The organism is Arthrobacter sp. PL16, from assembly GCF_035985055.1.
In the GTDB taxonomy this organism is placed as follows: domain Bacteria; phylum Actinomycetota; class Actinomycetes; order Actinomycetales; family Micrococcaceae; genus Arthrobacter_D; species Arthrobacter_D cheniae.
Genome location: NZ_JAXCIC010000001.1, coordinates 574,689 through 631,439, shown reverse-complemented (window position 1 = coordinate 631,439; position 56,751 = coordinate 574,689). Strand labels below are relative to the sequence as shown.

At 67.1% G+C, this 56,751-nt stretch carries 51 protein-coding genes, 4 tRNA genes and 1 other RNA gene (2 of these 56 running past the window's edge); 28 read left to right on the top strand and 28 right to left on the bottom strand.

What is annotated here, in order from left to right:
- Positions 1–270 carry the 3' portion of a SufE family protein gene (locus RCH21_RS02890; protein ID WP_326963112.1) on the top strand. 171 nt of this gene lie to the left of the window's left edge, so 270 of the gene's 441 nt are visible here — the last part of the coding sequence; the start codon falls outside the window, past its left edge; its stop codon occupies positions 268–270.
- Between the two features lie 9 nt (positions 271–279).
- Here RCH21_RS02890 and RCH21_RS02885 read toward each other — a convergent pair whose 3' ends face one another.
- Positions 280–1,554: an alpha/beta hydrolase family protein gene (locus tag RCH21_RS02885; RefSeq protein ID WP_120147741.1), complete on the bottom strand. Its 1,275-nt coding sequence runs from the start codon at positions 1,552–1,554 to the stop codon at positions 280–282.
- A 100-nt stretch (positions 1,555–1,654) separates the two neighbouring features.
- On the opposite strand from RCH21_RS02885, the gene RCH21_RS02880 reads away from it, so the two are divergent.
- The 9 genes from RCH21_RS02880 to RCH21_RS02840 all read left to right on the top strand — a co-directional run bounded on the left by RCH21_RS02880 (position 1,655) and on the right by RCH21_RS02840 (position 11,616).
- On the top strand, positions 1,655–2,140 hold the full coding sequence (locus RCH21_RS02880; protein ID WP_120147742.1) for a hypothetical protein: 486 nt from the start codon (positions 1,655–1,657) through the stop codon (positions 2,138–2,140).
- Between the two features lie 14 nt (positions 2,141–2,154).
- Positions 2,155–2,580, top strand: a complete 426-nt coding sequence (msrB, locus tag RCH21_RS02875; protein WP_326963111.1) for a peptide-methionine (R)-S-oxide reductase MsrB — start codon at positions 2,155–2,157, stop codon at positions 2,578–2,580.
- 211 nt (positions 2,581–2,791) lie between these two features.
- Positions 2,792–4,207, top strand: coding sequence for a DUF6421 family protein (locus RCH21_RS02870; RefSeq protein ID WP_326963110.1), 1,416 nt, complete (start codon positions 2,792–2,794; stop codon positions 4,205–4,207).
- Positions 4,204–4,911, top strand: coding sequence for an SDR family oxidoreductase (locus RCH21_RS02865; RefSeq protein ID WP_326963109.1), 708 nt, complete (start codon positions 4,204–4,206; stop codon positions 4,909–4,911). The genes RCH21_RS02870 and RCH21_RS02865 overlap by 4 nt, the downstream gene beginning before the upstream one ends.
- A gap of 19 nt (positions 4,912–4,930) precedes the next feature.
- Positions 4,931–5,995: a threonine aldolase family protein gene (locus RCH21_RS02860; protein WP_326963231.1), complete on the top strand. Its 1,065-nt coding sequence runs from the start codon at positions 4,931–4,933 to the stop codon at positions 5,993–5,995.
- 89 nt (positions 5,996–6,084) lie between these two features.
- A complete protein-coding gene (locus RCH21_RS02855) occupies positions 6,085–6,720 on the top strand; it encodes a DUF3000 domain-containing protein (protein WP_326963108.1) in 636 nt (211 codons plus the stop codon).
- Between the two features lie 63 nt (positions 6,721–6,783).
- A complete protein-coding gene (locus RCH21_RS02850) occupies positions 6,784–8,157 on the top strand; it encodes an HRDC domain-containing protein (RefSeq protein ID WP_120147746.1) in 1,374 nt (457 codons plus the stop codon).
- Between the two features lie 85 nt (positions 8,158–8,242).
- The gene (locus tag RCH21_RS02845; RefSeq protein ID WP_326963107.1) at positions 8,243–9,493 is read left to right on the top strand and encodes a thiolase family protein; all 1,251 of its coding nucleotides are present in this window, start codon (positions 8,243–8,245) and stop codon (positions 9,491–9,493) included.
- Positions 9,490–11,616 (top strand): 3-hydroxyacyl-CoA dehydrogenase NAD-binding domain-containing protein, encoded by a 2,127-nt coding sequence (locus RCH21_RS02840; RefSeq protein WP_326963106.1) that lies wholly within the window; start codon positions 9,490–9,492, stop codon positions 11,614–11,616. The genes RCH21_RS02845 and RCH21_RS02840 overlap by 4 nt, the downstream gene beginning before the upstream one ends.
- 63 nt (positions 11,617–11,679) lie before the next feature.
- Here RCH21_RS02840 and RCH21_RS02835 read toward each other — a convergent pair whose 3' ends face one another.
- The 5 genes from RCH21_RS02835 to ileS all read right to left on the bottom strand — a co-directional run bounded on the left by RCH21_RS02835 (position 11,680) and on the right by ileS (position 18,346).
- Entirely contained in the window at positions 11,680–12,645 is a 966-nt protein-coding gene (locus RCH21_RS02835) for an aldo/keto reductase (protein WP_326963105.1), read from the bottom strand.
- A 66-nt stretch (positions 12,646–12,711) separates the two neighbouring features.
- A complete protein-coding gene (gene ndk / locus RCH21_RS02830; protein WP_120147749.1) occupies positions 12,712–13,128 on the bottom strand; it encodes a nucleoside-diphosphate kinase in 417 nt (138 codons plus the stop codon).
- A gap of 89 nt (positions 13,129–13,217) precedes the next feature.
- Positions 13,218–13,649: a DUF4233 domain-containing protein gene (locus tag RCH21_RS02825; protein ID WP_326963104.1), complete on the bottom strand. Its 432-nt coding sequence runs from the start codon at positions 13,647–13,649 to the stop codon at positions 13,218–13,220.
- A 7-nt stretch (positions 13,650–13,656) separates the two neighbouring features.
- Positions 13,657–15,057, bottom strand: a complete 1,401-nt coding sequence (locus tag RCH21_RS02820; protein ID WP_442784650.1) for a bifunctional folylpolyglutamate synthase/dihydrofolate synthase — start codon at positions 15,055–15,057, stop codon at positions 13,657–13,659.
- Positions 15,050–18,346 carry an isoleucine--tRNA ligase gene (gene ileS / locus RCH21_RS02815; RefSeq protein WP_326963103.1) on the bottom strand — a complete coding sequence of 1,099 codons (3,297 nt, stop codon included), beginning with the start codon at positions 18,344–18,346 and terminating at the stop codon, positions 15,050–15,052. Before ileS ends, RCH21_RS02820 begins: the two co-directional genes overlap by 8 nt.
- A gap of 433 nt (positions 18,347–18,779) precedes the next feature.
- On the opposite strand from ileS, the gene RCH21_RS02810 reads away from it, so the two are divergent.
- Positions 18,780–20,108 (top strand): cytochrome P450, encoded by a 1,329-nt coding sequence (locus RCH21_RS02810; protein ID WP_326963102.1) that lies wholly within the window; start codon positions 18,780–18,782, stop codon positions 20,106–20,108.
- A gap of 101 nt (positions 20,109–20,209) precedes the next feature.
- Here the strand turns inward: RCH21_RS02810 and RCH21_RS02805 are convergent, their stop codons facing one another.
- Both RCH21_RS02805 and RCH21_RS02800 read right to left on the bottom strand, forming a co-directional pair.
- Positions 20,210–21,223 (bottom strand): diacylglycerol/lipid kinase family protein, encoded by a 1,014-nt coding sequence (locus RCH21_RS02805; protein WP_326963101.1) that lies wholly within the window; start codon positions 21,221–21,223, stop codon positions 20,210–20,212.
- Between the two features lies 1 nt (position 21,224).
- Positions 21,225–22,019 carry an SDR family oxidoreductase gene (locus RCH21_RS02800; RefSeq protein ID WP_326963100.1) on the bottom strand — a complete coding sequence of 265 codons (795 nt, stop codon included), beginning with the start codon at positions 22,017–22,019 and terminating at the stop codon, positions 21,225–21,227.
- 228 nt (positions 22,020–22,247) lie between these two features.
- Here RCH21_RS02800 and RCH21_RS02795 point away from each other — a divergent pair, with 228 nt between their 5' ends.
- Positions 22,248–23,774 carry a SulP family inorganic anion transporter gene (locus RCH21_RS02795; RefSeq protein WP_326963099.1) on the top strand — a complete coding sequence of 509 codons (1,527 nt, stop codon included), beginning with the start codon at positions 22,248–22,250 and terminating at the stop codon, positions 23,772–23,774.
- Positions 23,775–23,823: 49 nt separating this feature from the next.
- The gene (gene valS / locus RCH21_RS02790; RefSeq protein WP_326963098.1) at positions 23,824–26,448 is read left to right on the top strand and encodes a valine--tRNA ligase; all 2,625 of its coding nucleotides are present in this window, start codon (positions 23,824–23,826) and stop codon (positions 26,446–26,448) included.
- A 60-nt stretch (positions 26,449–26,508) separates the two neighbouring features.
- Here valS and RCH21_RS02785 read toward each other — a convergent pair whose 3' ends face one another.
- Positions 26,509–27,126 carry a mycothiol-dependent nitroreductase Rv2466c family protein gene (locus RCH21_RS02785; RefSeq protein ID WP_326963097.1) on the bottom strand — a complete coding sequence of 206 codons (618 nt, stop codon included), beginning with the start codon at positions 27,124–27,126 and terminating at the stop codon, positions 26,509–26,511.
- Positions 27,127–27,337: 211 nt separating this feature from the next.
- On the opposite strand from RCH21_RS02785, the gene RCH21_RS02780 reads away from it, so the two are divergent.
- Complete coding sequence (locus RCH21_RS02780) at positions 27,338–28,837, top strand: glyceraldehyde-3-phosphate dehydrogenase (RefSeq protein WP_326963096.1); 1,500 nt, start codon at positions 27,338–27,340, stop codon at positions 28,835–28,837.
- A 70-nt stretch (positions 28,838–28,907) separates the two neighbouring features.
- Here the strand turns inward: RCH21_RS02780 and clpX are convergent, their stop codons facing one another.
- From clpX to RCH21_RS02755, 5 genes are all read right to left on the bottom strand, one after another.
- The gene (gene clpX / locus RCH21_RS02775) at positions 28,908–30,200 is read right to left on the bottom strand and encodes an ATP-dependent Clp protease ATP-binding subunit ClpX (protein WP_120147759.1); all 1,293 of its coding nucleotides are present in this window, start codon (positions 30,198–30,200) and stop codon (positions 28,908–28,910) included.
- Positions 30,201–30,375: 175 nt separating this feature from the next.
- Positions 30,376–31,050: an ATP-dependent Clp protease proteolytic subunit gene (locus RCH21_RS02770; RefSeq protein WP_120147760.1), complete on the bottom strand. Its 675-nt coding sequence runs from the start codon at positions 31,048–31,050 to the stop codon at positions 30,376–30,378.
- Between the two features lie 43 nt (positions 31,051–31,093).
- Positions 31,094–31,720 (bottom strand): ATP-dependent Clp protease proteolytic subunit, encoded by a 627-nt coding sequence (locus RCH21_RS02765; protein WP_326963095.1) that lies wholly within the window; start codon positions 31,718–31,720, stop codon positions 31,094–31,096.
- Between the two features lie 254 nt (positions 31,721–31,974).
- A complete protein-coding gene (gene tig, locus RCH21_RS02760) occupies positions 31,975–33,504 on the bottom strand; it encodes a trigger factor (RefSeq protein ID WP_326963094.1) in 1,530 nt (509 codons plus the stop codon).
- Between the two features lie 69 nt (positions 33,505–33,573).
- Positions 33,574–33,647, bottom strand: a tRNA-Pro gene (locus RCH21_RS02755).
- 113 nt (positions 33,648–33,760) lie between these two features.
- On the opposite strand from RCH21_RS02755, the gene RCH21_RS02750 reads away from it, so the two are divergent.
- Positions 33,761–33,831: transfer RNA gene (locus tag RCH21_RS02750), tRNA-Gly, on the top strand.
- Between the two features lie 79 nt (positions 33,832–33,910).
- Here the strand turns inward: RCH21_RS02750 and RCH21_RS02745 are convergent.
- Positions 33,911–34,795 carry an Fpg/Nei family DNA glycosylase gene (locus RCH21_RS02745; RefSeq protein ID WP_120147763.1) on the bottom strand — a complete coding sequence of 295 codons (885 nt, stop codon included), beginning with the start codon at positions 34,793–34,795 and terminating at the stop codon, positions 33,911–33,913.
- On the bottom strand, positions 34,788–35,258 hold the full coding sequence (locus RCH21_RS02740) for a ribose-5-phosphate isomerase (protein ID WP_326963093.1): 471 nt from the start codon (positions 35,256–35,258) through the stop codon (positions 34,788–34,790). Before RCH21_RS02740 ends, RCH21_RS02745 begins: the two co-directional genes overlap by 8 nt.
- A gap of 214 nt (positions 35,259–35,472) precedes the next feature.
- Between RCH21_RS02740 and pepN the strand changes: the two genes are divergently transcribed.
- From pepN to RCH21_RS02720, 4 genes are all read left to right on the top strand, one after another.
- Positions 35,473–38,040, top strand: coding sequence for an aminopeptidase N (gene pepN, locus RCH21_RS02735; RefSeq protein WP_326963229.1), 2,568 nt, complete (start codon positions 35,473–35,475; stop codon positions 38,038–38,040).
- 117 nt (positions 38,041–38,157) lie between these two features.
- Positions 38,158–38,640: an OsmC family protein gene (locus tag RCH21_RS02730; RefSeq protein ID WP_326963092.1), complete on the top strand. Its 483-nt coding sequence runs from the start codon at positions 38,158–38,160 to the stop codon at positions 38,638–38,640.
- Positions 38,641–38,748: 108 nt separating this feature from the next.
- Positions 38,749–39,384, top strand: a complete 636-nt coding sequence (locus RCH21_RS02725; RefSeq protein ID WP_326963091.1) for a mechanosensitive ion channel family protein — start codon at positions 38,749–38,751, stop codon at positions 39,382–39,384.
- A gap of 140 nt (positions 39,385–39,524) precedes the next feature.
- On the top strand, positions 39,525–39,953 hold the full coding sequence (locus tag RCH21_RS02720) for a globin (RefSeq protein ID WP_326963228.1): 429 nt from the start codon (positions 39,525–39,527) through the stop codon (positions 39,951–39,953).
- A gap of 50 nt (positions 39,954–40,003) precedes the next feature.
- Here the strand turns inward: RCH21_RS02720 and RCH21_RS02715 are convergent, their stop codons facing one another.
- On the bottom strand, positions 40,004–40,660 hold the full coding sequence (locus tag RCH21_RS02715) for a hypothetical protein (RefSeq protein WP_326963090.1): 657 nt from the start codon (positions 40,658–40,660) through the stop codon (positions 40,004–40,006).
- Positions 40,657–41,130 (bottom strand): acyl-CoA thioesterase, encoded by a 474-nt coding sequence (locus tag RCH21_RS02710; protein WP_326963089.1) that lies wholly within the window; start codon positions 41,128–41,130, stop codon positions 40,657–40,659. Before RCH21_RS02710 ends, RCH21_RS02715 begins: the two co-directional genes overlap by 4 nt.
- A 185-nt stretch (positions 41,131–41,315) precedes the next feature.
- Here RCH21_RS02710 and RCH21_RS02705 point away from each other — a divergent pair, with 185 nt between their 5' ends.
- Positions 41,316–42,236 (top strand): acyl-CoA thioesterase, encoded by a 921-nt coding sequence (locus RCH21_RS02705; RefSeq protein WP_120147769.1) that lies wholly within the window; start codon positions 41,316–41,318, stop codon positions 42,234–42,236.
- Positions 42,237–42,344: 108 nt separating this feature from the next.
- Here RCH21_RS02705 and ettA read toward each other — a convergent pair whose 3' ends face one another.
- The 3 genes from ettA to ssb form a co-directional block, all read right to left on the bottom strand.
- A complete protein-coding gene (gene ettA / locus RCH21_RS02700; RefSeq protein WP_120147770.1) occupies positions 42,345–44,027 on the bottom strand; it encodes an energy-dependent translational throttle protein EttA in 1,683 nt (560 codons plus the stop codon).
- Positions 44,028–44,124: 97 nt separating this feature from the next.
- A complete protein-coding gene (locus tag RCH21_RS02695; RefSeq protein WP_326963088.1) occupies positions 44,125–44,574 on the bottom strand; it encodes a DUF6993 domain-containing protein in 450 nt (149 codons plus the stop codon).
- 260 nt (positions 44,575–44,834) lie between these two features.
- A complete protein-coding gene (gene ssb / locus RCH21_RS02690; RefSeq protein ID WP_326963087.1) occupies positions 44,835–45,440 on the bottom strand; it encodes a single-stranded DNA-binding protein in 606 nt (201 codons plus the stop codon).
- A gap of 210 nt (positions 45,441–45,650) precedes the next feature.
- Here ssb and RCH21_RS02685 point away from each other — a divergent pair, with 210 nt between their 5' ends.
- On the top strand, positions 45,651–46,094 hold the full coding sequence (locus tag RCH21_RS02685; protein WP_326963086.1) for a DUF6098 family protein: 444 nt from the start codon (positions 45,651–45,653) through the stop codon (positions 46,092–46,094).
- A gap of 58 nt (positions 46,095–46,152) precedes the next feature.
- On the opposite strand, the gene RCH21_RS02680 is transcribed toward RCH21_RS02685, so the two are convergent.
- The 3 genes from RCH21_RS02680 to mptB form a co-directional block, all read right to left on the bottom strand.
- A tRNA-Arg gene (locus RCH21_RS02680) sits at positions 46,153–46,225 on the bottom strand.
- 75 nt (positions 46,226–46,300) lie between these two features.
- Positions 46,301–46,720, bottom strand: coding sequence for a DUF3224 domain-containing protein (locus RCH21_RS02675; protein ID WP_120147788.1), 420 nt, complete (start codon positions 46,718–46,720; stop codon positions 46,301–46,303).
- Between the two features lie 82 nt (positions 46,721–46,802).
- Positions 46,803–48,350 carry a polyprenol phosphomannose-dependent alpha 1,6 mannosyltransferase MptB gene (gene mptB / locus RCH21_RS02670; RefSeq protein ID WP_326963085.1) on the bottom strand — a complete coding sequence of 516 codons (1,548 nt, stop codon included), beginning with the start codon at positions 48,348–48,350 and terminating at the stop codon, positions 46,803–46,805.
- A 286-nt stretch (positions 48,351–48,636) separates the two neighbouring features.
- Between mptB and orn the strand changes: the two genes are divergently transcribed.
- The 4 genes from orn to def all read left to right on the top strand — a co-directional run bounded on the left by orn (position 48,637) and on the right by def (position 51,343).
- Positions 48,637–49,239, top strand: a complete 603-nt coding sequence (orn, locus tag RCH21_RS02665; RefSeq protein WP_120147789.1) for an oligoribonuclease — start codon at positions 48,637–48,639, stop codon at positions 49,237–49,239.
- Between the two features lie 125 nt (positions 49,240–49,364).
- Positions 49,365–49,437: transfer RNA gene (locus RCH21_RS02660), tRNA-His, on the top strand.
- Between the two features lie 155 nt (positions 49,438–49,592).
- Positions 49,593–50,765: an acyl-CoA dehydrogenase family protein gene (locus RCH21_RS02655; RefSeq protein ID WP_326963084.1), complete on the top strand. Its 1,173-nt coding sequence runs from the start codon at positions 49,593–49,595 to the stop codon at positions 50,763–50,765.
- A 5-nt stretch (positions 50,766–50,770) separates the two neighbouring features.
- Positions 50,771–51,343, top strand: coding sequence for a peptide deformylase (def, locus tag RCH21_RS02650; protein WP_326963083.1), 573 nt, complete (start codon positions 50,771–50,773; stop codon positions 51,341–51,343).
- Positions 51,344–51,405: 62 nt separating this feature from the next.
- Here the strand turns inward: def and RCH21_RS02645 are convergent, their stop codons facing one another.
- Complete coding sequence (locus tag RCH21_RS02645) at positions 51,406–52,701, bottom strand: MFS transporter (RefSeq protein WP_326963082.1); 1,296 nt, start codon at positions 52,699–52,701, stop codon at positions 51,406–51,408.
- 1,026 nt (positions 52,702–53,727) lie between these two features.
- Between RCH21_RS02645 and RCH21_RS02640 the strand changes: the two genes are divergently transcribed.
- Positions 53,728–54,063: a hypothetical protein gene (locus RCH21_RS02640; protein ID WP_326963081.1), complete on the top strand. Its 336-nt coding sequence runs from the start codon at positions 53,728–53,730 to the stop codon at positions 54,061–54,063.
- 103 nt (positions 54,064–54,166) lie between these two features.
- Here the strand turns inward: RCH21_RS02640 and RCH21_RS02635 are convergent, their stop codons facing one another.
- Together RCH21_RS02635 and RCH21_RS02630 are read right to left on the bottom strand one after the other, a co-directional pair.
- Positions 54,167–54,304 (bottom strand): hypothetical protein, encoded by a 138-nt coding sequence (locus RCH21_RS02635; protein ID WP_326963080.1) that lies wholly within the window; start codon positions 54,302–54,304, stop codon positions 54,167–54,169.
- Positions 54,305–54,658: 354 nt separating this feature from the next.
- Positions 54,659–54,946 carry a hypothetical protein gene (locus RCH21_RS02630; protein ID WP_326963079.1) on the bottom strand — a complete coding sequence of 96 codons (288 nt, stop codon included), beginning with the start codon at positions 54,944–54,946 and terminating at the stop codon, positions 54,659–54,661.
- Positions 54,947–55,198: 252 nt separating this feature from the next.
- Here RCH21_RS02630 and RCH21_RS02625 point away from each other — a divergent pair, with 252 nt between their 5' ends.
- Positions 55,199–55,669: a hypothetical protein gene (locus RCH21_RS02625; protein ID WP_326963078.1), complete on the top strand. Its 471-nt coding sequence runs from the start codon at positions 55,199–55,201 to the stop codon at positions 55,667–55,669.
- Positions 55,670–56,043: 374 nt separating this feature from the next.
- Here the strand turns inward: RCH21_RS02625 and rnpB are convergent.
- An RNA gene (gene rnpB, locus RCH21_RS02620) (RNase P RNA component class A) lies at positions 56,044–56,440 on the bottom strand.
- Between the two features lie 113 nt (positions 56,441–56,553).
- Between rnpB and RCH21_RS02615 the strand changes: the two genes are divergently transcribed.
- Positions 56,554–56,751: the 5' end (the start) of a YaaA family protein gene (locus RCH21_RS02615; protein ID WP_326963077.1), read on the top strand. Its footprint extends 564 nt past the window's final position; 198 of the gene's 762 nt are visible here — the first part of the coding sequence; its start codon is at positions 56,554–56,556; its stop codon lies beyond the right edge, outside the window.

The following is a 56,751-nucleotide window of genomic DNA, read 5'->3' as shown; positions in this document are numbered from 1 at the left end:
ACACCGCTCTTCCTGACCATGGAGATCGGTGACACACCGGAGCGGCCCGTGCACCTCTTCTTCTCGGCACCGCCGGAGGCACCGACGACCCGCGGCTTCGCAGGGGTGCTGCTCGAGGGGCTGGACGGGCTGCCGGCCGCCGAGGTGCTCGCGATTCCCGACGACGTGCCGGACCGCCTCGGTCTCACGCGTGCCATCACTCCCCTGCGCATGCGCGGCATGAGCGCGATGCTGGGCCGCATCAAACGGAAGATCAGGGAAGCGCAGTAGTCCCGGCGTCTACTGACCCGGGGGTTCGGCGACGCCGGCCGCGTGCGACCTCCCGCCGGGAAGGGTGCGCCCGAACACGTTTGCGTCGAGCCAGCGTTCGACGACGGACTCCCACCGCTCCGGGTCGAGGTTCCACTCCTTCGTATGACGTGCGCGCTGGAACCGCTCCAGGGTCACGAAGGCCGGGTTCTTCGCAGCGAGTTCCGCGGAGGGCCCGATCGGGACGAATTCGTCGTCCTCGCTGTGCAGGAGGAGGGTCGGCAGCGTGAGTTGCTCCGCCCGGGCGATCCAGTCCATGCTCTTGAGGTCGAGGGGCGCGGCCAGCCCCGTGATCCGTCGCGCACGCTGGCTCGCCAGGAGGTACTGACCCAGGCGTCCCACCGGCGCCGGGATCCGGTTGAGCTCGGCGTGGTGCGCGAGCACCTCGATCCAGTTGATGACGGGACCGTCGAGGACGAGCGCGCAGATACGCCGGCGGTGGCGCGAGAGATCGGCGGTCTGCAGCACGATCGCGCCCCCCATGGACCACCCGAAGAGGACGACGTCGCGCGCCCCGTGGGAGACGGCGTAGTCGATCGCCGCGTCGACGTCGTGCCACTCCGTCATGCCGAGCCCGTATCGGCCGTCCGGGGCCGACGGTGCCTCGCCGTCGTTCCGGTAGGACAGGACGAGACTCGTCATCCCGAGGCGACGCGCCGGTCGCAGGGCACGCAGCGCCTCGGCACGTGATGCTCCGCGGCCGTGCACCATCACCGCCCATGTGGTCGCGGGGGCTTCCGCCCGGACGAGCCAGGCCGGAGCGGATCCGCCCTCCACGGGGATGAGGACCTCCTCGTCCGCAAACCCCATCGCAGAGGGCGCCGGGTAGACCGCACCACCCCACCAGCCCCGCGTCGCCGCAGCGAGATCACCCGAATAGACGCTCTCGACCTCGCGCTCCACGGTGCCCTCGCGGGGGACGTACGAACGGATGGCCCCGATGCGGGCATGTCCCGTTCCCTGGTCGAAGTGGAGGCTGTACTTCCCCTCGATGACCGTGTCCTCGTTGGCCGGCAGGATGACGGTCCGGCTGCCCGCGGATCCGACGACCGCGAGGATGTCGAGGTTCTCGTCCCGACCGCGGGAGGGCGTCACGATCTGCCGCGCGAAGTAGACGGCGAGCCCGGACACCGCCCCTGCGGCCGAGGAGGCGACAGCTGCTCCTGCCCCTATTCCCAGTGCCGTCCACTTGAGCCAGGGAGTGGGGACCCGCTGCGCTGCGGCCGTTGACCTCGTCGATGCCATAGCTTCATTTCTACCCTGCTTCCGCCCCGTGCGGCCAAGCCCCGCCGCTCGGCTCCGTCCCGGGGCTCCGGGTGCGGGACTCCCGCAGTACAGTGGCGCCATGAGCCAAACGATCCTCGTGCTGACCGAGGAAGCCCTGACACACGCCGATCTCCTCAACCTCCAGACCCTGCAGGGCGACGAGCCGGCGGAGGTGGTGGTGCTGATTCCCGAGGACCGGAACGAGTCCGTCCTCGGGGAGTTCTTCCGCCACCTGAGCCTCCTCGAGGTGGGTGAGGCCTTCCGGACCTTCTCCGCGGACGACCGCCGCCATGACGAGATCACCGCGCGTACCGCCGTCGAGGAATCGCTGCAGCTGCTCACTCGCGAGGGGTTCGCCGCGCGCGGACGCACAACGACGGGCAATCCGGTCGACGCCCTCGTGCAGGAGGCGACCGACAGCGGCGCCGCGCAGGCCGTGGTCATCACGCGTCCGCACGCGATGGCCGACACCTTCCACACGGACTGGGCCAACAGGGCGCAGGACAAACTCGGGATAGCCGTACTGCACCTGTACTCCGGCTCGGGATTTATTGGCGACTCGTAGGCGTTGGACCGGGTATGACGACTGAACGCGAGGCCTACACGCCTGACATCGACAAGTCCGACGACGAGTGGCGCCAGGAACTGACACCCCAGGAATACCAGGTGCTGCGCAAGGCCGGCACCGAGCGCCCCTACACGGGTGAGTACTACGACTCCAAGACCGCGGGGACCTACGAGTGCCGGGCCTGCGGAGCCGAGCTCTTCACGAGTAACGAGAAGTTCGACTCCCACTGCGGATGGCCCTCCTTCTGGGCGCCGCTGGCCGAGAACAAGGTCCGTTACCTGCACGACCGCTCGCTGGGCATGGAGCGCATCGAAGTCCGCTGCGCACGGTGCGACTCCCACCTCGGACACCTGTTCAAGGGTGAGGGCTTCGACACTCCTGTGGACCAGAGGTTCTGCATCAACTCGATCTCCATGAAGCTGGTCCCCGCCGGCTGAGCGGTGCATGTTACTCCCAGCACTCCGAAGGCCGGCCCCCGGGCCGGCCTTCACCATGTCCCCGTAGCAAGGCCGTCTGGTCCTAGCGGGAATCGTGAGCTCACCACCATAAGACTTCCTTACTCTCAAGGGTTTGGAGTGTAAGTAACGCTGACCGCGTTGCTACGCTTCCGGCAACGGACCTACACCCCGACCCGAGAAAGCAGGAGCCATGACCCTCGCCCCCGCCTCCACCAAGCCCGCCTCCACCACACTCACCGACACCACCACAGCCCGCAACACGTCGGGGCACACCAGGCCACAGGAGCACAGCTCCTGGCTCGCGCTCAAGGCTGCCGCCCGGGAACTGCGCCTGCTACAGGTGAAGGACGGCTCCATCCCCGATCCTGATCACCATGCCGCCGCAGCCGCGCACACGACCGTCATCACCGCGGCGGTGCAGGACCTCGCACCCCTGTTCCCGCACGACGCCGAGTACCTCGCGCGAACCGTGGCCGCATTCGAGGCATGGCGCGCCGGCGGCTTCGCCGTCCCGGACTTCCTCGAGCCGCTCCTGGCCTTCCAGCCGCAGCTCGACCGTGTAGACGGGCTCCAGCACCTCGTCGTCTTCCCCATGTACACGCAGAACGGCAGCACCAGCCGTCTCGTCGAGGCGGTGCTGATCGAGGTCCTCTGGCCCGAGTTCATCGCCGAGCTCGAGGCAGGCGCGTACTCGAACGCCCTGTTCGTGCCGATCCGCTTCCTCGACTTCACCGAGGGTTACGACACCAACTCCGCCGTGCTCTTCCCGGAGACCGTCGCCGTCAGCTCGACGCCGACCTTCACCTGGGGTGCCATCTTCGCGGATCGTGAGGCAGCCCGCTTCCGCCGCGTCGTCAGGGCGGCTGCGGACATCACGCGCCTCGACCTGCCCCGGGACGCCCTCGACCTGCTCGACCACCAAACGCTGGCCGAAGAGACCTTCGTGATGTGGGACCTCATCCATGACCGCACCCATATGCGCGGTGACCTCCCCTTCGATCCCTTCATGATCAAGCAGCGCATGCCGTTCTTCCTCTACTCGCTCGAGGAACTGCGGTGCGACCTCACGGCGTTCCGTGAATCGGTGCGCATCGAGAAGGACGACGACGCATCGCCCGAGGCGAGGAAGCACGCGAAGCTCGTCCAGTACGCCGTCATCTTCGACCGCATCTTCCGCTTCAGCATCACCGGGAGCCGGGTTCGCAACTATGACGGCCTGGGAGGACAGCTTCTGTTCGCCTGGATGCACCAGCACCGCGTCCTGCACTGGACCGACACCAAGCTGACGATCGACTGGGACGACGCGGCCGGCGTCGTCGTCGCCCTCGGCGAGCAGATCGAACAGCTGTACTGGCGCTCGATCGACCGCCCGAAGATCGCCCACTGGCTCGCCGCCTATGAGCTCGTCTCCGCCACGGTGACGCCGCACCCCGCCTCCCTCTGGGCCAAAGGCCCTGACGCGCTCGAGCTCATGGGCCCGCCGCGCGGCCTCACGGACGCCGTGCTCGACGACGAATTCCCCCTCTCGATGTTCTTCGAGGCGCTGGACCGCAAGATGAAGCCCGTGATCGAGTCCACGGCCGGCATCACTGCGGACGCGGCGTGAGTGCTGCCGAGGCCGCCCAAACGGCCGTCGTCGCGGGTGCCACGAACGCGTCCGGCGTCGCCCTCACCCGGCTGCTGGTCGAGGGTGGGTACGGCGTGGTCGCCGTCGGCTCCGATGCCGGGAGGCTCGACGCCGCCTTCGGGGGCTTCGACGGCGTCGACCGCCAGGTTTGTGACCTCACCGACGAGAGCGCCGTCGCCGCCCTTGCCGAACGGGTACGCGCCGACCACGGAGGCGCACACGCGCTCTTCCACCTGGTCGGCGGCTGGAGGGGCGGCAAGGGCATCACGACGCAGACGACGTCGGACTACGACGCCCTGCACCGCTCGGTCTTCCTCACGCTTTTCAACACAAGTCGGGCGTTCTACGACCAGCTCGCCGCACGGAACGGCAGGCTTGCGGCAGTATCGGCGACGGCGGTCGCTGCCCCGACAGCGGGCAACGCCTCCTACGCAGCGGTGAAGGCGTCCGTCGATGCATGGCTGCAGGCCGTGGCCGACGGCTTCGCGAAGGACGGCACCTCGGCCGCGGCCACCGCCGTCGTGGTGAAAGCCCTGGTGGACGACGCCATGCGCGCACAGCAGCCCGAACGGACCTTCCCGGGTTTCACGCACGTCGACGAGCTGGCACGCATCCTCGCGTCCCTGCCGGGGAGGCCGGCTCCGGAGATCAACGGAGCCCGCATCGATGCCGTTCGGGGATAATGGGAGCGTGACCGACACGATGATCCCCGCCGCAGACGCCTCCCTCCACGACCGCACCCAGCGCAGCTTCGCCTCCGACAACTACTCCGGCGTGCATCCCGAAGTGCTCACGGCGCTCGCAGCCGCCAACGAGGGACACCAGGTCGCCTACGGCGAGGACCAGTACACTGCACGGCTGCAGGAGGTGATGGAGCACCACTTCGGTGAGGGCATCTCGATCTACCCCGTGTTCAACGGCACCGGCGCGAACGTCCTGTCCCTGCAGTCGATCCTGCCGCGATGGGGCGCCGTCATCTGTCCGCGGACCGCGCACATCAACGTCGACGAGAACGCCGCGCCCGAGCGCGTCGGCGGGATCAAGCTGCTGACCGTGCCCACGCCGGACGGCAAGCTCACCCCCGAACTGATCGACCAGGAGGCCTGGGGCTGGGGCGACCAGCACCGTGCACAGCCCCTGGCCGTCTCGATCACCCAGACGACAGAGCTAGGCACGCTGTACTCCGTCGCGGAGATCAAGGCCATCGCGGACCACTGCCACGCCCGCGGCATGCGCGTCCACATGGACGGCGCCCGCCTGGCCAACGCCGCCGCAGCCCTGGGACAACCGTTGCGGGCCTTCACCCGGGATGCCGGCGTGGACATCCTGTCCTTCGGCGGCACCAAGAACGGGCTGATGTTCGGCGAGTGCATCGTGGTCCTCGACCAGGAGGCATCCACGGGGCTCGAGTACCTCCGCAAGCTCAACATGCAGCTCGCCTCGAAGATGCGCTTCGTCTCGGCACAGCTGATCGCACTGCTGGAGGGTGACCTCTGGCTCCGCTCGGCGTCGCACGCGAACGCCATGGCGGCCCGGCTCACCGATGGCGTCCGCGGTATCCAGGGCGTGACGCTGACCCAGGAGACGACGGCCAACGCTGTCTTCGCCCTCCTGCCTCCGGGCGCGGCGGACCGCATTCGGGAGAGCTTCCGCTTCTACGACTGGGACCAGGCCACGGGCGAGGTCCGGTGGATGTGCTCCTTCGACACCACCGAGGAGGACGTCGATGCCTTCATCGACGCGATCAGCCGCGAGGTCTCGTCCTGACACCAGCCCGTCGACCGGGAGGGCTTCCAGCCCCCCGCGCCACGGCGCGCCGCCGCCGAACCCACCCCTGCAGGGCATAGCCTGCGGGTGTGAGTGCATTAGGCGGCATATCCCAGCTCCCTGGAGAATTCCTCGACGCCCTCTCCGGTCTCCGGAAGGCGGCCCGACGCAGTGAGATCAGGCTCGAGGAGATACCTGCTCCCTCCCGTCTCGCCCCCTTCGCAGTTGCGCTCGGAGCGGAGATCTTCGCATCGACCCCGGTCCCGCCACCGCCCCTCCACGGGCCCGCGCGAGCCCTCGTCCTCCCGCCCCAGCCCGAGGAACTGGCCACCGGTCGCTTCATCCTCCTCTACGATCCCGAGGGATCCGAGGTCTGGAACGGATGCTTCCGCATCGTCACGTACATCCGCGCGCAACTCGAACCCGACATGGGCAATGACGCCCTGCTCGGTTCCGTCGCGTGGACGTGGCTCGTGGAAGCGCTCGAGAATCACGGCGCCCGCCATCACAGCACGGGCGGTACGGCCACGCGGATCCTGTCCGAGAGCTACGGCACCCTCGAGGACCGCCCCGACACCATCGACATCGAGTTGAGGGCTTCCTGGACGCCGGCGACCTCCGACGTGCGGCGCCACCTCGAGGCGTGGTCCGAGATGGTCTGTACATTCGCCGGGCTGCCTCCCCTGCCCGAGGGCGTCGCGCACCTGCCACACCGCAGGTCCTGAGCGTCCCTGGAGCTATGGATCCCTTCAGAACACGGCCCGCTGCGGGGATAGACTGAAATCACCATGAGTTCCCACACCTCCGAACAGACGGACAGCGCCGAAGCGTCCGATCAGACCGTCGATACCGATGCCTCCATCCCACTCCCCCTCCTGACCGAGCCGCGCGGCGGCGTCCCCCTCGTGATCGACACCCAGGCAGGGCTCGAGCGGGCTGCAGCGGCACTCGCGGCGGGAACGGGACCGGCGGGGGTCGACGCCGAGAGGGCATCCGGGTTCCGTTACGGGCAGCGTGCCTTCCTGGTGCAGATCCGTCGGGAAGGCGCGGGAACGTGGCTCATCGACCCCGAGCCCTTCGACGACCTCCGCATCATCGACGACGCGCTCGACGGCGTCGAATGGATCCTGCATGCCGCCAGCCAGGACCTCCCCTGCCTCTCGGAACTCGCGATGTGGCCCGACCGGCTCTTCGACACCGAGCTCGCGGCCCGCCTCGCCGGCCTTCCCCGCGTCGGGCTCGCCGCCGTGATCGAATCCCAGCTCGGCTTCAGCCTCGCCAAGGAGCACTCGGCCGCGGACTGGTCCAAGCGCCCGCTGCCCGAGCCGTGGCTCCGCTATGCCGCGCTCGACGTCGAGGTCCTATCCGAGCTGCGCGCCAAGCTCGTCGATCTCCTCGAACGTGACGGTAAGCTCGCCATCGCCGAGGAGGAGTTCGAACACATCCGGCAGACCCCACCGGCTGAACCGCGCGTGGATCCGTGGCGCCGCACCTCGGGGCTGCACCAGTTGCGCGACCGTCGGCAGCTCGCCGCCGTACGGCAGATGTGGCTCGAGCGTGAGGACCTCGCGCAGCGCCGGGATGTCGCGCCAGGCCGCCTCATCCCGGATTCGGCGATCATCGCGGCCGCCAAGGCGATGCCTGCTACGGTGCCTCAGCTCCTGGGTACCAAGGGCTTCCATGGGCGCGCAGCCCAGAAGGAGGCACCACGCTGGCTGAAGTGCATCAGCGATGCGCGGAAGCTCACCGACCTCCCCCCGCTGCACATCTCCACGAACGCCCCTCCGCCGCCGCGGATCTGGCCCGAGAAGGACCCGGAGGCCGCTGCTCGCCTGCAGACGGCGCGCCCGCGCGTGGCCGCCCGCGCGGATGCGCTCGGGATGCCGCTGGAGAACCTGCTGACGCCGGACTATTTGCGGCGTATCGCCTGGCGCCCGCCGGCAGTGCTCTCCCTCGAATCCGTGTCGGCAGCCCTGATCGAACTGGGCGCCCGGCCCTGGCAGGTCGAGCAGGTCGCGGCGATCATCACGGTAGCCTTCCTCGATCCTGATCCCCTGCCGGCCAGGGGCCAGCAGGCCGACCGGCAGACCGAAGCGCAGGCGGACCAGCACGCCGCGGCGCAGCCGGTCCCACCGTCCATCCGGGTGACGACCACCGACTGATCCCGAGGACCCTCCTGGCTGCTTGCACGCTATGTTACCCATCAGTAACATAGTGGCGGATCAACATCTCAAAGAGGAGCAACAGGTGAGCCTACACATCGGGACCACGTCCCCGCGGAGTGCATCACGCGCCGTCCGCGACGTCGTCTTCGTCGATGGAGTCCGTACCCCCTTCGGCAGGGCAGGCGACAAGGGCATCTATGCGGGAATGCGTGCCGACGATCTCGTGGTGAAATGCATCCGCGACCTCATGCGCAGGAACCCGTCCCTGCCGGCCGAGCGCATCGACGAAGTCGCGATCGCGGCCACCACCCAAACCGGCGACCAGGGGCTGACGATCGGTCGGACCGCGGCACTCCTTGCGGGTCTGCCCCGGACGGTGCCGGGATTCGCGATCGACCGCATGTGCGCGGGCGCCATGACCGCCGTGACCACGACGGCCTCCGGCATCGCCTTCGGCGCCTACGACGTCGTCATCGCGGGCGGCGTCGAGCACATGGGCAACCACCCGATGGGAGTCGGCGCAGACCCGAATCCGCGCTTCGTCTCCGAGCGGATCGTCGACCCGGCAGCACTCAACATGGGCAATACCGCCGAGAACCTCCACGACCGCTTCCCGGCCATCACGAGGGACCGCACGGATGCCTACGCGGTCCGCAGCCAGCAGAAGCTCGCCCAGGCGTACGAGGCCGGGCAGATCCAGCCCGACCTCGTCCCCGTGGCCGGCAGGAAGCCCGGCTCCGGCTGGACCCTCAACACCGTCGACGAGCCTCCCCGTCCCGGCACGACCGTGGACGATCTCGCCACCCTGCGGACGCCGTTCCGCGCGCACGGGCGGGTGACGGCAGGCAACGCCGCCGGCCTGAATGACGGAGCGACGGCGGCCCTGCTCGCCTCCGCGGACGCAGCTGCGGAACTCGGGCTTCCCGTCCGCATGCGCCTGGTGGCGTACGCCTTCGCCGGCGTCGAGCCCGAGGTGATGGGGATAGGTCCGGTTCCCGCGACCGAGAAGGCCCTGCGCCAGGCGGGCCTCGACATCGCCGACATCGGCCTCTTCGAGATCAACGAGGCCTTCGCCGTCCAGGTCCTGAGTTTCCTCGACCACTTCGGCATCGACGACGAGGATCCGCGCGTCAACCGCTACGGCGGAGCCATCGCCGTCGGGCACCCGCTCGCGTCCTCCGGCGTCCGCCTCATGAACCAGCTCGCACGCCAGTTCGAAGAGGACCCCTCGGTGCGCTACGGCATGACCACCATGTGCATCGGTCTCGGCATGGGTGCCACCGTCATCTGGGAGAACCCCCACCACGAGCACTACGGACAGGATGCAGCATGAGCTTCGAACGCTACGACGAACTGGTCGGGCTCGTCCCCACCGAGGTGGTCACCCACTCCTACGTCCAGGACATCGCCCTTCCCGAGGAGGCCGGCGTCCTTGCGCTCATCACGCTGGACAACGACCTGGACTCCACGAAGCCGACGACGCTGGGGCCGAACACCCTCATCGAGTTCGGCCGCACGCTCGAGGGACTGAAGGAACGCGCCGCACGGGGCGAGATCAGCGCCGTCGCCGTCACGGGCAAGCCCTACTTCCTGGTGGCGGGAGCCGATCTGAGCACCGTCAAGAGCGTGAGGTCGGAGCACCTCGGCAGGCTTATGGCGGAGCTCGGCCATGAAGCCTATGACCTGCTGTCCGACATGGGCGTGCCGAGTTTCGCGTTCATCAACGGAGTCGCGCTCGGTGGCGGACTCGAAGTGGCTCTCGCGGCCAACTACCGGACGGTGTCCTCGGGTGCCAACGGCATCGGGCTGCCGGAAGCCTTCATCGGGCTCGTCCCGGGCTGGGGCGGCGTGTACCGTCTGCCGCGCCTGATCGGGCCTGCGAACGCCGTCAAGGTCATGATCGAGAACCCGCTCAGCAACAACCGCAGCCTCGATGGCAGCGCGGCGTACGAGCTCGGTATCGCCGACGCCCTGTTCGAGCCCGCCGACTATCTCGAACAGTCGCTGGTGTGGGCAGCACGGGTCCTCACGGGTGGCGAGGCAGCGGAGGCGGTTGCGCAGCGACGTGCCAGGCTCGCCCAGTACGACGACGCCGCCTGGGCCGGAGCTGTCGCCGCGGGACGCGCGTTCGTCGAGGCGAAGACCAGCAATGCGGCCCCGGCGCCGTCGCGCGTCCTCGACCTGCTCGAGGCCGGACGGACCCTGTCGCAGAAGGAATCGGCGGCGGCCGAGTGCGCGGCGCTTGCCGACCTCATGCAGACACCCGAGTTCCACGCCACGGTCTACGCCTTCCTCGACCTCGTGCAGAAGCGCGGGAAGCGCCCGGCAGGAGCCCCGGACCGGAAGCTGGCCCGCCCGGTGACGAAGGTCGGCGTCGTGGGCGCCGGGCTGATGGCGAGCCAGCTCGCCCTGCTCTTCGCCCGGCAGCTCAAGGTGCCTGTGGTCCTCACCGACATCGACCAGGCCCGCGTGGACAAGGGCGTGGGGTACGTCCACGCCGAGATCGACAAGATGCTCGGCAGGAAGCGCCTCTCGCAGGACGCGGCGAACCGCACCAAGGCGCTCGTATCCGGCTCCGTCTCGAAGGAGGTCTTCTCTGATGCGGACTTCGTCATCGAGGCGGTCTTCGAGGAGATGTCCGTCAAGAAGCAGGTGTTCAAGGAGGTGGAGGCCGTCGTCTCCCCCGAGTGCATCCTTGCGACCAACACCTCCTCGCTGTCCGTCGCCGAGATGGCAGCCGACCTGCAGCACCCCGAGCGCGTGGTGGGCTTCCACTTCTTCAACCCGGTGGCGGCGATGCCGCTGCTCGAGGTCGTCCGGGCACCGAAGACCGACGAGTCCGTGCTGGCGACGGCGTTCGTCCTCGCCAAGGGACTGAAGAAGAACGCGGTGCTGGTGCAGGATGCCCCTGCCTTCGTGGTGAATCGCATCCTCGGGCGCATGTTCGGCGAGATCACGGCGGTGTTCGACGAGGGTACGGACGCGGAGACCGCCGACAGCGCGCTGCGGCCCCTGGGACTGCCGATGACGCCGTTCAGGCTCCTCGCACTCGTGGGGCTGCCCGTCGGGCAGCACGTGCAGGAATCGCTGCACGCGGCCTTCGGCGACCGGTTCCACGTCTCCTCGAACCAGCAGAAGCTCATCGAGGCCGGAGTCAAGGGGCTGTGGGAGAGGCAGGAGGACGGGACCGAGATCGTCCCCGAGCAGACCCTGGCGCTGATCGAGCGCGGGAGCACGCCGTCGTCGGCGGAGGACGTCCTGCGCCGCACGCAGGACGCGCTGGCGGACGAGATCGGGCGCATGCTGTCCGAGGGCGTCGTCGCCGCTCCCGAGGACATCGATCTCTGCATGATCATGGGCGCGGGATGGCCGATGCACCTGGGGGGCATCACGCCCTACCTCGACCGGGTCGGGGCGTCGGAGCGCGTTCTCGGGAAGACCTTCCACCAGGCCTGACGGGACATTGGAAAGGCCCCTGCCATTCGGGCAGGGGCCTTTGTCGCGGAGGGAACGGACGGCTCAGGCCGCCGGGCGGGGGAAGATCCGATCGAGTTCCGCGAGGTCGTCGTCCGATGGCGTCCACGCGACGGCTGCCGCGTTCTGGCGAACCTGCTCGGGCGAGGTGGCGCCGGCGATGACGGACCCGACCGAGGGCTGGGCGGCCAGCCAGGAGAAGGCCACCTGCACCTCGGTGACCTCGCGCTCGGCCGCGAACGCGGAGAAGGCCTCGAGCTGGTCCCAGTCCACGGTCTCCAGCACGTTCCTCCGGGAGTGGGTGAGCCGGCTCCCCGCGGGGACCTCGTCGCGCCGGTACTTGCCCGTCAGCAGGCCGTTCGCCAGCGGGAAGTACGGGAGGACCCCGAGCCCGTAGGCCTCGACGGCGGGAACGACCTCTCGTTCCAGGCGACGGTCCAGCAGGTTGTAGGGATTCTGCGCGGAGATGAACGGCGTGTAGCCGCCGCTGCGTGCCGTGAACTCGGCCTCGGCAATCTGCCAGCCCGCGAAGTTGGAGTGGCCGAGGTAGCGCACCTTGCCGCTCGTCACGAGGTCGTCGAGGGCCGCGAGGGTCTCCTCCACAGGCGTCAGGGCATCCGGAGCGTGGTACTGGTACAGGTCGATCCACTCCGTCCCGAGGCGACGGAGCGAGGCCTCGACAGCGCGGATGATGTAACGCCGGGAGCCGCGCGCATTCCAGTCCGGGCCGTTCACCCCGCCCATGTCGAGGCCGAACTTGGTGGCGAGTACGACGTCCTCGCGCCTGCTGCCGAGCGCCTTCCCGAGCTGCACCTCACTGACCCCCGGCTCGACCCCGTACATATCGGCGACGTCGAACAGCGTGATGCCGGCATCGATCGCTGCATGGACGACGGCGTCGGTGCCCTCTTGGGATCGGGAGGTCGTGCCGGCCCTGCCCAGGTTGTTGCAGCCGAGCCCGACGGTGGAAACGCTGAGTCCCGAGGAACCCAGTCTGCGGTAGGTCATCATGGACCTAACCTACCAACACAGTTGCCCCGGGCACATGACCGGGGCAACTGTTGACGTTCGGTGGGGTCAGGCGAACCAGATGCCGATCTCACGTACCGCGGATTCCGCGGAATCGGATCCGTGGACGAGGTTCTGCTGCACCTTCGCACCCCAGTCGCGGCCGAAGTCACCGCGGATGGTCCCGGGCGCGGCCGTCGTCGGCTCGGTCGTCCCGGCGAGGGACCGGAAACCCTCGATGACGCGCTGGCCCTCGAAGACGGCCGCCACGATCGGTCCGCTCAGCATGAACTCCACGAGTGGTTCGAAGAACGGCTTGCCGACGTGCTCCGCATAGTGCTCCTCGAGGAGTTCGCGGGTGGCGTGCACCTGCTTGAGCTCGGCAATGGTGTAACCCTTCGCCTCGATACGGGACAGGATGGAGCCGGTCAGGCCGCGGGTCACGCCGTCGGGCTTGACGAGGACGAGGGTGCGTTCAACGCTCATGGGATCTCCTGGGCAGATGGGCGCTGCCGTGGAACGGCGCGCGATGGGAACAGCTGGTTTCGGTATCGACTCTACTCAAGCCGGCGGGCCTACTCGGGGTTCGCCTTCTCCCAGGCGGCCTGCACCCGGTCGCGCTCCACGTTCTCGCGGTCCACACGCGTTCCCTGCCGTATGCCGTACAGCCAGATCAGGGCGAAGGCGAGGCCGACGACGAACATGGTGGGCTCGAGGAATCCGCCCGCGATGAGAACGAGCTGCAGGAACCAGCCGACGCCGACGCCCCAGGGTTTCGTGAGCACCGCACAGGTCAGGATGAGGACCGCGCTGAGGATCAGTCCCGACGTGAGGATGAGCCCGGGGGAGATCTCGTCGCGTCGCAGGCCGAAGACCGCGAGCGTCGCGAAGAACACCACGAATGCCTCGAGCAGCAGGACCGTCGAGGCGAACAGGATCTTCGTGGACCGGCGCTTCCTGGGCATGCCGGGCCGCCATTCACGCTGCGCCTTCGTCATGCGTGCCATGCTTCGCCTACTTTCCGAGGAGCGTGCGGGCTTCTCCGACCACCGTGATCGAGCCGGTCACGAGGATGCCCCCTGCCAGGTCATTATTCTCCTCGACCTTCATGACGGCCCATTCCAGTGCGTCATCGAGGGAGGGTGCGATGTTGATGTTCTCCTCGGCGAAACCGGCCGAGAGGGCGGCCTGGAGGAGGTCTGCCGCCGGCACGGACCGGGGCGAGGTCGACTGCGTGAGGCAGACGTCCTCCAGGATGCCGCCCAGTTCCTCGTGCAGTTCGGCGAGCATCCCCGCGGCGTCCTTGTCCTCGAGGATGCCGATGACGAGCACGAGGCGGGAGAAATCGAAGGCCTCGTTGATGCCCTTGGCCGCGGCGCGGGCGCCTGCCGGGTTGTGCGCGGCGTCGACGATGATGCTCGGGGCGGTGCGCACCACCTCCAGGCGTCCGGGTGACGTGACGGCGCGCAGGCCGTTGCGCACCAGGACGGTGTCCAGCTCACGCTCACCGCCGCCGAGAAAGGCCTCGACCGCTGCGACGGCCAGGGCGGCGTTCTCCGCCTGGTGCTCGCCGTGCAGGGGTACCAGGAGCTCGCCGTAGCGGCCGGCGAGTCCGGTGAGGGACACCACCTGGCCGCCGACCGCGACCGTCCTGGACTCGACCCCGAACTCGACGCCCTCGAAGCGGAATTCCGCGCCGACCTCCCGGGCCCGCTCGAGGAGAACCTGGGCGGCGTCGTGCGGCTGGATGGCGCTCACGAGGAATGCGCCGGGCTTGATGATGCCGGCCTTCTCCAGGGCGATGTCCTCGACGGTGTCGCCCAGCAGGTCCGTATGGTCGAGGGAGATCGGAGTGACCACCGCGACCTGCCCGTCCCCGACGTTGGTGGCGTCCGTGATCCCGCCCAGGCCCACCTCGATGACGCCGACGTCGATGGGCTCGTCGGCGAAGATGGCGAACGCGAGGATCGTGACGCACTCGAAGTAGGTCAGGCGGGGCTCGCCGGCCACGAGGAGTTCGCCGTCGATGATGTCGAGGTAGGGCTTGATCTCGTCCCAGACCCGGACGAACGTCCCATCGCTGACGGGCTCGCCGTCGATGCTGATGCGCTCCGTAACGCGGGACAGGTGCGGGCTCGTGTAACGGCCTGTGCGCAGGTCGTGCGCCAGCAGGATGCTCTCGATTATGCGCGCCGTCGTGGTCTTGCCATTGGTCCCGGTGATGTGGATGATCGGGAAGGCCCTGTTGGGCTCGCCCAGGATCTCCATGGCCCTGTACAGCGGGGCCATCCGCGGTTCCATCCTGTTCTCCGGCGCGCGGCCGAGGAGTTCAGCGTAGACGCTCTCGACCGAGAACCTGTCGAGCCCTGCACTGATACCCGTGGAATCTGTCCCGGTGTCGTCCATATCATCCATGGTGCTGCTCCTGCTTCCCGACGGTGATGCTGAATTCGTTGCCTGCTGCCTCGTCCGCGGTGATGCGGAGCTCCACCGTCAGGGTCTCGGCCCTGATCAGGGCCGCATTGGCCTCGAGGGCCTCCACCCTGTCGGGCGCAACGCCGATCGTGGTGGTGATGCGGTCGCTGATGTCGAGGTCCGCGTCGCGGCGTGCCTGCTGGACGGCCCGTATCGCGTCGCGCGCCGTCCCCTCCGCCGCCAGCTCCTCCGTGACCTCCGTGTCGAGGACGAGGAATCCGCCGCCCGGCAGGACCGTGACGGCCTTCGACGCGGCATCGTTCCCTTCCACGATGGTATCGAGCGTGTACTCGTGCGGCTCGAGGGCGAGGCCGCCGGCAGTCACGACTCCGTCGTCGGACACGGACCAGTCCCCCGACTTCGCCGCCTTGATGACGGTCTGCACGTTCTTTCCGAGGCGCGGTCCCGCCGCTCGGGCCTGAACGACGAGGCGCTGCGAGATCCCGAACTCGGCCGGTTCGGCATCCGCCGAATCGACCAGGCGCACGCCCTTGAGGTTGAGTTCGTCCGCGATGATCGACTGGTACTGGCCGGAGAGCTGGGCAGCTCCGGGCGCGACGACGGTCAGCTCGCGGAGCGGCAGGCGCACCCGGAGGTTCGCTGCCTTCCGCAGGCTGGAACCGACCGAGCACACCTGGCGGGTGCGGTCCATCTGCTCCACCAGCTCCGGGGCGGCGGGGAACGATGCGGTGTCGGGCCAGTCGGTGAGGTGCACCGAGCGCCCTCCGGTGAGCCCGCGCCAGATCTCCTCGGTCACCAGGGGAAGCAGTGGAGCCGCGGCCCGGCAGACTGCTTCCAGGCAGGTGTAGAGCACGTCGAAGGCGTCCGTGTCCTCGTCGAAGAAGCGCTGGCGGCTGCGGCGGACGTACCAGTTGGTCAGCGTGTCCAGGTAGCGACGCAGGGACTCGCACGCGTCGCTGATGGTGAACGCGTCGAGCGCTGCGGTGAGGTCGCGGACGAGGTTGCCGGTGTTCGCCAGGATGTAGCGGTCGATCGGCTCCTTCAGCTGCGCTGCGGCCACCGGCGTCACGGTCTTCGCCTCGTAGCCGTCGCCGCCATCGGCCGCATTGGTATAGAGGCTGAAGAAATGCCAGACGTTCCACAGCGGGAGGATCACCTGGCGGACGCCCTCGCGGATGCCCTGCTCGGTGACCACGAGGTTGCCGCCGCGAAGGATCGGGGAGGCCATGAGGAACCAGCGCATGGCGTCGGAGCCGTCGCGGTCGAAGACCTCGGAGACATCGGGGTAGTTGCGGAGGCTCTTCGACATCTTCTGGCCGTCGGACCCGAGGACAATGCCGTGACTGATCACGTTGCGGAAGGCAGGGCGGTCGAAGAGTGCCGTCGACAGGATGTGCAGCATGTAGAACCAGCCACGGGTCTGACCGATGTACTCCACGATGAAGTCGGCCGGGTTGTGGGTGTTGAACCACTGCTCGTTCTCGAACGGGTAGTGCACCTGGCCGTACGGCATGGACCCGGAATCGAACCAGACGTCGAGCACGTCCTCGACGCGGCGCATGGTGGACTGCCCCGATGGATCATCGGGATTGGGACGGGTCAGCTCGTCGATGAAGGGGCGGTGGAGGTCCACCTCGCCCTGCTTGTTCAGCGGGAGCCGGCCGAAGTCCGCCTGCAGCTCCGCGAGGGAGCCGTACACGTCCGTGCGTGGGTATTCGGGATCGTCCGACTGCCACACCGGGATGGGGCTGCCCCAGAAACGGTTGCGGCTGATGGACCAGTCGCGTGCGTTGGAGAGCCAGGTGCCGAACTGTCCGTCCTTCACGTTGCCGGGGATCCAGGTGATGTCCTGGTTCAGCTCCACCATGCGATCACGGATCTTCGTGACCTCGACGTACCACGACGACACGGCGCGGTAGATCAGCGGGTTGCGGCAGCGCCAGCAGTGCGGGTAGCTGTGGACGTAGCTGGCCTGGCGGACGAGGCGGTCCGCCGTCCTCAGGACACGCGTGATGTGCCTGTTCGCTTCGAAGACCTGCAGCCCGACGATCTCGGCCAGCGGCCCTTCCCTGAAGATCGGCAGGAACTTCGCGCCCTCGTCGACCGAGAGGATCACCTGGATGCCGGCTTCCTCGCAGATCTTCTGGTCCTCCTCGCCGTAGGCGGGCGCCTGGTGGACGAGCCCCGTGCCATCCGTCGTGGTGACGTAGTCCGCCACGAGGATGCGGAAGGCGTTGCGGTATCCGCCCTCGTCCGGATCGGCGAGGTAGTCCCACAGCGGTTCGTAGGTGAGTCCCTCGAGTTCCGTGCCGAGGTGTCGCGACGAGACGGCGGCGTGTGCGGCGGCCGCGTCGGCGAAGCCCAGGTCCTTGGCGTAGTTGCCGAGGAGGTCCTCGGCGATCAGGTATCGTCCTGCGTCGCCGTCGCGCTCGGCGTCGACGACCGCGTAGGTGATGTCCGGCCCGACGGCGAGCGCCGCGTTCGTGGGCAGGGTCCAGGGGGTCGTGGTCCAGGCGAGCGCCTGCACGCCCGCGAGGTCCTGCGACAGGACGGACTCCCCGGCGAGGATCGGGAAGGTCACGGTGACGGTCTGGTCCTGGCGGTCCTGGTAGATGTCCTCGTCCATGCGGAGCTCGTGGTTGGACAGCGGCGTCTCGTCGTTCCAGCAGTACGGCAGCACACGGTAGCCGTTGTAGGTGAGCCCCTTCTCGTGCAGGGTCTTGAAGGCCCAGAGGACGGACTCCATGTACTCCGGGTTGAGCGTCTTGTAGTCGTTGTCGAAGTCGACCCAGCGTGCCTGCCGGGTCACGTAGTCGCGCCACTCCCCCGCATACTTCATGACGGAGGCGCGGGAGGCGTCGTTGAACTTGTCGATCCCCATTGCCACGATCTGCTGCTTGTCGGTCATCCCGAGCTGCTTCATCGCCTCGAGTTCGGCCGGCAGCCCATGGGTGTCCCACCCGAAGCGCCGCTCCACGCGGTGGCCGCGCTGGGTCTGGTACCGGCCCACGAGGTCCTTGGCGTATCCGGTGAGGAGGTGCCCGTAGTGCGGCAGCCCGTTGGCGAACGGCGGGCCGTCGTAGAACACGAACTCGTTCGAGCCGTCCACACCGGCATCACGGGCATCGATCGATGCCTGGAAGGTCCCGTCCTCCTGCCAGTAACGCAGGACGCGCTCTTCGAGTTCGGGGAAGCGTGGGGACGCGCTGGTTCCGGGAGAAGCGCCCCGGGCGTCGGGTGACACTGCTTTCGGGTAGATCTGCGGCATGGTTTTCATCCTGTGTACGGCGGCGTCGGGTGGAGCAGGAATCCTGCTGTGAGGACGGGTTCCCGTTCCGCCCACCGCCGGTTGCCTGACCGGCCGCGGGGGTCCTGGACCCGCGGTACCACCTCACTTGCCGCCGTCGTCCGCCGTGCCGCTCCTGGCGGGTACAGCGAGCGGGGCCGCCGCTCGTTCGGGCTGTGACGGGCCACCCCGTCCGGTTCTACGGGCCGCCCGTGGGGCTGGCCTTTCTTCCGGAAGCTCACCGGTGATAGCCGGGTCGATGCTGTTCCCCCAAGTCTAGCCCGGCCCTGAATTCGTTGTCGAAAGCGCGCCTGCACCATGGCAAGGGGTTCGGTTGCGGATGAATCCCGTTGTGGTGACAGCCCGGTGTTGGCAGGCTGGTTCGGATACCCGACCGCAACAGGATGGACACCGCATGCCCGCTCAGGCCCTCCCTACCGCGTCAGCTCTGGACACCGCACGGTTGCTGCTGGGGGTCCTCCTTCCCACGCTCGCGGAGGGGCCGGTCATCAAGCGCCCTCGGGCCGTCGGGCTGGCCGCCCGCCTCGAACTGGACTCGAAGGCAGTCGCCATCATGCGGAAGGTGCACGGCAAGTACCCTGACGGACCGCTGATGCTGAAGCTGCCGATCCGGAAGCAGGCCGTGGTGCTGGCGCCCGAGGACGTGGAGACCGTCCTTGCGCAGTCGCCGGATCCCTTCTCCCCTGCCAGCAGCGAGAAGAAGGCCGCACTGTCGCACTTCCAGCCCTCCAACGTCCTGATCTCGCAGGGTCCGGTGCGGACGGTGCGCCGTGTCCTGCACGAACAGGTCCTGGACACCGATCACCCCGTGCACCGTCTCGCGGACGCATTCGTGCCGGTGGTGGAGGACGAGATCCAGGAGCTCCTCGTCGACGCCGTCCGCGCCGGCTCCCTGCCCTGGGACGACTTCGCGGACGCCTGGCACCGCGTGATGCGCCGCGTGGTCTTCGGGGACCACGCCGCAGACGATACCGGGCTCACCATGATGCTGGACAGGTTGCGGAAGGACGGGAACTGGGCGTTCCTCAAGCCGGTGAGAAAACGCACCCGCGCGCGCCTGAACGAACGCATCAGGGGCGAACTCGCCCGCGCCGAACCGGGGAGCCTTGCCGCCGTCCTCGCGGCCGCTCCGAAGGGCGACGGCGCCGAACCCGCGGATCAGGTACCCCAGTGGCTCTTCGCCCTGGACAATACCGGCATGGCGGCCTTCCGTGCCCTGGCCGTTCTCGTGACTCATCCGGAGGCCATGGCGGCAGCGCGGCGCGAGATCGACGGCGATACGTCGGGCCGCCGGCACCTCCCGTACCTGCGCGCGTGTGTCCTCGAGGTGCTGCGGCTCTGGCCTACCACTCCGATGATCCTGCGGCAGACGACGCAGCCTGTGCAGTGGGCTCGGGGCCTGATGCCGGCGGGGTGCGGCGTGCTCGTCTACACGCCCTACTTCCACCGGGACGACCGTCACCTCCGCAGTGCCCACAACTTCTCCCCGGAGCGGTGGCTCACCGACGAGGACGACGGCTGGCCGCTGGTGCCCTTCAGCGACGGCCCGGTGGTGTGTCCCGGGAAGCAGCTCGTCCTGCTCCTGACGAGCACAGCCCTCGCCTCGCTGGTCAGCGGGCATGACTTCGAGGTGCAGGAGGGCCCGAGGCTCGACCCGGCCCGCCCCCTGCCGGGCACGATGGACAACTATTCCGTGACACTTGGGGTGTCCCTCCGGGCCTGACCCCGGGCCTGGCCCCGGTGCGAGCGCTCCTCCTTCACGGGCGCTGCCGGCTGCCCGGCTCCACCGCCGAAACAGTTCGGCGGCGGCACGCGTTCCCCGGGTCAGAGACCCGAGATCGGGTGCGGGTGGCCGAGGGACGGTGAGCCTGCCGGCATCAGCACCTTCAGCGCCCGGGGCATCACTGTCACGGCGGCCGGGAGCGAGCCTACGAGCTCACCGTCGGCGTAGACGTTGAGGGGCTTGTCCGCCGTGATCGTGACGCTCGTTCCGCGGGCGGTCGCGACACCCGGCGTGCCGATGTGCCGGCCCCGGTACGAACGGAGGAAGGTGGCAGCGACGGTCAGGATCGACGAGCGGCCCAGCGACACCACGTCGAGGAAGCCGTCGTCGACCGTCGCCCCAGGGCAGATCCGCAGTCCACCGCCGTACTGTCCGGTGTTCCCCACGGCGATGAACCAGCCGGGGAAGATCCGCTCCTGTCCGTCGACGGACAGGGTGAAGGTCACGCTCCGCCAGGCCCACAAAGCTCTCAGCCCGCCGTAGAGATAGACGAACGGACCGAGACGCAGACGCGCCGCATTGCCGTACTCGTTCGCGAGCGCATCGAACCCGACGTGCGCAACACCCAGAAAGGGGCGACCGTTGACGTGGCCGAGATCGATGTCGGCGCTGGCATAGCGCGCGAGGGCACGGACGGCCCGCACGGGGTCCAGCGGCAGTCCGAGGCGTCGCACGGTGTCGTTCCCGCGGCCGCCGGCCAGGGGCAGGAGGATGGCGCCTGACTCCTGGACACCGGCGGCGACGGCGCCGAGGAATCCACCACCGCCCAGGGCTGCGACGACGCTCCCCGGCGCAGCCGCTCGCGCCTGTTCCGTAGCCTCGCGCAGGCTCCCCGTGAGAACGACGGAGAGCTCGAAACCTTCGCGCCTCAGCGCTGCTGCGGTGCGCGGTCCGAGCCGCCGTGCCCGACCCCGGCCGGCGGTCGGACTGACGAGGAGGAGCGCCTCTCCCCTGCGACGCGGGTCTCCGCGCCGGTCTCGGTGCGGAGACCATCGGTCGTCCGGACCACCGGCGATCGGGCGGCGAGCCCTGTGGTGTCGTCCCGGCGGGGGCACATCAGCCCCGGAGGACCTTGTGATTCGCAGCCTGCGCGAGGGGACGCAGGACGAGCTGATCGATATTCATGTGGTGCGGCGCGTTGAGCGTGAACGCCACCGCACCTGCGACGTCGTCCGCCGTCAACGGGTGGGCGACGCCCTCGTAGACCTTGTCCGCAGCGCGCTGGTCCCCACCCAGCCGGTTGAGCGAGAATTCCTCCGTGTGCACCATGCCCGGCGACACCTCGATGACCCGGATGTTGTTCTCGGCCTCCTCGAGGCGCAGCGCGCGAGCCATGGACTGCTGGGCCGCCTTCACCCCGCAGTACCCGGCGCCGCCCTCATAAGCCGCCATTGCCGCCGTCGAGGTCAGGAACAGCACACTCCCCTGGCCGGCCTCACGCAGAGCCGGCAGGAGAGCGCGCGTCATGCGCATCGAGCCGAGGACATTGACGTCGTACATCCATTCCCAGTCCTCGGTGACCGCCCCCGCCACCCGGTCCGCTCCGAAGGCGCCTCCCGCGTTGTTGACGAGGGCGTGGATCGGGCCGGACGCCGTGACCTCGGCTGTGAAGGCATCGACGGATGCCTGGTCGGTGACGTCGAGGGCCAGCGGGGTGGCTCCCGTCTCCTCGGCGAGCGCCGTGAGGCGGTCGAGGCGACGGGCGGCTGCGATGACCTCCCACCCGCTTCGGCGTAGAACACGTACGGTTGCCGCCCCGATACCGGAACTCGCCCCGGTGACGACGGCGCGCAGGGCAGAGGGGGCGGGGTCGGCAGGGGCGCCGAGGAGCGCGGGGGTGATGTGGGTCATGGGGCAACTGTAGCGATGCCCAGACCTGCCCTGTCGAGTGTTCCCGTCAGGGCTTGTGGGGTCCTGTGACCTCCCGACCAAGGGTTTCCGGCTCGACGGCGTCGGTCGTTAGGGTTGGTAGGCACGACCGCATCGACCGACCCTCGCCCCGCCCCTCGGCAGATCGCCACCCCGGCATCCCGTTCCCTCGCGCGCGCGTCCCCGCCCGATTCCACCGAAGGACCTCGCATGACGCCCACCCCGGCAAGCACCGACCAGCGCGTCCTGACACCGATGGAGCGTCAGTCGGTCCTTCATACCCTGAAGAGCCCCCGACTCCTGAAGACCGAGGTCCTTGCGGGGCTCGTCGTCGCCCTGGCCCTGATCCCGGAAGCCATCGCCTTCTCGATCATCGCAGGCGTAGACCCGCGCCTCGGCCTGTTCGCGTCCTTCACCATGGCGGTAACCATCGCCTTCCTCGGTGGCCGACCGGCGATGATCTCCGCCGCGACCGGGGCGGTAGCGCTGGTGATCGCTCCCCTGGTCGCGAGCCACGGCGTCGACTACTTCATCGCCGCCGTCATCCTCGGCGGGACCTTCCAGGTCATCCTCGGACTCGTCGGCGTCGCCCGGCTCATGCGCTTCATCCCCCGGTCCGTCATGGTCGGCTTCGTCAACGCCCTCGCCATCCTCATCTTCATGTCGCAGGTCCCCGAACTCATCGGCGTTCCGTTCCTCGTTTATCCCATGGTCGCCGTCGGACTCCTCATCGTCTTCGGGCTCCCCCGCCTCACACGCGTCGTGCCCGCGCCGCTGGTCGCCATCGTCGTCCTGACGGTCTTCGCCGTCCTCGCGAACGTGCTCGTACCCACGGTCGGGGACAAGGGCGACCTGCCCGAGAGCCTGCCCTCGCTCTTTTTCCCGAACGTGCCGCTGACCCTGGAGACACTGCAGATCATCGCGCCGTTCGCCCTGGCGCTGGCCGCCGTCGGACTCCTCGAATCCCTGATGACGGCGAAGCTCGTCGACGACATCACCGATACCCGCTCGGACAAGACGCGCGAGTCCTGGGGCCAGGGTGCCGCGAACATCATCACGGGCTTCTTCGGCGGCATGGGCGGCTGCGCGATGATCGGCCAGACCATGATCAACGTGAAAGCCTCCGGCGCCCGCACCCGCATCTCGACGTTCCTCGCCGGGATCTTCCTGCTCATCCTCGTCGTCGCGCTCGGGGACGTCGTCGCCCTGATCCCCATGGCGGCCCTCGTCGCGGTGATGATCTTCGTGTCGATCGCGACCTTCGACTGGCACAGCATCCAGCCGTCCACACTGAAGCGCATGCCCAAGAGCGAGACGACGGTCATGCTGGCCACCGTGATCGTCACGGTCTGGACGCACAACCTCGCGATCGGCGTCGGGGTGGGTGTCCTTGTCGCCATGGTCGCTTTCGCGCGCCGCGTCGCGCACTTCGTCACCGTGGAGCGCACCGAGGACACGCACGACGGCGCCCCTCATGTCACCTACGCGGTGAACGGCGAGCTGTTCTTCGCGTCCTCGAACGATCTCTACACCCAGTTCGAGTACACGACGGACCCCCATCGGGTGACCATCGACCTGCACGGGTCGCACCTGTGGGACGCCTCCACCATCGCCGCACTGGACGCCATCGAGGAGAAGTACCGGTCCTTCGGCACCCGCGTCGACGTCGTCGGCCTCAACGAGGCCTCCAGCTCGATGCGCGAACGGCTCGGCGGCCGCCTGGCGGCAGGTGGGTAGGACCGTATCCGTGGAATCGGGGCACTCGGCCGTAGGGAACAATGGGGGAATGGCCGATACGACCCAGGGCACAGACACGCCCTCACCCCAGTCCGTTTCCGTTCCCGACAAGCCCGCGCTCGAGGGCCTCGAAGAAAGGCTGTCCCGCCGATGGCGCGAGGACGGGACCTATGCCTTCGATCGGGACACCACCCGCGAGGCGGTCTACTCGATCGACACTCCCCCGCCGACGGCGTCGGGATCGCTGCACGTGGGGCACATGTTCTCGTACACGCAGACCGACGTCATGGCGCGCTTTAAGCGGATGAGCGGCGCCAACGTCTTCTACCCGATGGGCTGGGACGACAACGGCCTGCCCACAGAGCGCCGGGTGCAGAACTACTACGGTGTCCGCTGCGACCCGTCGGTGCCCTATGACGCTTCCTACCGTCCGCCCGCCGAGCCGGCGAAGAACCAGCGCGACTTCGACGCCGTCTCGCGCCGGAACTTCATCGAGCTGTGCGAGGAACTCGCGGTCGAGGACGAGAAGGTCTTCGAGGACCTCTTCAGCACGCTCGGGCTCTCGGTCGACTGGAACCTGACGTACCGGACCATCGACGACACCTCCCGCGCCGTGTCACAGCGTGCCTTCCTCGAGAACCTCACCGCAGGCGACGCCTATCTCGCCGAGGCGCCGACCCTGTGGGACGTCACGTTCCGCACCGCGGTCGCCCAGGCGGAAGTGGAGGACCGGGAGCAGCCCGGCGCCTACCACCGCATCGCGTTCCATGCGCCCGACGGGCGGCAGGTCCACATCGAGACGACACGCCCCGAGCTCCTGCCCGCCTGTGTCGCACTGGTGGCCCACCCCGACGACGAGCGCTACCAGCCGCTCTTCGGCACCACGGTCACCTCACCCCTGTTCGACGTCGAGGTCGAGATCAAGGCACATCCCCTCGCCAAGCCCGACAAGGGCAGCGGTATCGCCATGATCTGTACCTTCGGCGACCCGACCGACGTCACCTGGTGGCGCGAGCTCCAACTGCCCACGCGCGCCGTCGTCGGGCGTGACGGACGCATCCGATCCGAGACGCCCGAGTGGATCGCCACCGAGCGCGCCCGCGACAATTACGCGCAGCTGGCCGGCAAGACGATCTTCAGCGCCAAGGAGGCAGCCGTCGCCCTGCTCCGCGACAGCGGCGACCTCGACGGTGAGCCGACGAAGATCACGCACCCGGTGAACTTCTACGAGAAGGGCGACAAGCCCCTCGAGGTCGTGACCAGCCGCCAGTGGTACATCCGCAACGGAGGGCGCGACGCCGGCAAGCGGGACGCCCTGATCGAGCGCGGACGGAACATCGAATTCCACCCGGCCTTCATGCGCTCGCGCTACGAGAACTGGATCGAAGGACTCAACGGTGACTGGCTCGTGTCACGCCAGCGCTTCTTCGGTGTCCCCGTTCCGGTCTGGTACCGGCTGGATGCCGACGGCGAGCCCGAGTACGACGAGCCCATCCTCCCAGCCTTCGCAGCGCTGCCCGTGGACCCCGCCGCGGAGGCCGCGCCCGGCTTCGAGGAGTCCGCGCGCGACCAGCCCAACGGCTTCACCGGCGACGACGACGTCCTGGACACCTGGGCCACGTCGTCCCTGACACCGCAGATCGTCGGCGGCTGGACGCGGGACGAGGACCTGTTCGCCAAGGTGTTCCCGTTCGACCTGCGGCCGCAGGGACACGACATCATCCGGACCTGGCTCTTCTCGACCGCTGTCCGCGCGGACGCCCTGCAGGACTCCGTACCGTGGAAGCACGCAGCTCTCTCGGGGTGGATCCTCGACCCGGACCGCAAGAAGATGTCGAAGTCCAAGGGCAACGTCGTGGTGCCCACCGACGTCCTCGAGCAGTTCGGCGCGGACGCCGTGCGCTACTGGGCGGCATCGGCGAAGCTGGGCGCGGACACGGCCTACGAGATCAACCAGATGAAGATCGGCCGCCGCCTCGCGATCAAGCTGCTCAACGCGTCCAAATTCGTCCTGAACCTGGGCGTGACGGAGGCGTCGATCGGTGCGGGCTCGCTCGATCGCATCTCCAACGCCCTGGACCTGTCCCTCCTGGCGCAACTGCGGACGGTCACGGAGCAGGCAACGGCTGCCTTCGAGAAATACGACTACGCGCGCGCACTGCAACTCACGGAGTCTTTTTTCTGGACATTCACGGACGACTACGTGGAACTGGTCAAGGACCGCGCCTACGGCGACTCGGACGACGCCGGGACACGGTCGGTGCAGACCGCCCTGGCGACGACCCTGGACGCGCTCCTGCGCCTCTTCGCGCCGTTCCTGCCCTTCGCGACCGAGGAGGTCTGGAGCTGGTGGCGCGAGGGCTCCGTCCACCAGGCGGCCTGGCCCTCGGCCGACGCACTCACCGCGCTCCCCACGTCGGCCGACGCCGGTGTCCTGACGTCGGTAGCGCTTGCCCTCGGGGGTATCCGCAAGGCCAAATCGGAGGCCAAGGTCAAGCAGCGCACCGAGGTCGAGACTGCCGTCGTGACTGCCCCGGCCGCACAGGTCGAGCGCATCCGGGCCGGTCTCGCCGACCTGCTCGCCGCCGGCAACGCGAAGGACCTCCGGCTCGCCGAGGGTGATGGCGCACTCGTGGTGTCCGACGTCGAGCTGGTGCCCCAGCCCGCGGAGTAGGTTCCGTCGAACGCAGAACGGACCCGCCGATCGGCGGGTCCGTTCTGCGTTCGCTGGCCCCTAGTCGAACTTCGGGCTCTCCGTCCGGGAGCGCTTCAGTTCGAAGAACTCCGGGAACTCCGCCATAAGGACCGCGCCGTCGAAGATACGGCCGGCCGCCTCGCCGCGCGGGATCTTCGTGAGGACCGGGCCGAAGAACGCGGTTCCGTTGAACGCCACGACCGGTGTGCCCACCTCATCGCCCACGCGGTCGATCCCGTCCTGGTGGGATGCGCGCAGCTGCTCGTCGTACTCGTCGGTGTGGGCGTACTTCGCCAGGTCGGCGGGCAGGCCCACCTCGTCCAGCGACTCGCGGATGACGACGTCGAAGTCCTTAACCTGTCCGATGTGGATGCGGGTTCCCATCGCATCGTAGAGCTTCTTGACGAACTCGTCGCCGTGGAGCTCGCGGGCCGCGATGATGACACGAACCGGACCCCAGGCCTGGAGCATCATGGCCTTGTACTCCTCGGGCAGGTCACGGCCCTCGTTGAGGACGGACAGGCTCATGACATGCCAGTCGACCGAGATGTCCCGGACCTGCTCGACCTCGCCCATCCAGCGCGATGTGATCCAGGCGAACGGGCACAGGGGGTCGAACCAGAAATCGGCTTTCTCGACGGTGGTGGACTCGCTCATGCGGTACTCCTTCAGACGTTGGTGAGGCCGTGGCCTTTTCCGGTGCAACCTGCCCCGGCGGCTCCGTATTCCACGCCGATTGGTGCCACGCCGCCCGAGACGATGTAATGAAGGGACACGACCAGCCGACGGTGACTGGCGCTATCCCTGCGTCGCAATCGGGCTGAATGAGTCCGCACCGGTATCGCCGGTGCTGAAAGGGACGCAGGCAATGCAGCACTGGACCGAGAACCGCGACACCTGGCTAGAGCGCGAGGCACTGGCCGAGGCCATGATCCCGCTCATCGGACGCCTGTACCGCAGGAACAATGTGGTGACGAGCATCCATGGGCGCAGCCTCATCAACAAGTCGACGATGAACATCCTCAAGGCTCACCGCTTCGCCCGCCGCATCACCACCGAAGAACTCCGCGTCGAGGACACCGCTCCCCTGCTCGAGATCCTCGCGAACCTCGACCTCGGGGCCGCGGCCATTGACCTCGGACGGCTCCGCCTCGCCTACGACCGGGCCCGCACGACAACGGACCACGGCCACGCCGATGACGGCCCCTCGCTCGAGGACTTCGTCCGCGCCGAACTCGCCGACATCATCGGCCAGGGCGGACGCGACGAACGGACCACCACCGACGTCGTCCTCTACGGGTTCGGTCGCATCGGCCGGCTCGTCGCCCGACTGCTCCTCGAAAAATCCGGCGGGGGCCACGGCCTGCGCCTGCGCGCCGTCGTCGTGCGCCGCGGCTCCGACAACGACCTCACCAAACGCGCCAGCCTCCTGCGCCGCGACTCCGTCCATGGCTCCTTCGAGGGCACCATCCAGGTCGACGAGGCAACGGACACCATCACCGCCAACGGCGTCCACATCCAGGTCATCTACTCCGATGATCCCTCCTCGATCGATTACACCGCCTACGGCATCTCCGACGCCATCGTCGTCGACAACACCGGCCGCTGGCGCGACGAAGAAGGCCTCTCCCAGCACCTGAACAGCACCGGCGTCGCGAAGGTCCTCCTGACCGCGCCCGGCAAGGGGACGCTGAAGAACATCGTCCACGGCATCAACCACGCCACCATCGACGACGACGATCGGATCATCACCGCGGCGTCCTGCACCACCAACGCCATCACCCCGGTCCTCAAGGCCATCAACGACCGGTACGGCGTGATCCACGGGCACGTGGAGACCGTCCACTCCTTCACCAATGACCAGAACCTCATCGACAACTTCCACAAGGGTGACCGCCGGGGCCGCTCGGCGGCCCTGAACATGGTCCTCACCGAAACCGGTGCGGCCACCGCGGTCGCAAAGGCCCTGCCCGAACTCACCGGCAGGCTCACCGGCAGCTCCATCCGTGTCCCCACCCCGGACGTCTCGATCGCCATCCTCAACCTCACCCTGCAGAAGGAAACCACCAAGGACGAGGTCAACACCTACCTGCGCGAGATGTCCCTGCACTCGGGGATGCGCAAGCAGGTCGACTACATCGACAGCCCCGAAGTGGTCTCCACCGACTTCGTCGGCTCACGCCGCGCAGGCATCGTCGACGGCCTCGCAACCATCGCCGACGGCACCTACCTCGTCCTCTACGTCTGGTACGACAACGAATTCGGCTACAGCTGCCAGGTCGTCCGCGTCCTCGAAGAAATGGCAGGAGTCCACCCGCCCTCCTACCCGGCAGCCGACTCGAACGAGGCACCGGCAGCGACCGTGTGACCGCCCTGTGACAGGAGAAAGGCCCGGCCGTTCGGCCGGGCCTTTCTCCTGTCGAGCTGTCGAGCGGCCGTCAGGCGGACTTGTTGCGGCGCTTCGCGACGACCTCATGGGAGATGAGTGTCGGCTCGGCGCGCTTGGCGACGACGTCGTCCGTGATGACCACCGTGGCGATGTCCTCGCGGCTCGGAAGGTCGAACATGACCGGCAGCAGCACTTCCTCCATGATCGCGCGCAGGCCGCGCGCACCCGTCCCACGGTCCAGGGCGAGCTCGGCGATCGCCTCGAGCGCCTTCGGTTCGAACGCGAGTTCGACGCCGTCGAGCAGGAACATCTTCTGGTACTGCTTGATCAGGGCGTTCTTGGGCTCGGTCAGGATCTGCATGAGCGCCGGGCGGTCCAGGTGCGTGACAGTGGTGATGACTGGGAGTCGCCCGATGAACTCGGGAATGAGACCGAACTTCAGGAGGTCTTCGGGCATGACGTCGCCGTAGCTGACTTCCTCGTTCTTGAGTGAGCTGAGCGGGGCCCCGAAACCGATGCCCTTCCGGCCGGCGCGCGAGCCGATGATCTCCTCGAGGCCGGCGAAGGCGCCCGCCACGATGAAGAGGACGTTCGTGGTGTCGATCTGGATGAATTCCTGGTGGGGGTGCTTACGTCCACCCTGCGGCGGGACCGATGCGACTGTTCCCTCCAGGATCTTGAGCAACGCCTGCTGCACTCCCTCGCCGGACACATCGCGCGTGATCGACGGGTTCTCGCTCTTGCGCGAGATCTTGTCGATCTCGTCGATGTAGATGATGCCCTGCTCGGCCTTCTTGACGTCGTAGTCGGCGGCCTGGATGAGCTTGAGGAGGATGTTCTCGACGTCCTCGCCGACATAGCCGGCCTCGGTGAGTGCTGTGGCGTCCGCGACGGCGAAGGGTACGTTCAGCCGGCGGGCGAGCGTTTGGGCGAGATAGGTCTTACCGCAACCCGTGGGGCCGATCAGCAGGATGTTCGACTTGGCGATCTCGACGTCTTCGGTCTCTGCCGCGTCGGCCAGGGTACCGGCAGCGCGGGGGCCGTTGCCCGATTGGATGCGCTTGTAGTGGTTGTAGACGGCGACCGCGAGTGACCGCTTCGCGGGCTCCTGTCCCACCACGTACTCCTGCAGGAAATCGAAGATCTCGCGGGGCTTGGGCAGCTCGAACGTCCCGAGATCCGCTACCTCGGAGAGCTCTTCCTCGATGATCTCGTTGCACAGGTCGATGCACTCGTCACAGATGTACACGCCGGGGCCGGCAATGAGCTTGCGTACCTGCTTCTGGCTCTTTCCGCAGAAAGAGCACTTGAGTAGATCGGTGCTCTCACCAATGCGAGCCATGGTTGAATCCCCTTAGGTATTGCGCGATTGCTATGACCACTCTAGGCCACCTGACTGCGGGAGCCGGTATCAAAATGCCCGTGGTGCCTTGCGGCGCCACGGGCTTCGATCGCTGTCCTTCAGTGCCGTCCCGTGTCCGTCCGATGGTCCTGCGCCGCCGGACGGACGCATGGACCTAGGGTGTGTTGATCTTCGGCGGGGTCATCTTGCGGGAGTTCAGGACCTCGTCCACCAGGCCGTACGCGACGGCGTCAGCGGCGGTGAGGATCTTGTCGCGCTCGATGTCCAGGCTCACCTGTTCGGAGGCGCGGCCGGAGTGGAGCGCCAGCGTGTCCTCCAGCCAGGTCCGCATGCGCATGACCTCGTTCGCCTGGATCTCCAGGTCGGACGCCTGGCCACCCTGACCGCCCGAGAGGGCCGGCTGGTGGATCAGGACGCGCGCGTTCGGCAGGGCCAGTCGCTTGCCGGGTGCACCGGCCGCGAGCAGCACGGCGGCGGCGCTCGCGGCCTGCCCGAGGCAGACGGTCTGCACCTCGGGACGGATGAACTGCATGGTGTCGTAGATCGCCGTCATCGCGGTGAAGGAGCCACCCGGTGAGTTGATGTACAGCGTGATGTCGCGCTCGGGGTCCGTGGACTCGAGGACGAGCAACTGTGCCATGACGTCGTCGGCGGAGGCGTCGTCGACCTGCGTACCGAGGAAGATGATGCGGTCCTCGAACAGCTTGGTGTACGGGTCCTGGCGCTTGAACCCGTAGGGCGTGCGCTCTTCGAACTGGGGAAGGATGTAGCGGCTGGTCGGAAGGTTCTGCGCCTTCGATCCCGCTGCTGCCTGGAAATCGTGATTCATGGTGTCTCCTGTAGGACGACTGGTCGGAGTGGGCTGCTGCGGACTACGCGGTCTGCTCGGTGCCGCCGCCACCGGCGACGGAACCGGAGTGCGCGGAGATGTTGTCGAAGAAGCCGTAGTCGAGGGCTTCCTGGGCCGTGAACCACTTGTCGCGGTCGTTGTCCTTGAGGATCGTCTCGACGGTCTGACCCGTCTGCTCTGCCGTCAGTTCTGCCATGACGCGCTTCATGTGGAGGATCAGTTCCGCCTGGATGCGGATATCCGTCGCCGTTCCACCGATGCCGCCGGAGGGCTGGTGCATCAGGATGCGGGCGTGAGGGGTCGCGTAGCGCTTGCCCTTCGTACCCGAGGACAGGAGGAATTGACCCATCGACGCGGCAAGGCCGGTCGCGACCGTGACGACGTCGTTCGGGATGAACTGCATCGTGTCGTAGATGGCCATGCCGGCCGTCACCGAACCGCCCGGGGAGTTGATGTAGAGGTAGATGTCGCGCTCCGGGTCCTCGGCCGACAGCAGGAGGAGCTGCGAGCAGATGACGTTCGCGTTGTCGTCGCGGACCTCGGAACCGAGCCAGATGATGCGCTCCTTCAGGAGCCTGGTGTAGATGTACTCGTCACGACCGCCCATCTCGGGGGCGGCCATGCTCGGGGTGCTTGGTTCGGTTGCCATGAACGTTAACCTCTCACTCTGGCGGGCCGCTGCCACATTCGGCCGACCCGTCCGTTTGTCTCTTCTTGGACACTAACCCGCTGGGATGCCGAATTGCTCCCGCTCGGGTAACTGTTCGCTGACGGCGCACGGTCGACGGCCGACCCCTCGACGGGTGCGTCCCGGGGAGCCTCGACCGGTCGCGCAGTGCTTAACGAGGCAGCGGTGCCGCCGCCCGGAGGCTGCGGCACCGCTGTCCGTGATGCAGGTGGAGGCTAGTCCGTGACAGCCTTCTTCTTGGTCGACTTCTTCGGTGCCTTCACGGCCTCCGGCTCCTCAGCACCGGCAGGCTCTGCCGGCCCGGTGGCGTCGGCGATCTCCGGCTCGGTGGCGTCGGCTTCCGTGGCGTCGGCTTCCGTGGCATCGGTTCCGGACTCGCCGGCCTGGATGTCGTCGACGGCGTCCTGCTCGGTCTCGACGTCGTCGAACCCGATGGTCTCGGTCTCGTCACCCGCGGGGCGGACGAACTCGGTCAGATCGATGGTCGCACCATTGGTGTCCGTGACCGTGGCGTACTCGAGAACCTTGGCGAGGGCCTTCCGGCGCCGCACCTCGCCGACGATCATCGGCACCTGGCCGCTCGAGTCGAGCATCTGGGCGAACTGGTTCGGTTCCATGTTGTACTGACCGGCGGTCGAGACGATGTAGTCGATCAGCTCGCTCTGGCTGACTCCGACCTCTTCCTTCTCGGCCACGGCGTCGAGGATGACTTCATTCTGGAAGGCTCGCTCGGTATTGGTGCGGACCTCCGCGCGGTGCACCTCGTTGTCGTGGTCCTCACCGGCTGAATGCGCATTCTCGCCGTTGAAGTGCTGCTCCAGCTGCTCCTCGATGACACTTGCCGGGACGGGTACGGCGACGAGCTCCACGAGCTTGTCCAACACCTTGTCCCGCGCCTCGACGCCCTGGTCCATGAGCTTCGACTCCGAAGCCTGCTTGGCGAGGTCTGCGCGCAGCTCCTCCGCCGTGTCGAACTCGGAGGCGAGCTGGGCGAATTCGTCGTCGACCTCGGGGAGCTCGCGCTCCTTCACGGCCTTCACGATGACCTTGACCTGGGCAGTGGCGCCGGCGTGCTCGCCGCCGGCCAGCGTCGTCTCGAACGTCGCGTCCTCACCCGTGGACAGGCCGGTGACAGCCTCGTCCATGCCTGCGAGCATCGTGCCGGAACCGATCTGGTAGGACAGGTCCTGGGCCGAGTCGACCTCGACGCCCTCGACCGATGCCGTCAGGTCGATGGTGAGGAAGTCGCCGTCCGCTGCGGGCCGGTCGACAGCGGTGAGGGTGCCGAAGCGCCCGCGCAACTCGTCCATGGCCTTCTGTACGTCCTCGTCGGAAGCCTCGACGGGTTCGACGGTGACGTCGAGGCCCTTGTAGTCGGGCAGTTCGACCTCGGGGCGGATGTCCAGCTCGACCGTGAAGGTGAGCTGGCCATCCTTCTTCGCAGGATCGGGGACCTCGGTGATCTCGACCTCGGGACGGCTGAGGGGGCGGATGCCCGTCTCCTGGACAGCGCTCTGGTAGAAGCCGTTCAGGCCGTCGTTGATGGCCGTCTCGATGACGTAGCCACGGCCGACTCGCTGGTCGATGAGCTGCTGCGGGACCTTGCCCTTGCGGAACCCCGGGACCTGGACCTGGGTGGCGATGGTCTTGTAGGCCTCGTTGATGCTGGGCTTCAGTTCCTCGAAGGGGACCTCGACGTTCAGCTTCACCCGGGTGGGGGAAAGGGTTTCAACAGCGCTCTTCACAGCGTAGGACTCCTGAGATGATTGGGATTGGTACTGCAGCGGAGGCACTTTCCTCATCACACGACAGAGTCGGGGTGACAGGAGTTGAACCTGCGACTTCCTGCTCCCAAAGCAGGCGCTCTACCAAGCTGAGCTACACCCCGTAAGTGCGAGTGTCAGTCTACGCACCTTTGCGCCTGCCGCGCACATTTGGCGATAGCGCGGCCGTTGTGGTGTAGTTATATGCGTTCCACGAGGCCCCGGAAGGGTCCGCTGCGGGGATGTAGCTTAATGGTAAAGCCTCAGTCTTCCAAACTGATTACGCGGGTTCGATTCCCGTCATCCCCTCTTGTACGGCCGTATACGGCCGCTATCACCCGGGCGTCCGTCCGGGTGATAGCTGTTTAAGCAGCCATCTCTTCGACCTTCAGTCGGCCTGGCACGAGGGGCACCAGTAGACCGTGCGAGCCGCCATGGCCGCACGCAGGATCGGTGTCCCGCAGCGGCGGCAGGGCTCGCCCGTCCGCTTGTAGACGTAGTTCGGGGCCGAACGCTTCGGACGGCCGTTGCGTGCCTCGACCGTCGTCGTGATGATGCGGCCTTCCCGGACGCCGTCCTTCATGAGCCGGACGGTATCGGTCCAGATTCCGAGCGCCTCGTCCTCCCTCAGCTGCCTGCCCGGGCGCCACGGATTGATGCCCTGGAGGAACAGCACCTCAGCCCGGTAGACATTCCCGATCCCGGCGATCACCGACTGGTTCATGAGCTGGACGCCGACGGGCGTAATACTCGACATCACCCTGCTGACGAACTCCGTCCCGTCCGGTCGCGGCTGCAGGGGATCCGGCCCGAGCTTCGCCCGCGCTGCGTTCTCCTCGGCCCGGGTGATCACCTCGCAGGCGGTCGGTCCCCTGAGGTCCGCCCACCCGTGCGCCGACACGAGCCGCACCCGCACCGCTCCGACCGGCTCTGGGGGACCGCCGTAGGCAGCAGGGCCGGTGCCGTCGTCGGCGGACTGCTCCGACTCCCCTATCCTGCGCGGCGCGCCGATACTCGAGGCTCCACGGAACGTCGCATCGCCGCCGAAGCTCCAGGCCCCGTAGAGGCCGAGGTGCACACGGAGCACGCGGTCGTTGTCGAACCGCAGGAACAACTGCTTGCCGTGGGCGAGGGCGCTCAGCAGGGTTGCGCCGTCCAGCTGGGCGGCACCCGCGGCAAAGCGCCCCTGCGGACTCGAGACAGCGAGCTGCTCACCCGTGAAGACGGACGTGAACTGCTTCGCCAGCCGGTGGACCGAGTGGCCCTCAGGCAACGCTTCCCGTTTCCTCGAAGCGCGCTACCTGCGCGATCCTGCGGCTGTGCCGCTCAGCACCGCTGAAGGGCTCGGCGAGGAACGCGTCGATGATCGCAGTGGCTTCCTCGACGCGGTGCTGGCGCCCTCCGACGGCGATGACGTTGGCGTCGTTGTGCTGGCGCGCCAGGCGGGCGGTGTCGAGGCTCCAGGCGAGGGCAGCACGCACGCCGCGTACCTTGTTCGCCGCGATCTGCTCCCCGTTGCCGGAGCCGCCGAGGACAATCCCGAGCGCATCGACGCCCGCCGCCTGATCGGCGATGACGGCCTGTGCTGCATCGATGCAGAAGGAGGGGTAGTCGTCCTCGGGATCGTAGGACGTGGGGCCGTGGTCGACGACGTCGTGCCCTGCCGCTGTGAGGTGCGAGAGCAGGTGGGCACTGAGCTCCATGCCGGCGTGGTCGGTGGCGAGGTGGACGCGCATGGCGATCGGTTCCTTCGGGTGGGCGCCGGGAGGGCCGCCGGTTGCTGCGGGGTGGGGTCCGCCCAGCCTGGCAGGACGATTCCACCCTAGTCCGCCGGGCCGGGTCGGTGAAGCGCGTTATGGCGGCGGCCGGAATGAGAGAATCGAAGCGCCGCGTACCCCGCACCGCACGCGCCGTACCTCAATCCCACCCTGGAGGCGATCCTTGCCCGGTCTGAACCTGACGCGCGAAGAAGCACGCACACGCGCCGAACTGCTCACCGTCCGCTCCTACGAGGTCACCCTCGACCTGACACGCGGCGAGCGCGTGTTCCGGTCGACGACGGTCGTCGCCTTCGACGCACAGCAGGGCGCGTCGACCTTCATCGACGCCGTGACGGACACGGTGCACCGCGTCGAGCTGAATGGCGTCGAGCTCGATCCCGCGGATGTCGCCGACGGCGTCAGGATCCAGCTGCCGTCGCTCGCCGCCGGCAACGTCCTCGTCGTCGAGGCCGACATGCTGTACATGAACACCGGTGAGGGCCTCCACCGGTTCACCGATCCGGTGGACGGCGAGGTGTACCTCTATACACAGTTCGAGGTCCCCGACTCCCGCCGCGTCTTCGCGGTCTTCGAGCAGCCGGACCTGAAGTCGACGTTCCGTTTCGCCGTGACTGCGCCGTCGCATTGGGATGTCATCTCCAACTCGGCGACCCCCGAGCCCGTACAGGCCGGCTCCGTTGCCGATGGTGGCGCCGCTTCCACCTGGTACTTCGAACCGACGCCGCTCATGTCGTCCTACGTGACGGCCCTGATCGCGGGTCCCTACCAGTCCGTGCGCAGTGAACTGACGAGCTCCGACGGGCGGACCATTCCCCTGGCCGTCTTCGCGCGGAAATCCCTCATGCAGTACATGGACGCCGAGAACATCTTCGCGCTGACGCGCCAGGGTTTCGCATTCTACGAAGAGCAGTTCGGCACGCCCTACCCCTTCGGCAAGTACGACCAGCTGTTCGTGCCCGAGTTCAACGCGGGCGCGATGGAGAACGCCGGTGCCGTCACGTTCGTCGAGACCTATGTGTTCCGCTCCCGCGTGCCCGATGCGACCGTGGAACGACGCGCTATCACCATCCTCCACGAGCTGGCACACATGTGGTTCGGTGACCTCGTCACGATGCGCTGGTGGAACGACCTCTGGCTGAACGAGTCCTTCGCCGAGTTCATGTCCACCCTGGCCGCGGCCGAGGCGACGGAGTTCACGCAGTCCTGGACGACCTTCGCCATGCTCGAGAAAGGGTGGGCCTACCGCCAGGACCAGCTCCCCTCCACGCACCCGATCGTGGCGCAGATCAACGACCTCGAGGACGTCCAGGTCAACTTCGACGGCATCACCTACGCCAAGGGTGCTTCGGTCCTCAAGCAGCTCGTGGCCTGGGTGGGCCAGGAGGAGTTCATGCAGGGGGTCCGCCGGTACTTCGCCAAGCACTCCTGGAAGAACACGGAGCTCGTGGACCTCCTCTCCGAACTGGAGGCGGCGAGTGGACGCGACCTGAAGGCCTGGTCGGCGCTCTGGCTCGAGACCGCCGGCGTCAACACCCTCCGCCCCGAGTTCCAGACCGACGACGACGGTGTCATCACCTCGTTCACCATCCTGCAGACTGCGATCGAGGCCTTCCCGACCATCCGGCCGCATCGCCTCGCCGTCGGTTTCTACGATCAGGACGACGACGGCGCCCTGATCCGCGTGCACCGGCTCGAACTCGACGTCGACGGCGAGCGCACGGACGTACCCGAGCTCGTGGGTCAGAAGCAGCCGGCGCTGGTGCTGCTCAATGACGACGACCTCGCGTACGCGAAGATCCGCCTGGACCCGGCGTCGCTGCGAACCTCGGTCCAGCACGTCAAGGACTTCAGGGACTCGCTCCCCCGGACCCTCGTCCTCGCCTCGGCGTGGGATGCGACCCGCGACGGGGAGACGCCGGCCCGCAACTACGTCGAACTCGTGCTGCAGAACATCGGTGCCGAGTCGGATTCGTCCGTCATCCTCGTCCTCCTTCGCCAATTGGCCTCGACCCTGACGTTCTACGTCGCGCCGGAGGACCGCGAGGCCATGGGTGATGCCGCAGCGGACACCCTCCTCGAGTTGGCGCTCTCCGCCGGCCCGGGGTCCGATGCGCAGCTGCAATTCACCCGCGCCTTCTCGTCGCACGCCCGGACGTCCTCCCAGCTCGACGCGGTCGAGGCGATGCTGACGGGTGAGCGCGTTCCCGAGGGGATCACGGTCGACCAGGACCTGCGCTGGGAGCTGCTCACGAGCCTCGTCGTCGGAGGACGCTACGGCGCCGAGGAGATCGAGGCCGAACTGGCACGCGACTCGACGGCCACGGGCGGGCTCGCGGCGGCGGCGGCCACCGCGGCACTCCCCACGGCACCTGCTAAGGACGCCGCCTGGGCTGCACTCGTCGATGCCACCGACCTGCCGAACGCCACCCAGCGCTCCATGATCTCCGGGTTCACCCGCGTGCACGACCGCTCGCTCCTCGAGCCCTTCGTCGAGCGGTACTTCGCGTCCATCCAGGACGTGTGGGCAACCCGCACGCACGAGATCGCCCAACAGATCGTCGTCGGGCTGTACCCCTCCCTGCTGACCACCCAGGACACCCTCGACCGGACCGACGCCTTCCTCTCCGGCCTCGGTGACGCATCACCGTCACTCCGGAGGCTCGTCCTCGAGAGCAGGGACGGCATCGTCCGGGCCCGGACGGCGCAGGCGGTCGACAGGCAGCCGGCCGACAGGTAGCCGACACGCGGCGCGTAGGCGCTGGGCAGGGAGGACCACGGTGGTCCTCCCTGCCCTACGGTCCTGCGGAATCCGTCAGGATCAGCCCGCGCTACGTCCAGGGACTAGGGTCGGACCATGAACCTGCAGGAGCACCACTACTCCGCGCGCCTCCGCTGGACGGGCAACCTTGGCTCCGGCACCGCAGGATACCGGTCCTACAGTCGCGACCACCAGATCGAGGTGGACGGCCCCGGACTGCTCCTCGGAACCGCAGATCCCACCTTCCACGGCTCGAGAGACCGCTGGAACCCGGAGCAACTCCTCCTGACCGCCGTCGCGCAGTGCCACATGCTGTCCTACCTCCACGTCGCCGTGACGGCCGGGGTGATCGTCACCGCCTATACGGACACCCCTGCCGGGACGATGCGGCTCAACCGCGACGGCAGCGGAGAGTTCACGGGCATCGTCCTTCGGCCGCACGTCGAAGTGGACGACGCCGGGCAGGTGGCGTTGGCGGACTCGCTCCACGCCGAGGCCAATCGCCTGTGCTTCATCGCTCGATCGGTCTCGTTCCCCGTACTCCACCGACCGACAGCCACGGGGCCGGTGCCGGGTTAGCGGCCGTCGTCGTCCCGGCACACAGCGCCTCCGCTGTAGCCTGTTAAGGCATCCCCGCGCCTACCCCTCGGGGCGGACTCCCTGGATGCCTGCGTGAAAGCGACTCTTATGACATTCCTCCCCTCCCTCGGCTACGGCGGCCAGGTCATCAGCTCACTGATCATCCTGATCGGCGCCCTGCTCCTGTGGCTCGTGATCCGTTTCCTCATCGCCAGGTCGGTGACGCGGGTCCAGAACGGCTATTCCGTCTTCAAGAAACCGCATTTCAAGTGGGCCCAGCCCGCACTCCGTCCGTTCGACAGCGCGCGTCGCGTCCAGCGCGCGGAGACGATCGGCGGCCTGCTGTCGAGCGTTGCCGCAGGCACCATCGCTATTGTCGCCATCCTGATGGCCATCGAGACCCTCGGCTTCAACATCGGTCCCATCCTCGCGAGCGTCGGCATCGTCGGCATCGCCATCGGCTTCGGGGCCCGCGAGGTGATCCGCGATGCCTTCCTCGGATTCTTCATCACGATCGAGGACCAGTACGGCATCGGCGACACCATCGAGGTCGGCGACACCGTCGGCGTCGTGCAGTCGCTCGGACTGCGCATCACGCGGATGATCGACGAGGACGGCGCCATCTGGTACGTACGCAACGGTGATATCACCAAGGTGGGCAACCGCTCGCAGGGCAACTACGTTGCACCGCCCGCCGAGCCTGTCGCTGCTGCGATCCCCTCGACCATCGAGGGAACGGCATGAGCGGGCTTCCTCCCGAGGGCCCGGGAACCTCGGCCGCGGGCGATTCGGTCGCGGGCGGCGCCCAGGGCGATCCCGCGTCCCTCACTCCATCCCCGGCCACGGGCCACCTGCCGGTGCAGCCCGCGGGTGGACGCACCGCCCTGCCCGTCGAGCGTCTCGTAGCCGCCGGTCAGACCTTCAGCCAGCCCGAGTACACCGACAACTTCTACGAGGCGATCGGTGGACACGCGACCTTCGTGCAGCTCGTCGACGTGTTCTACGACGGCGTGGCCGATGACGAAGTACTCCGTCCGATGTACCCCGAGCAGGACCTCGGGCCGGCCAAGGAACGCCTCCTGCTCTTCCTCGAGCAGTACTGGGGCGGACCGAAGACCTACGGTGAGCAGCGGGGCCATCCACGCCTGCGGATGCGCCACATGCCGTTCCGCGTGGGCCCGCAGGCACGGGACCACTGGCTGCAGCACATGCGAGCGGCCGTCGAAGCCCTCGACCTTGCACCCCTGCACGAGGCCACCCTGTGGGACTACCTCGACCGCGCTGCGCACTCGATGGTCAACGCGGCCGACTGACCGTCCGGCCACCGACCGCAGGCGCCCCGTCGTCCGGCCCGGTGTCCGTGCTAAAGGACCGCTGCTGCGCGCACGAGGATGTGACCGCGGCCGGTGCTGATCCTCGACCACCGTCCGTTCTCGTGGATCGACGCGTCGCCGTCGGGGTCGAGGAAGCCCAGGCTGTATGCGCCGAAAGCGGCTCCTGCAGGCACACTGCCGGGAACACCGGCGAGCTGACGACCCCAGACTTCGGCGCGGACACTGCTCACGAGCGGTGCTCCGGCGCGATCCGGGAGCCTGCGCGCTACGTCGCCGATGCCATCCCTCGCTGCCTGCTCGAGAACCGCGCACGACACCGAGCCCGCGAGCGTCCAGCCGGCACGTGGCGGGAGGACGCCGGCCCAGTTCTCGGTGACGGTGACAGTGGGGACGGAGAACTCGACGTCGCCGCCGTGCATGCGGACGAGCCTGTCCAGCACCGATCCCAGCGGCACGGTCGCATCGACGGTGGCCCTGCCTCCGAGCGCCATGGTCCGGAGCCCGAGCACCGTCGGGATCGGTTCGCCCAGGACGGTCGGACCGAGCGTACGGACATATGCCGCAAGAACGGGCCCTGAAGTCATCAGGCGCATCCCGCCGTCGTCGTTGGCCCGGGCACGGGCGGTGAAGGTCCTGAAATCCGAAACGGTATGGGTATCGGCGAAGCGCAGTACCGAGGATGTCATGCCACTCCTGCCTGGCGCGCGCGGCGGAAGGGAACGGGTGGGCCCTGCCAGGACTGGAGGATGCCCTTCTGCGCAACAGACAGGCGGACGGGCCGCCCGGTGCTGCGGCTGACGAGCACCATGGTGGTCGCCGCTATTGCGCTCGTGGTGCTGTTCTCCACCTCCAGCCGGTCCCGGACAGCGTACCCGAGGTCGAAGCTGGATACGCCGACGGCCGTGATCCACAGGTCGACGGCGGCCGGCACGATGCTGAAGTTCAGCGGCGCCCGGTACTCGATCTCCTGTCGTCCCACGAGGGTGTAATGGTCCGGGTCGATGACCTCCATGAACGACCCACCCGCCTGCGGCTGACTCATGAGGTGCACCCGAGCGTCCTCCAGGAACTGGAAATACCGCACGTTGTTCACGTGACCGTAGGAATCCTCGTCGCCGAAGCGCAGGTGAAGGGGGATGGTGTGGACCGGAGACATAGGGCCATCATCTCAAACGCCGGCCCGCCGGATACATTCGGCGGGCCCCGTCCGGGATCGGTGTGAGGAGGGCCATATGCCTGCGGCGGTATCCGTGTTGAGTGCCGGTGGGGGTGCGTCTACTGTCAGTAGACGCCCGGAAGCACGCGCTTCCATCGCACCTGTCCCCGAGGAGACACCGAACCATGGCAGAACACGCGCCGCCAGCAGAGGCCCCCGACGTCGCGGCACCGACCAAGGACCCGACCGCTGCCCTCCTCGATCTCCTCGATCTCAGTTCGGCCGAGGGTGCCCAGACGGATGAGGAGATCTTCGTCGGAACGAGCGCGCGACAGCCGAGCCGCCGCGTCTTCGGCGGACAGGTCCTCGCCCAATCGCTCATCGCGGCCATGCGCACCGTAGAGCCCACCCGCGACGTCCACTCGATGCACGGGTATTTCCTCCGCGCCGGCGACGCGGACAAGCCCATCACCTTCGGCGTCCAGCGCCTGCGGGACGGCCGTTCCTTTTCCGCGCGCCGGACGCACGCATACCAGAACGGCGTCCCCATCCTCTCGATGATCGCCTCCTTCCAGGAACCGGACGACGGCGTAGTCCACCAGGACCCGATGCCCGCGAACGTGCCCGACCCAGAGGACCTCCCGTCCACGGCGGACCTCCTCGGCGGCTTGGACCATCCCGTCGCCCGCGCCTGGGCCTTCGACCGCCCCTTCGACATCCGGCACATCGATGCGCCGCTGTACCTGTCGAACGAGGGGTCGAAGGAACCCCGGAACGCGGTGTGGATGCGCAGCCTGGGACCCATGCCTGCTGATCCCAACCTCCACCGGGCCGCCCTGGCCTATGCGAGCGACTACACCCTGCTGGAGTCGATCCTGCGTCCTCATGGACTCAGCTGGATCCAGAAGGGCATGAGTGTCGCCAGTCTCGATCACGCCATGTGGTGGCACCGACCCGTGCGCGTCGATGACTGGCTCCTCTATGTGCAGAGCTCTCCCAGTGCCTCCGGCGCCCGCGGACTGGCGGCCGGCCGCATCTACAACCGCGGCGGAGAGCTCGTGGCAAGCGTGGCCCAGGAGGGCATGGTCCGGATTCCGTCGGCCTGACGTCGGCTCTGCGCCTCCTGGCTCTGCAGGAGGCGCAGGAAAGGGAAGGACCCGACCGCCGGTCGGGTCCTTCCCTTCATTACTGCAGTGTTGCTCTGTAGCCCAGCGTCAGTCGCGCGTGAGGCGCCGGTGGGTGACGCGGTGCGGCTTCGCCGCATCGGGGCCGAGGCGCTCCACCTTGTTCTGCTCATATGCGTCGAAGTTACCTTCGAACCAGTACCAGGCGTCCGGGTTCTCCTCGGTTCCCTCATAGGACAGGATGTGCGTCGCGACCCGGTCGAGGAACCACCGGTCGTGCGAGACGACGACGGCGCAGCCGGGGAATTCCAGCAGCGCGTTCTCGAGGCTGGAGAGGGTCTCGACGTCGAGGTCGTTGGTCGGTTCGTCGAGGAGCAGCAGGTTGCCTCCCTGCTTGAGGGTCATCGCGAGGTTCAGGCGGTTACGCTCACCGCCCGACAGCACGCCGGCTTTCTTCTGCTGGTCCGGGCCCTTGAAGCCGAAGGCGGAGACGTAGGCTCGGGACGGCATTTCGACCTGCCCCACCTGGATGAAGTCGAGTCCGTCGGAGACGACCTCCCACAGGGACTTGTTCGGATCCAGGCCGGCACGGGACTGGTCGACGTACGAGATCTTGACCGAATCGCCGATGCGCAGTTCTCCACCGTCGAGGGGCTCGAGGCCGACGATGGTCTTGAACAGCGTGGTCTTGCCGACACCATTGGGACCGATAACCCCGACGATGCCATTGCGCGGCAGAGAGAAGGACAACCCGTCGATGAGTACCCGCTCGTCGTAGCCCTTCTTCAGTTTGTGCGCCTCGATGACCTGGCTGCCGAGGCGAGGACCCATGGGGATCTGGATCTCCTCGAAGTCCAGCTTCCGCGTGCGATCGGCTTCCGCTGCCATCTCCTCGTAGCGGTTCAGTCGGGCCTTGGACTTCGTCTGGCGTCCCTTGGCATTCGAGCGGACCCATTCGAGTTCCTCGGTCAGCCGCCTGGAGAGCTTCTGGTCCTTCTTGCCCTGGACCTCGAGACGCGCGCGCTTCTTCTCCAGGTAGGTCGAGTAGTTGCCCTCGTAGGGGTACAGGTGGCCCCGGTCCACCTCGGCGATCCATTCGGCGACGTGGTCGAGGAAGTACCGGTCGTGGGTGACGGCCAGGACGGCGCCGGCATAGGACTTAAGGTGCTGCTCCAGCCAGAGCACGCTCTCGGCGTCCAGGTGGTTGGTGGGTTCGTCGAGGAGCAAGAGGTCCGGTTTCTGCAGGAGCAGCTTGCAGAGCGCCACGCGCCGGCGTTCACCACCGGAGAGGACACGGACATCGGCGTCCGGCGGCGGACAACGCAGGGCGTCCATGGCCTGCTCCAGCTGGGAATCGAGGTCCCAGGCGTCGGCTGCGTCGATTGCTTCCTGCAGCTTGCCCATCTCGTCGAGCAGTGTGTCGTAATCGGCGTCCGGGTTCGCCATCTCCTCGGAGATGGCGTTGAACCGCTCGATCTTCCCGTAGATCTCACCGACGCCCTCCTGGACGTTGCCGAGTACGGTCTTCTCCTCGTTGAGGGGCGGTTCCTGCAGGAGGATGCCCACTGAATAGCCTGCGCTGAGGCGCGCCTCACCGTTCGACGGCGTATCGAGGCCCGCCATGATTTTCAGGATGGTGGACTTACCGGAGCCATTCGGTCCGACGACACCGATCTTCGCGCCGGGGAAGAACGACATGCTGACGTCGTCGAGGATTACTTTGTCGCCAACAGCCTTGCGGGTCTTGGTCATTGTGTAGATAAATTCCGCCATGAGTCCAAGGCTAGTGGTTGCCTACCGTGTTCTCACACTTGGGCGGCTCACCCTGCCCGGCAGGGACCGCCACCCTGCTCCGCGGGAGGAGTCCGCATCAGCGCTGATCACCGACGAAGCACCCCCCTGTCGCGAGGGCCGGGAGCACCACCGCCGAGATGACACCCTCGCGTACCTCGCCGAAGACGCAGCGCCCGGCCACCAGACCGGCACCCTGGATGGCATCCACGTCGAGTCCCGTCGGCGTGCGGTCGATCGACACCTCCACCAGTTCCGGAACAGCTCCGGCGTCCGCAAATCCCTGTTCGATGGCTGCCCCGACCTCCTCACGCGTCACCGTACCCCCGCTATCAGCGAGGCCCTGCAGCGCCGACCGGACGGAAGCGGCGACCCGTGCGGCGTCCCTGTCCGAAGATGACGGCAGTGGAGGGGCCGCTGTGAGGCCGGGGTCGGAGGAGGGCGATGGAGGCGATGAAACGGATGGAGTCGCGACATCCGCACCGGACTCCTGGGGAGCCGGCGCTGCTTCGGCCTCCCCTGTCGTCATCACCGGACCGTCGGCAGCCGGGGCAGGAGCGGAGTCCCTAGCCGCAGTGCAGGATGAGAGCACGACAAGCGCCGCTGCACACGAGACGACCACGCGCAGGATGCTGCAAGGTCGGCGAAGGGGACGTGCTGGCGCGGCTATAGTCACCTTCTCATCCTGCCACGCGCCTCCGGGAGCGCTCATCGGCGCTCCTTGGAGGCAGACCGCGGCGGGCCCATGGCCCTCCCACCGCCCCGCCTGACGGCGTCGTGCATGCTCGACTAGAACGGGACGGACGCTGTGTCCACGAGGTCCTGCCGCCTGGCCGCCTCGTGTCCCTCGGATGATGGTCCCGTCCCGCCCTCCGCATCACCTATTGCTCCTTCATCCGCGTCGACGATCGACCCGTCGATCTCACCCGTTGCGGGGTCGACGCCGCCGGGAAGCCCATCGGGACCGCTGTCCTGAGTGGCCGGATCGACGAGTTGATCATCGGCGTGCGCTACGGAGGGTGCCTCTGCCCGATCCGTGGCCGTCCGCCTGAAGTTCGCCGTACCCCACATGAGGTCGTGACCCGCCGTGTCGGCGTCGATCTCCACCGACGTTCCCGTACGGCCGTCCGCATTGATCCACGGCCGGACCTTGAGGCGGCCGGTGACGATCACGCGGTCGCCCTTCTTGATGCTCACTCCGGCATTGGTGGCCAGCTGCCGGAACATCGAGACGGAGTACCAGTTGGTGTGCCCGTCCACCCACGCGTTGGCCTCCCTGTCGAAGCGACGTTCCGTGGAGCACATGCGGAACCCTGTGATCGGTAGTCCGCTCTGCGCGAGTGTCACGCGCACCTCTGTTGCGACGTAGCCCCGCACGGTGATGATGTCAGTCATGATGTGTCCTTCCGTTGGTCTGGAGGACGGTGTGGCACCGGCCCGGGTCCAGTCTCGGCTCCCGGTCGGGGACCACGTCCGTGCGTGGGTCCTATGTTGATAACCCGCCAGGGCGGGATCCTTGGTACGCCAACCCTGCGAAGTTCGGAAGCACTTCTTCCCGGAATTCACGGCTTGAGCCTGATCCGGCTGTCTTCCTAGCGTGGAGACATGGATACCGCATCGCGCCCCCGGACCACGGACACCGGGGCAAGGGTCATCGGGAGCCTCGACGAGCTGGGGGAGATCGTGCAGGGCGACGAGCCCGTGTACCTTCGCTACTCCTGCGGGTTCGCGGCGGATAGGGATTCGACGAGCAAGGACGGCGAGAGCGGCCTGACCCTGCCGGGGCTCTCTGTCAATCCCCTCACTCCCGAGCAGTGGTGGACACGACCGATGCAGGACTGGCTCGCCCGACAAATCTGCCAGTACCGGCATCTGGCGGAGGAAGAGGACCGTTTCCCCTGGATCCTCACGGGCACGTGCGTGGGCCGGGGGCCCGACTGCGAGCCGCTGCTCACCGACGTGACGCCTCTCGGCCGCCTGCACGACCGGCTGCTGCACGAAGCGGAAATGGTGTACGACGAGAGGTTCGATACGGGGAACCAGCCCTAGGCGTCCACTCCTGAATCGGAAAAGGACCGGACGCATCGGCGTCCGGTCCTTTTCACTGTGCCCCCGGCAGGATTCGAACCTGCGACCAGAGGATTAGAAGGCCCCTGCTCTATCCCCTGAGCTACGGAGGCAGTGACCCCAGTTTACTATGGCCCGCTCCACCGACCGGGGTCGGTACATCCTGTGGCTCCCCCGCGGCAGGGCGGTTACTCCTCAATCGCGGGGAAGGTGACTCTCAACTCGAGCCGGTGCTGACCATCCGGATCCTGTGAATAGACGGCTTTGCCGGAGATACCGGAAAGACCTTCGGTGCCCGACCCGGGGATGATGTGCCCGGAGCTCGCTGCGTCCGCACCCTCGGCAACGCCCCAGTGCTGCACAGTCATCGCCCCCGTGCGCTCGCCGATCCTGCCCACGAACTGTTCGGACGCCACGTAGCCTGCACCGATGTCGTTACCTGCCATCAGCAGTTCCGCCGTGCTCGTCCCGCTGATCTCGCCCTCGAAGACCTTCGCGGCCCGGACCCTTGAGAGCTCACCGGTGCTGCCCGGCTCCACGTACGGTTCCGCAACCCAATCGGTAATCTCGTACTCGCCGCTGTACGTCGTCGTTCCTATATCGATCATCCCCTCAGTATCGCCGTTACGCGCCGGTCCTGCATGTCGGGACCTGTCCGGGGAAGGGCTCGACGCCGGTACCGGTCAACTACTAGTGCAGCTGACCCGGAGCCAGGGGGCTGTAGCGCCGACGGAAAAGCACCTTCGTGCTGGGGTCGATGAAAACGAGGTAGAGCGCGAAGCCGAGGGCGACGAGGGCTGCGACCTGACGCGCCACCGCCAAACTGAGATCGAAGTAGGGGAAGATGTCCAGCTGGTCGGAGATCGCGTAGACCATGAAGAAAGCCACCGTGATGTACATGAACTTCACCTGCCAGTCGTCCCGGATACCGGTGACGGCGAACAGCGGGATGAGCCAGACGACGTACCAGGACTGGATCATGGGAGCCAACAGGACGATAGCCGCGAACGCAAAGGCCAGGCGTCGGACGAGGCGACTGTGATCGCCCCTGAAGACCTGGACCGCGATGATCACGAGGGAGGCCACGCGGGCGAGGGTATGGAAGGCGTTGGCGAGGTCCCAGCCGCTCAGCCCGAGGGCATTGCCGAGGGTTGCGATGACGAGACCGATGAAGCCGATCGGGGCGTACCAGATCCAGACGCTGCCAGGGGTGCTGAGCGCTCCCACCCAGCCGAACCCGAAGGTGTTCACGAGCCCCATGAGCCAAAGGATGCCCAGGCACAGGCCGGCCGTCATGAACCAGTAGAGGAACTTCCGCGGCCACGACGCTCCCTTGCCGGCCCACATCAGCCCGACGAACGGCAGGAAGATCAACGTGATCGGTTTGACGCCTACCGACAGTGTGATCAGCAGGATGCCGAGCAGGGGCCGCTTGGTCGCCGAGAAATACAGGCCGGCCAGCGCCAGACCGATCATCAGGGAGTCGTTATGGATGGCAGCGACGAAGTTGATGAGGAACAGCGGGTTCGCGGCCGTCAGCCACAGTGCGCGGTTCGCGTTGATCGAGTGGAGTTCCGCCAGCTTCGGAATGAAGTAGACGCACAGCGCGACGCCGATGAGCGCCACAACCCTGAACAGGATGATGGAGGTATCCGGGTTGCCGCCCGTGATCCTCACGATGCCCTCCTCGATCCACAGGAAGACGGGGCCGTAGGGTGTCGCGCTCTGCGCCCAGAGATCATCGGCGCCGATCTGCAGATAGTTGGAGATCTGCGAGTAGCCGTCCACATACGGATTGAGCCCCGCGACCATGACCTGGCCCTGGGCAATGTAGGCGAAGACATCCCGGCTGAACAGGGGCAGGCATGCGGCCAGCGGCACCGTCCAGGCGATGATCGCCTTCATGATGTACGGCCGCGTCTCGTCCGACCAGCCATTCAATCGTTGACCCAGCCGCAGCCACGCGCGGATCAGGAGCATCCCGCCCACGGCCAGGAGCAGGACGGACAGCACTGCGCCCGCGGGTTCGAAACGAAGCCAGATGATGATGGGATTGCGCCTGAGGTCCGCCGACGCGAGGGACAACCAGCCGACCCCGAGGGAGCCCATCCACATCATCAGGGAACCGATGAAGCCCTGCACGATCGCGACGTTCGGACGATGCAGGCCCGGCTGCGTCTCGACCTGTGTGAGCGGGAGCTGGGCGGGCATCTGGGAGATCCAATCGTCGGCAGGCATGAGTCGGCGTCGAACGCCCATGTCCTCAGGCCGCCGACCGATCAAGGCCTGACGACGGGCACACTGCGGTATGCAATGCCCTTGCCGGAAGCAGCAGGGTTACCCAGATCTCCCCGCAGCCCTGAGCGAACTGTTCGAATATTAGCATCGGCGTCGTCCCTCGCCCCATAGGCAGTACAGGAGCCCGCGCGGCGACAGACAGACGGGGAGCGTGCACGACGGCGCGGATTCACGGCCCGCGTGATGGGCGATCAGGCGCGTCGGTGCTGGACTGTAGATTGGTCGGATGCCGATATCGAGTGAACACATCGTCTGGATCGATTGCGAGATGACGGGGCTGGACCTCGCCCACGACGCCCTGATCGAAGTGGCCGTCCTCGTGACCGACGCCGAGCTCAACATCCTAGGCGATGGGGTCGATCTCGTGATCAAGCCGACGCCCGAGGCGCTGGCACAGATGGGTGACTTCGTGCGGACCATGCACACGACGTCCGGGCTCCTCGAGGAACTCGACGGCGGCATCACCATGGAGGACGCGGAGCAGCAGGTCCTCGATTACATCCGCAAGCACGTGCCGGAGCCCCGCAAGGCGCAGCTCGCCGGCAACTCGGTCGGCACGGACCGGAACTTCCTCCTTCGCGACATGCCCCTCGTGGTCGATCACCTGCACTACCGCATCATCGACGTCTCGACCATCAAGGAACTCGCGCGCCGCTGGTATACCCGCGCCTACTTCCAGTCGCCACCGAAGACGGGCGGTCACAGGGCGCTCGGGGACATCGAGGACTCGATCAGGGAACTCCGCTATTACCGGGCCGCTGTCTTCGTGCCCGCGCCCGGACCGGACTCCGCCACCAGCAAGGCCATCGCTCGTACCATCACGTCCTGACCTTCTGGACTGCGGCCGACCTGGCCTGTCCTGAGCACGATGAATTGTGTGTAAACTTGTATCCGCTGCCTTCCCCGGACAGCCTGACGGGAAGTCTTTCCGCAGGCTACCGATGAAGTCGCATGGTGGGTATAGCTCAGTTGGCAGAGCGCCTGGTTGTGGTCCAGGAGGTCGCGGGTTCAACCCCCGTTACTCACCCTCAGTCGTCGGGATCGTTCCCGACCATGGATGCCGTCCCGGAGATCGTCCGGGACGGCATCCGTATTTCCGGCCCCAGCACGCCCGTGCCCGGGGTGGCACGCCGTCAAGGTTTGCGCCGCCACCGGTCCGACAGCAACGAAGGACTCCGCACCATGGAACGCACAGTGTTCGATGAGGATCACGAGCTCTTCCGCGACGTCGCCCGTGAATTCAACGACCGCGCCGTGGCGCCTCACTACGCGGAGTGGGACCGGCAACACATGATGGACCGGTCCGTATGGACAGCCGCAGGCGAGCAGGGTCTCCTCGGTCTGGCTGTGCCCGAGGAATTCGGTGGTGCGGGCATGCCCGACTACCGCTTCCGCTCGGTCCTCGACGAGGAATTCGCGCGCAGCAACCACCTGGCCGTAGGTCTGGCCTTCCACCTGCACGACGACCTCGTTCTGCCCCACCTTCTCGCGTACGGTTCCGAGGACCTCAAGGAGCGGTGGCTGCCCGGCATGGTCTCCGGGGAGATCGTGACGTCGTGTGCCTGGACGGAGCCGGGTGCCGGCAGCGATCTGCGCGGTATCAGGACCAAGGCGGTCCGCGACGGTGATGACTGGCTCATCAGCGGGCAGAAGGTCTTCATCGGCAACGGGATCAGCGGTGACGCATCCCTCGTTCTCGCCAGGACCGATGGCAGCACCGGGCGCGGTTCCAGCGATTCCTTCTCCCTCTTCATGGTGAGCAGAGGCGAGGGCTACACCCCTGGCCGCCAGCTCGACAAGATGGGACTTCGCGCCTCGGACACGGCGGAGTTGTTCTTCGACAACGTCCGGGTGCCGGGATCCGACCTCGTGGGCGAGGTTAGCCAGGGCCTGCGCTACAGCCTGGAGCAGATACCCCAGGGTCGGCTCGGGATCGCCGTCGCGTCCGCGGCCCTCGCCCGAGCCACCTATGAGCAGACCCTCCGGTATGTCACCGAGCGCAGTGCCTTCGGGGAAAGGGTGCTCGATTTCCAGAACACCCGTCACGTCCTCGCGGACATCCTGACCGAGGTGGAGGTGACGGAGACCTTCGTCGATCAGTCGGTGCTCGCCTTCAATGCCGGCGCCCTGACCCCCACTGCCGCGGCACAGGCCAAGCTGTGGGCGAGCGAGCGGGCGAAGTCGATCACCGACCGCTGCCTCCAGCTCCACGGCGGGTACGGCTACATTCTCGAATACCCGGTTTCGCAGGCGTTCCTGGCCGCGCGGCTGCTGACGATCTTCGGCGGAACCAGCGAGATCATGCGCGAGTCCATAGGCCGCTCCATCGCAGGCCGATCCCCGCAGAACAGGTAGATGCCATGACTGTCCATCCCATCACCATCATGGGGGAACCGGTCCTGCACCGGCGAGCCCGCCCCGTCGAGGCTTTCGATGATGAGTTGCGGGCCCTGATCGCCGACCTGTTCGAGACGATGGACACCGCGAACGGCGTGGGCCTCGCGGCTCCGCAGATCGGCGTGGGACTGCGCATCTTCGTGTACGGCATGGAGAACGACGACGACGTCCCGCCGCGCGGCGTCCTCGTCAACCCGACGCTGGTCACCTCCAAGGTGCCGGGGTCGGACCCGGACCCGGAGGAGGAGGCGGAGGGCTGCCTCTCCGTACCGGGCGAAGCCTTTCCGCTCAAGCGTGCCGAGTGGACGCGCGTGACGGGCTTCGACGGCGACGGGTCCCCTGTCGAGTTCGAGGCCACCGGATGGTTCGCCCGATGCATGCAGCACGAGTACGACCATCTTGACGGCAGGCTCTATGTGGACCGGCTCAACGCCAAGTACACGCGTAGAGCCAGGAAAGCCATGAAGAACAATGGCTGGGGCATCCCTGGGTTGACGTGGCTGCCGGGCGTCGATCCGGACCCCTTCGGGCACTGATCGCGCAGGTAGGGCCGGCAGACCTCCGGTCCAGGTTGTTCGAGGACGGGCCCGGGGAAGTCCTACAACGAGCCTTTCGGTGCTTCCTCGCGCGGGACGGGCGCGGGTGCCTCGGCGAGGTCCTCGAGGCGCGTGACACCACGCAGCGGACCCAGCAGGGCCACGAGCGGCGCCGTACACGCGATGACGACACCGACGAGGATCGCCTGACGGATGCCGACGGTTTCCGCGAGCACACCGGCAATCAGGCTGGCGAGGGCCAGCATCCCCCAACTCACGGTGCGGGATGCCGCTCCCAGCCGCCCCATCATGCCGGGAGGACAGACGCGCTGGCGAAAACTCGAGCCCACCACGATGTTCCATGAGACGCTCGCGCCCATCACGAACATACCCGCAACCCCCCACAGCATCCCCCAACCGGGTGATAGGACCAGCAGCGAGCCGTAGCCCAGGACGCCCGGCACCATGGACCAGCGCCACAATGGCCCGGACCCGAAGCGTTCGCCCATCCAGTTCGCGGTGACGCCGCCTACCGCTCCCCCGAGTGAGGCTGCCGCAAGCAGGAGTCCGAGCCACACTTCGGATTCTCCCAGCGTCCTCAGCACCAGCAGGACGATGAGGGAGGCGGCGATGTTGCCGCCGAGGTTCCAGAGGGCGGCGTTGAAGAGCAGGGCGCGGAGGGGCGCGGTGCTGAACGTGTAGCGGAGGCCATCGGCCATCTCACGGACGATCGGCCGCTTGGTCGGCGGCTGGACGACTTCTTTGACGTCGAGGCGCTGTACTGCGAAGAGCGACACGATCGATGCTGCGAGCTGGACCAGGAGGGTATTGGAGGCACCCGCAAAACTCGTGAGCCACCCGGCCATTGCTCTCCCGGCGGCGTCGGCAGCGGCACCGGACCCCGTGATGAGACCGTTGCCCTCCATGAGTTCATCCGGTGTCACCGCCTGCTGCACCAGGGCGGCGTCGGCCAGTTGGAAGAACACGGAGGCCACCCCGGCGATGAATGCCACAACGAACAGCAGCGGCGTAGTGAGGAAGCCGAGCCAGTATCCAAGGGGCAGGACACCGAGGACGACCACGCGAACGGCGAGCGCGGCCATCATGACGGGCTTGCGTGGAAGGCGGTCCACCCAGACGCCGATCAGTAGCCCGAGGATCAGCCACGGGAGAAAGGTCATACCGGCGAGGGCGGCGACCTCGAAATTACTGGCCTGCAATTCTACAGCGGCGATGATCGGCAGCGCCACGGCTGCGACGGCGTTTCCCAGGACGCCCGAGGTGCTCGACACCAGGAGAGCGCGAAAGTTCCGATTGCGCGCGAAAAGACGTTGCTCTTTGATGCCCCCAGCGCTCATCCGATCACCCTAACCGAGGCCGGGTAGGGTGAACGGACGCTTCTGGCCAATCGTAGGTAGCTCATCCGCCACCCTTGACGTATGGAGTGCCTGCGCCGATCATGGTTCGTTTCAGCAATGATCTGGTGATCCCTTCTGAAAGTTCCCGGTTTCTCCCTCGGCTTAGCGGTACCTGTTTCGATTGCCCGAACCTTAGGAGGAGTGGACCATGGATATGGGAGAGCTTCCCGCGATCGTTCCCCCCAGCATGATTGTGGTCGATGCTCTCCCGAGGCGGCTATAGACGCCGGGCGGTCCCCCTACCTTCTGAGACCGGGTACGGGGGACCGTTTCACGCCCGGGGCGTGTTCGATCCGCCCATGGGATGTAGGGAGGTGAACGGGCCAGCCCCGAATGCCCCAGCAGTAGGCCGACCCGTTCCTACCGTCGCGCTTGCGTACGAGACCCGCGGCGGTGTTCCAAGATTAGGCCGACGACTGCTCCGGAACAACGTCTGACGCGCCGGGAGAGCCGTGGGTTGTCGCCGGGCCGAGAGCGCGGCCGGCTCTCGCCGCGGTGCCGCCGAGAGGGTCGGTAGTGGTATGGGTCGACCGATATGCCGGGTATCTACCCCGTCTGCTTCTCACCTGCGGTAATGCCAGCTCGGGTGGGACTGGGGCGAGAACCGCCGAACAGAGGGTGATGACTCCATCGGTCGGCGGGGCCGCCCGGGTGTCGCCATCGTGCCACAGACGGCTGTACGTGGAGAGCGTCTCGTTGGCGTCCTTGCGCCCCAGCCGGTGCGCGACAGCCACCGGTGACATGCCCCCGGCGATCAGCACTGGCCTGCGCCTCGTTTTTCCTTAGCGGAGAGCCAGCGTACTGCTTCGATGATCCCCCCTGCGAGTGATCCTGCCTTGCATGAATTCGGCTCAGTGCAGTGATTCCCCGTTCTCTTCGGAGTGCGGGGCACTTTCGTCACTGCGTGTCAGCCGACACGGAGCGACAGGATCTCGTCGCCGCCAGCCACGAACGTAAGGTAGTCCGATGACCATCGAACTCCCTACCGAGCGAGCACCCCTCGATGCGAGGGTAATCCCAGCTCTCGACGCGTTCACTGGCGCCTCCGACGCAAACACGCTCGACCGCATAACCGCAGCCATCACCGCCGCGGATGCCATCGACGCCCAGCACGGCATTCACCGGGTGAAGGTGGACGACGAGACGGTTGAGCGCATCGCCTTCACGCTCGGCAGGATCTACAGCCGTGGGGACGAGTTCGACGTCCGCGATTACATGAGGACGGCGCGGAAGGTCCTCGACGCCCTGACTGGCCGGCCCGCCGCGCCCAGCTGGGGCGACCAGGTCGGTGAGGTGCACTGACGCTGCTCGCGGTGACTGCAGGAGTTCTCGCTGACCTCAGGACCGGCGTCGTGCAGTAGAGCCCCGACCCTTCATCAGGTAGAGCTCTACTGCCTCGTGCGAGCTAGCGGAGCATGAGTGCCAGCACCACCAAGATGCAGGCTCCACCAAGCACGAGGAACGCCAGGCCCTGATGCTCGAGCCTTTGATTCGGATCCGTTCGCTGGAGATAGTCGTCGACATAGTTCCTAAGGGCATCCATTTTCGAAGTGTAGCGATTGTCGTGTCGTGGGTGGCCGCTCCGGTGGCGGGGATGGAACGCGAACCCCGCCCAGACCGGCACGGCATCCCACCTTCCAGGACAAGTTCCTTCCACCCATCGGCCTCCCCGAACCCACAGAGGGTGTCACGGCGACGGAGCGAAACTCCTCGCCCAGCTGGTGTGATTTGGTCTATTCTGACGGCCACTCGCAGACGGTAAAGGGCATTGCAATGGACTGGACGAACAGCATGGTCCTCTGCGAGTGGGTCGAATACTCGATGCCCGTGAGGTTTGGGTGAACAGGAACGTCGTCCGGCGCCGGCAGGTGGAAGTAAAGAGGCCGAACCGCGACGGCTAGTCGCTCTTCGATCTGAACGCCGAAACCAATTTCTGAACAAGAACGACCAGCAGCAGCGCAGCCCCGCCGAAGAACAATGCGGCGAGCCATAGATCCGGGGCCTCACCGCTGCCATTCGCGCCCCAACCAAGACGCCATGCTGCGAGTGTGCAGGCAATCATGGAAGCACCGACGATGAAGCAGATCGCCGCCCATTTCGGCCGTCCTATATCCATTCGCCCAGAGTAGATCAGGGCTGGGCTGCGGATGTCACGGCGTTGCACCATACCCAGTCCGCTCTCCATGCATCGATGTGGGGCTCAAGGAACCAGATCAAGCGGCCGTAATGCTCGGCATACCGCTTGTTCTGACCCAGAACCGGAAGCGTATGTGCCAGCAGTGACATCCTAGAAACGTGAGCTGACACGGCGCGACTGAGCACCCATCAGTGACTCGCGTCTAGCATTACGGTGACTCTCAGTACATGAGACCAACCTTGGGGGAACCATGTTCGACACTTCTGCTGTGCCTACAGATGCCACAGGCGGCACGCCGTCATGAACGTTTCCCTCCTCTCGGACTCATGCACCACCGGATGGATGAATTGGGGCCACGGCGAACTGTGGCTCACTCCAGATCACCTCGTCAGAATCGGTCGTCGCGGACTCACGCTGCGTTCCGCTGCACTCGGCGGAGCAATGGGTGGGGCCATGGTGGCAGGGGGCATCCTCGCTCCGAAAGCCGTCGAAGCAGCTGACAGGAAATTCGGTGAGAATCGGCTCAAGCCAGGCGCCTCGATGGACGTCGATGCGGATCAATGGGAGCGACAGATCGCGGCTCATCCGCAGCGCACTCTCATGCTGCCCCTCAAGCACATCGCGAACGTAGATCTACGGCTGGGACTCAGCACATCGCGGCTGAATGTTGCGATGACAGACGGTAAGCGACACAAACTCCTCTGGATGTTCAACGAGCACGCTGCTCCTTTGCTCGCCGGCAAATTCGGGCCGCAGCTCGGCCAGCCCTGAGCGACCTCGGCCGGGAGCACTGACGACCATCCTGAAAGTGCTCCTGTCCTCACCTGAAGTCCCACGAGGATTCGTCACCCTGACCACCAGCCCCGCTTCATGACCCTGACTGATGTCGCTGAGGAGTTGGCGCTCTCCCAGTCGCAGATATACGTCCTCGCGACGTCAGGCGACCTGCCAGCCGGCGGACCTCCCCACGGGGTACGTCCGGGGACATCGACAGCTCGGGCCGTGCGGATTACGGAGAGGATCAGGGTGAGATCTGGGTGATCCACTTCCCACCGCTACCGGTCAATTCCGCCCATCAGCAGACGGGGAAGTTGCCAGCGTTTCCGGGAGAAACGCCGTAATCAGCGTCCTACTAGGCCGGTCGAGGGATGGGTCGACCGATACGCCGGGTTCTGTCATCGCACGCCGTTGCCGTCGCGCGAGTGGCGGCCATCCATCTACGAACGCCGTTGCCGACGCCCTCCAGCGGCCTACCCGTGCACTCGGGCGGGCAGCCCTCGATCGCGCACTGTCTGGCCTTGCTCCGGGTGGGGTTTACCGAGCCGTGCCGGTCACCCGGCACGCTGGTGGTCTCTTACACCGCCTTTTCACCCTTACTCCCCTGCATGCCGAAGCCTGCGAAGGAGCGGTCTCTTTTCTGTGGCACTGGCCTGCGGGTTACCCCGAGTGGGCGTTACCCACCACCCTGCCCTGCGGAGCCCGGACGTTCCTCGGTGGAGCGGGTGCTCGCGCACCGTCCAACGCGGCCGCCTGGTCGACCCATCCGTCGTCCATTCTAGGCGGTGTTCTGTCCTGTCCGGCCCCATGGGTGGAGGACGCTTTGCCTCCGGGCGATGTCGCGCGGGACTGTCGACGGAGTTGGATACAGTTGATTGGTGCTGATCCTGCTCCCTCCCTCAGAAGGCAAGTCCGCCGCCCGCAAGGGCGAGCCGTTCATCCTGCAGGAACTGCACTTTCCCGTTCTGAATGAGGCAAGGAGGAGCGTGCTCGACGCGCTGAGGACCGCGAGCGGGACAGCTGACGCCCACGCTCTCCTCGGGGTCGGTGCGTCGCTCTCCGAGGACGTACGGCGG

Coding starts and splice junctions, on each gene's coding strand:
- RCH21_RS02675 (WP_120147788.1), bottom strand. CDS start 46,720: ATGATCGATATAGGAACGACGACGTACAGCGGCGAGTACGAGATTACC.
- RCH21_RS02785 (WP_326963097.1), bottom strand. CDS start 27,126: ATGAGCGAGTCCACCACCGTCGAGAAAGCCGATTTCTGGTTCGACCCC.
- ndk (WP_120147749.1), bottom strand. CDS start 13,128: ATGAGCGTTGAACGCACCCTCGTCCTCGTCAAGCCCGACGGCGTGACC.
- RCH21_RS02835 (WP_326963105.1), bottom strand. CDS start 12,645: ATGATGACCTACCGCAGACTGGGTTCCTCGGGACTCAGCGTTTCCACC.
- RCH21_RS02705 (WP_120147769.1), top strand. CDS start 41,316: ATGGCAGAACACGCGCCGCCAGCAGAGGCCCCCGACGTCGCGGCACCG.
- RCH21_RS02770 (WP_120147760.1), bottom strand. CDS start 31,050: ATGAATCACGATTTCCAGGCAGCAGCGGGATCGAAGGCGCAGAACCTT.
- RCH21_RS02780 (WP_326963096.1), top strand. CDS start 27,338: ATGCAGCACTGGACCGAGAACCGCGACACCTGGCTAGAGCGCGAGGCA.
- RCH21_RS02870 (WP_326963110.1), top strand. CDS start 2,792: ATGACCCTCGCCCCCGCCTCCACCAAGCCCGCCTCCACCACACTCACC.
- ssb (WP_326963087.1), bottom strand. CDS start 45,440: ATGACTGACATCATCACCGTGCGGGGCTACGTCGCAACAGAGGTGCGC.
- orn (WP_120147789.1), top strand. CDS start 48,637: ATGCCGATATCGAGTGAACACATCGTCTGGATCGATTGCGAGATGACG.
- RCH21_RS02725 (WP_326963091.1), top strand. CDS start 38,749: ATGACATTCCTCCCCTCCCTCGGCTACGGCGGCCAGGTCATCAGCTCA.
- RCH21_RS02715 (WP_326963090.1), bottom strand. CDS start 40,660: ATGACATCCTCGGTACTGCGCTTCGCCGATACCCATACCGTTTCGGAT.
- RCH21_RS02645 (WP_326963082.1), bottom strand. CDS start 52,701: ATGAGCGCTGGGGGCATCAAAGAGCAACGTCTTTTCGCGCGCAATCGG.
- ettA (WP_120147770.1), bottom strand. CDS start 44,027: ATGGCGGAATTTATCTACACAATGACCAAGACCCGCAAGGCTGTTGGC.
- RCH21_RS02850 (WP_120147746.1), top strand. CDS start 6,784: ATGAGTTCCCACACCTCCGAACAGACGGACAGCGCCGAAGCGTCCGAT.
- RCH21_RS02810 (WP_326963102.1), top strand. CDS start 18,780: ATGCCCGCTCAGGCCCTCCCTACCGCGTCAGCTCTGGACACCGCACGG.
- RCH21_RS02860 (WP_326963231.1), top strand. CDS start 4,931: ATGATCCCCGCCGCAGACGCCTCCCTCCACGACCGCACCCAGCGCAGC.
- RCH21_RS02640 (WP_326963081.1), top strand. CDS start 53,728: ATGACCATCGAACTCCCTACCGAGCGAGCACCCCTCGATGCGAGGGTA.
- RCH21_RS02825 (WP_326963104.1), bottom strand. CDS start 13,649: ATGGCACGCATGACGAAGGCGCAGCGTGAATGGCGGCCCGGCATGCCC.
- RCH21_RS02625 (WP_326963078.1), top strand. CDS start 55,199: ATGAACGTTTCCCTCCTCTCGGACTCATGCACCACCGGATGGATGAAT.
- RCH21_RS02685 (WP_326963086.1), top strand. CDS start 45,651: ATGGATACCGCATCGCGCCCCCGGACCACGGACACCGGGGCAAGGGTC.
- RCH21_RS02635 (WP_326963080.1), bottom strand. CDS start 54,304: ATGGATGCCCTTAGGAACTATGTCGACGACTATCTCCAGCGAACGGAT.
- RCH21_RS02655 (WP_326963084.1), top strand. CDS start 49,593: ATGGAACGCACAGTGTTCGATGAGGATCACGAGCTCTTCCGCGACGTC.
- clpX (WP_120147759.1), bottom strand. CDS start 30,200: ATGGCTCGCATTGGTGAGAGCACCGATCTACTCAAGTGCTCTTTCTGC.
- RCH21_RS02840 (WP_326963106.1), top strand. CDS start 9,490: ATGAGCTTCGAACGCTACGACGAACTGGTCGGGCTCGTCCCCACCGAG.
- RCH21_RS02765 (WP_326963095.1), bottom strand. CDS start 31,720: ATGGCAACCGAACCAAGCACCCCGAGCATGGCCGCCCCCGAGATGGGC.
- valS (WP_326963098.1), top strand. CDS start 23,824: ATGGCCGATACGACCCAGGGCACAGACACGCCCTCACCCCAGTCCGTT.
- def (WP_326963083.1), top strand. CDS start 50,771: ATGACTGTCCATCCCATCACCATCATGGGGGAACCGGTCCTGCACCGG.
- RCH21_RS02740 (WP_326963093.1), bottom strand. CDS start 35,258: ATGCGCGTCCACCTCGCCACCGACCACGCCGGCATGGAGCTCAGTGCC.
- RCH21_RS02795 (WP_326963099.1), top strand. CDS start 22,248: ATGACGCCCACCCCGGCAAGCACCGACCAGCGCGTCCTGACACCGATG.
- RCH21_RS02885 (WP_120147741.1), bottom strand. CDS start 1,554: ATGGCATCGACGAGGTCAACGGCCGCAGCGCAGCGGGTCCCCACTCCC.
- RCH21_RS02630 (WP_326963079.1), bottom strand. CDS start 54,946: ATGGAGAGCGGACTGGGTATGGTGCAACGCCGTGACATCCGCAGCCCA.
- RCH21_RS02880 (WP_120147742.1), top strand. CDS start 1,655: ATGAGCCAAACGATCCTCGTGCTGACCGAGGAAGCCCTGACACACGCC.
- ileS (WP_326963103.1), bottom strand. CDS start 18,346: ATGCCGCAGATCTACCCGAAAGCAGTGTCACCCGACGCCCGGGGCGCT.
- RCH21_RS02820 (WP_442784650.1), bottom strand. CDS start 15,057: ATGGATGATATGGACGACACCGGGACAGATTCCACGGGTATCAGTGCA.
- RCH21_RS02800 (WP_326963100.1), bottom strand. CDS start 22,019: ATGACCCACATCACCCCCGCGCTCCTCGGCGCCCCTGCCGACCCCGCC.
- RCH21_RS02730 (WP_326963092.1), top strand. CDS start 38,158: ATGAACCTGCAGGAGCACCACTACTCCGCGCGCCTCCGCTGGACGGGC.
- msrB (WP_326963111.1), top strand. CDS start 2,155: ATGACGACTGAACGCGAGGCCTACACGCCTGACATCGACAAGTCCGAC.
- RCH21_RS02710 (WP_326963089.1), bottom strand. CDS start 41,130: ATGTCTCCGGTCCACACCATCCCCCTTCACCTGCGCTTCGGCGACGAG.
- RCH21_RS02695 (WP_326963088.1), bottom strand. CDS start 44,574: ATGACGACAGGGGAGGCCGAAGCAGCGCCGGCTCCCCAGGAGTCCGGT.
- mptB (WP_326963085.1), bottom strand. CDS start 48,350: ATGCCTGCCGACGATTGGATCTCCCAGATGCCCGCCCAGCTCCCGCTC.